Here is a 54421-nt window from a genome sequence, read left to right on the forward strand (position 1 = left end):
GTACGGCTCATTCAGATCGGCGATTTTCCGTTGCGAAAGTGATCGAGGCCGAACAGAGTTGCGGCTGATGGACTACCGCGCGAAAGGAGGCGCAAAGATTATGTACAAATTCGAAATCTATCAGGACAAGGCCGGCGAATATCGTTTCCGCTTCAAGGCATCCAACGGGGAGACAATGTTCTCGTCGGAAGGGTACAAGGCGAAGGCGTCGGCTATCCATGCGATCGAATCGATCAAGAGAAACTCCCCCGGCGCCGACACTGTCGATCTGACCGCCATGACGGCCTGAGCCGCGCCACGACGCGAGAACTCGAACCGTTTCGCCTGCCAGAAATGACGGGCGCATCGGCGTGTGCCGACGTAAAGATAAGATTCAGTCTTTTTTGATAATCTTCCGTTAGCATTTGTATTTCGAGGTCTCCGGGCGGCATCAGAGTGCCCCCGATTTGTTTTGCGTACGGGTTCTCATGCGTTCATCGGCTGTGCCAGCACTTTTCTTCGGTTGCTTCTTGCTTGGAGGCTGCACGTCCAGTTCCGGGCCGGAAAGCCTGATGGCCGGGTTGCCCTCGAAGGAAACGACGAGTTCGGTCACGCCATCCGCGCCGGTGCCGCAGGCAAGTGTCGGTACCCAGCCCATTTCAGCAAAGCCACGGCAGGAAGTTCTGGCATGGGGCGGGCCGGTGCCTGACGAACCCAAGGCCTTTTCCGCTGTCACCCCCAGGGCGTCGTTAACGCAGAATGCGCCTGAAATCCGTTTGCCGGTTCCGTCACAGGCGGCGGGAATGGTGCGGCCGGCGGAGCGCCCCACGATCAACCAGATGGAGCGCCCGGTCCAGTTGGCCATGGCTGCGGCCCCGGCGGCGAGCGCCGGTGCGCAAATCCGCTCGCGCATTTTCCGCTCCAGCTTCAGCGATGCCAAGCCGATCAATTTCGGCAAGGTCCAGCCGCGTCATTTCCAGGTCCACGGGGTGGATGTATCCCGCTGGCAGGCCAATATAAACTGGCCGCAGCTGCGCACACGCGGCGCCAATTTCGCCTTCATCAAGGCGACGGATGGCGGCGACCATCTCGATCCGATGTTCCGCACCAACTGGCAGCGCGCGAAGGAAGCGGGCATTCGCCGCGGCGCTTACCACTTCTTCTACTGGTGCCGCAACGCCAGCGAACAGGCGGACTGGTTCATTCGCAATGTACCGCGCGACCCGGAAGCCCTGCCGCCGGTCATCGACGTGGAATATAACGGCGAATCGAGCTGCAAGATGCGCCATTCCCGTGAACGCGTTCTGGAAAAGATGCGCGTCTTCATGGACAAGCTTGAGCGCCATTACGGCCAGCGGCCGATCATTTATACGGCGCCCGATTTTTACAAGGACAACCTCCAGGGCGAATTCCAGGATTATCCCTTCTGGCTGCGCGCCGTCGCCCAGCATCCATCGGTGGTTTATCCCGGCCGCAAGTGGCTGTTCTGGCAATATTCCGGTTCCGGCCTGTCGCACGGCGTCGATGGTCGCATCGATCTCAATGTCTTCAACGGCAGTGAGGATGCATGGCATCGCTGGGTGGACCGCCGTTCGAGCTGACGATGGCAGCCGTCAGCGCGCGAATTTTCGCGCGCCTGCAACACAGAGCACCACCACAAGCGTAACGGCGATCATGGCCGGGCTCACCTCCTCATGCAGCAGGGTCGCGGCAAGTGCCAGCCCGAAGAAGGGCTGAAGCAGTTGCAGCTGGCCGACGGCTGCGATGCCGCCAAGCGCCAGTCCGCGATACCAGAAGATGAAGCCGATCAGCATGCTGAACAGGGAAACATAGGCAAGGCCGGCCCAGGCCTGCGGGTCGATGCCGGCAAGCGTTTCCGGCCCGGTGAAGAAAGCAAGCGGCAGCATTACCGGCAGGGAAAGAACCAGCGCCCAGGAAATGACCTGCCAGCCGCCCAGCTTGCGGGAAAGGGCAGCACCTTCCGCATAGCCAAGCCCGCAGACGATGATTGCGCCGAGCATCAGAAGATCGCCGGCAAGCGACGCCTCGATCCCGGCGGCAAACGAATTCGACAGCGAAAACCCCGCAACAAGCGCGCTTCCAAGACAGGAAAAGAGCCAGAAGACGGGGCGTGGGCGTTCTCCACCGCGCAGCACCGCGAAGATTGCTGTCGCGAGCGGCAAGAGCCCCACGAAAACGATGGAATGCGCCGAGGTGACATGCCGCAGGGCGAGTGCGGTCAGTAACGGGAAGCCCACCACGACACCGAGCGAGACGATGAAAAGCGATGTCAGGTCATCGCTCGCCGGGCGCTTTTGCCTGAACAGAAACAGCAGCGCCAGCGCCAGCAGGCCGGCAATGCTGGCGCGGGCGACGGTCAGGAACACCGGATCGAAACCCGTTACCGCAATGCGTGTCGCGGGCAGCGAACCGCTGAATATCACCACGCCTGTCAGACCGCTCAGCCAGCCGCTCGTCGTCTTGTCCATTGTCAACTCCTGCGTTTTGCCTTTCTTGATCCGGAATGGCTGGCAGGAACAGCGACAATCATATACAATTTCAACAAACTGTTATGGTATCATAAGCGGTACAGTTGGAGGAAGTGTGGACGGACAAGTCGCTGCGGGCACGCGCATAGAGAAGGTGATGGCAAGTGTGCGGCAACGCATCGCCTCGCGCAGCCTGGTGCCTGGCGCGCGCCTGCCGTCGGTCAGGGCACTGGCGAAGACCATGCAGGTTTCCACCTCCACCGTTGTCGAGGCCTACGACCGGCTCGTGGCGGATGGTACGATAAGCTCGCGCCCCGGCTCCGGTTTTTTCGTTTCGGGCCCGCTTGCGCCCCTGTCGCTTGCCGATATCGAGCCGCAGCTCGACAGGGCGGTGGATCCCTTGTGGGTCTCGCGGCAGGCGCTGGATGAGGGTTCCGTTCTCGCCAAACCCGGCTGCGGCTGGCTTCCCGCATCGTGGATGCCGCAGGAAGCGTTGAGGCGGGCGATGCGCGGGCTTGCCCGCGCCGACGCCGCCCTGCTGACGGATTATGGCAGTCCGATGGGGCTGTTGCCGCTGCGCCAGCTTCTGTCACGCCGGCTGGCCGAACACGGGGTGCAGGCGGGCGCCAGCCAGATCATGCTCACCGATTCAGGCACGCAGGCGATCGATCTTCTTTGCCGTTTCCTGCTGCAGCCGGGCGATACGGTTGTTGTCGATGACCCATGCTACTTCAATTTCCATGCTCTTTTGCGGGCGCATCGGGTGAAGATCGTCGGTATTCCCTATACGCCGACCGGACCGGATCTGGCACTCTTCGAGCAGGCGCTGAAAGACCATCAGCCCCGGCTTTATATCACCAATTCCGCAATCCATAATCCGACAGGTGCAAGGCTTTCCGCCGTTTCCGCCCATCGCCTGCTGATGCTCGCCGAGCAGGTGGGGCTGACCATCATCGAGGATGATATTTTTGCCGATTTCGAAACCCAGGCCGCGCCCCGGTTGGCGGCCTTCGACGGTCTTAACCGCGTCGTCCAGATAGGCAGTTTTTCAAAAACACTGTCGGCCTCCGTGCGGTGCGGTTTCATCGCAGCACCCATGGCTTGGGTGGAAGCCCTGACCGATCTCAAGATCGCCACCACTTTTGGCGGAACGCATTTTTCGGCAGCGCTGGTCCTGTCGCTTTTGACCGATGGCAGTTACCGCAAGCATGTCGAGGCGCTGAGGCAGCGTCTTGCGGCAACGATGCCGGAGGTGGCGGCGCGTCTGAGATCGGTCGGATGTGTGCCGTGGATCGAACCGCAGGCGGGCATGTTTTTATGGTGCCGCCTGCCGGACGGGGTTGATGCCGCCGATGTGGCGCGCCGAGCGCTTTCGCGTCAGGTGGTGCTGGCCCCCGGCAATGTGTTCAGTTCCTCGCAGAACGCCTCCGGTTTCATGCGTTTCAATGTGTCGCAAATGGCAGGTCCGCAGGTCATGACGGTGCTGGCGGAGGCGCTTCAGCAAGCGCCCGAACCTCGTCGGTTGTAAGCGTTCTGGAAGGAATCGGAACAAAATCCCGTGAACGTCGTTTTCTCCGCAGAATGAAGAGGAGGAAACACCATGACATTCGATCCCAACAACCCGCGTCCGGACCGCGATCTTCGTCCGGAAGTGAATATCAGCAATGAACCGCATGCCCGCACGTCGTCGTCCTGGGTGCCGTGGTTGGCGATCATCGTCGTCGTATTGGTGGGCGTTTTCGCCTGGTCGCAGATGAGCGGCCCGACCACCGATCCGGCCACGACATCCTCCACCACGCCGCCAGCGGCAACGGATCAGGCACCGGCGCCCATGGCTCCAACCGCTCCGGCAACACCGCCTGCGAACAACACCGCACCGGCAAGCCCGAATACGGGCGGCACGCAGACCCAGCCGTAACGGGCCTACTGATATGATAAAACCGCCTGCCTCCGGGCAGGCGGTTTTTCTTTGCGGCCATCATCCGCGCCCTAAAGCTGCTCCATCGCGGAAGGGTGGTTGGAAACCCTGGACCAACGGCTGATGGATTCCTGTGCCAGTTGCGAAAGGGCAATGCTCCCGAAACGGGATAGCAGAATGTTTTCCGCCTCTTTCATGGCGTCGAAAAGTGCTGCATTGACGGCCTGTTCAATAACGCAATTCGGGTTGTCGCCCGCCAGCCCTATCGAGAACAGTTCCGGTGCGCCAAGCGCCCGGTAAATGTCGAGCAGCGTGATTTCGCTGAGCGGCCGCGCCAGCACCCACCCGCCGCCATGGCCCTTTTCCGACGAGACATAACCATGCTCGCGCAAGCCGGCCATTGTCCTGCGCACCACCACCGGGTTGGTCTGAAGCATCGCCGCGATGCTCTCGGATGTCGCCGCACCCTTATGATTTTCCATATGGATCAGAATATGCAGCACCCGTGAAAGCCGCGTGTCGTGTCTCATTGTCCAAACCCGTCTGTTTACACCGACGCTATCACTTTCGATGTGACGTAACAATATAAGTTGCGTGACTATTGACTCTGAAAATCACGTAACAATATAAGTATCGTGAAATGAACCGGCACTTCCGCCTCTTTCCTGAAACGATGGGTGCATCATGAAATTCGACGTCATCATTATCGGCGGCAGCTATGCCGGCCTCTCGGCCGCCCTGCAGCTTGGACGCGCCAGAAAAAACATTCTGGTGGTGGACGCCGGTGAACGGAGAAACCGTTTCGCCAGCCATTCCCACGGTTTTCTCGGCCAGGATGGAAAGGCGCCGGGTGAAATTATCGCCGAGGCGCGCCGCCAGATCGAACGTTACCCGACCATAGATTGGGTTGAGGGGAGGGTGACCGATGCCGAAGGCTCCTCCGGCGATTTTGTAGTCGAGATCGATGGCAAACGCCGTGAGACAGCGGACCGGCTGATCCTCGCCATGGGCGTCACCGATGAATTGCCTGCTATTGCCGGGCTGAAAGAGCGTTGGGGCTCTTCGGTCTTCCATTGCCCCTATTGCCATGGTTACGAGCTCAATCAGGAAAAGATCGGTGTCATCGCCGCTTCACCTCTGGCCATTCACCACGCATTGATGCTGCCCGACTGGGGCGAGACGACCTTTTTCACCAATGGCGTATTCGAGCCGGATGGGGATCAGCAGGCATTGTTGGCGGCCCGGGGCGTGCGGGTGGAAACAACCCGAATCCGGGAAATTACGGGGCATGCGGATGTCGTTATGGCGGATGGACGCAGCATCGCATTGGCTGGCCTTTTCACCCAGCCGAAGTTGCGTATCGCCTCGAACTGGCTGGAAAAACTTGGCTGCGCCGTGGAGGATGGGCCGATGGGATCGACCATCGTGACAGATCCCATGAAACAGACCACGGCCCGCGGCATCTTCGCCTGCGGTGATGTGGCAAGGCCTGCCGGCTCAGTCGCCCTTTCGGTGGGAGACGGCGCCATGGCGGGTGCTGCGGCTCACCGGTCGATCCTGTTTCCGGAATGATCAATGCGAAACAAGATTGAGCCAGCGGCCCGGCGGCATGCCGAAGGCATTTTTGAAATGTCGGGTAAAATGCGCCTGATCCGCAAAACCGCAGGCAAATGCCGTTTCCGCAAGGCCCGCACCCGCACGCATCATCTCTTTGCATTTTTGCAGCCGGCGCATGAGGAGATAACGGTGCGGGCTGGTGCCGAACAGGAAGCGAAAGTGCCGAAAGAGCGTGAAGCGGTCGAGCCCGCTTATCCGTTCCAGCTCTTCGGAACCGACGGTGTCGGCGCTATTCTCCAGCAGATAGTCCCGGCACCGTAAAACGGCGATCCGGTCGATCCGTTTGATGGTTCTGGCGCTTCCGTTTGAATGTTTCCAGAGCAAATCCGCCAGTCTCGACTGCCAGTCGGTGAGAAGCAGATTGTCCGGCGCGCCTTCCAGATTGCCAAGCGCCTCGATGAGGCATTGCCGGAATTCCTCATCCTCGATGACGGGATTCTGGGCGAAGGGCAGTGCATTATATCCCGCCTCAGTTGCTTTTTCGGGCGGAAGATAAAGCATACGGTAGCGCAGGCCTTCATCGGTGCCTGCGCCGCCATCGTGAACTTCGTCCGGATGCAGCACGATTACCCTTCCGGGCGTGCTGAAATGCGATTTCCCCCGATAGGAAAAAGTCTGGACGCCGGAAAGCGTGACACCCAGCGCATAGGTATCATGACGGTGCGGCGCATAGGCGTTGCCATGAAAGCGCGCTTCGATGCGCTCTATGCCTTCGCTGGAGGGTGCCTGCACGATCCCTTCGAATTTGCACGAACGTTCAAGATCGCCGACGCCCCGAGGCGCTAGGATCGCTTCTCTTTCGTAACCACAGCCAGATTGAGTTCGCATGTTTGATACCAAGATCGCCGTCATCCTTCGCGATGACCTTGCCGTGTGGCAAAAACTGAACGTTACCGCATTTCTCATGTCCGGGATCGTCGCCCAGACCAAGGAGATCATTGGAGAACCATACCGCGACGGGGCGGGCAACGTCTATAATCCCCTGTCCATCCAGCCGATTGTCGTTATGGCGACGGATCAGGAGGCCTTGCGCAAAATCCACCAGCGATCCCTCGAGCGCGACGTCACGGCATCGCTTTATATCGAGGAAATGTTCGCCACCGGGCACGATGTCGCCAATCGCCAGGTATTTTCGGAGTTTTCACCGGAGAATGCCAAGGTGGTTGGCATGGCGCTGAGGGCCGACAGGAAGATCGTCGACAAGATCACCAAGGGTGCGAAGCTGCACGCGTGATAGAAGCCTAAACGCAAAAGGGAGGCGATGGGCCTCCCTTCAATCGCGACGGCAATATGATTTTGCCGCTTATTCGTCGTTCATCTTCAGCGCAGCGATAAAGGCTTCCTGCGGAATTTCCACCTTGCCGAACTGGCGCATGCGCTTTTTGCCTTCCTTCTGCTTGTCGAGAAGTTTGCGTTTGCGCGTCGCGTCGCCGCCATAGCATTTCGCCGTCACGTCCTTGCGCAGCGCGCGCACGGTTTCGCGGGCAATGACCTTGCCGCCGATGGCCGCCTGGATCGGGATCTGGAACATGTGCGGCGGAATGAGTTCCTTCAGCTTTTCGCACATGCCACGCCCGCGCCGGTCGGCCGCCGAGCGGTGAACGAGCATGGAGAGCGCATCCACCGGATCGCCGTTGACGAGGATCGACATCTTGACGAGATCGCCTTCGCGATAGTCGATGATGTTGTAATCGAACGAGGCGTAACCCTTGGAGATGGATTTCAGCCGGTCGTAGAAATCGAACACCACTTCGTTGAGCGGCAGTTCATAGGTGATCATCGCACGGTTGCCGACATAGGTCAGCTCCGTCTGCAGGCCGCGCCGGTCCTGACAGAGTTTCAGGATGCCGCCGAGATATTCGTCCGGCGTCATGATCGTCGCCTTGATCCACGGCTCGCGGATTTCCTTGATCTTCACAACGTCGGGCATGTCGGCCGGGTTGTGCAGTTCCTTCTCCGTGCCATCGGTCAGCGTCATTTCATAGACGACCGAGGGCGCGGTGGCGACGAGATCGAGATTGAACTCGCGCTCGAGGCGTTCCTGAATGATTTCGAGATGCAGCAGGCCGAGGAAGCCGCAGCGGAAACCGAAACCGAGGGCGGCGGAGGACTCCATTTCGAAGGAGAAGGAAGCGTCGTTGAGGCGAAGCTTGCCCACCGCCGCGCGCAAATCTTCGAAGTCGGCCGCATCGACCGGGAAGAGGCCGCAGAACACCACGGGCTGCGCGGGCTTGAAGCCGGGCAGGGCCTGCGCCGTCGGGCGCTTGTCGTCGGTGATGGTGTCGCCAACACGCGTATCGGCAACTTCCTTGATCGAGGCGGTGATGAAGCCGATCTCGCCGGGGCCGAGGCTGTCGACATTGACCATCTTCGGGGTCAGCACGCCGACGCGCTCGATGCCGTATTTCGCGCCCGAGCCCATCATGCGGATCTGCTGGCCCTTGCTCAGCACGCCATCGATGACGCGCACCAGAACCATGACGCCGAGATAGGTGTCATACCAGCTATCGACCAGCAGCGCTTTCAGCGGTCCGTTTTCGCCGACTTCGCTCTTCGGCGGCGGCAGACGGTGGACGATGGCTTCCAGAACGTCGGGAATGCCAAGACCGGTCTTGGCGGAAATCATCACGGCGTCGGAGGCGTCGATGCCGATCACCTCTTCGATCTGCTCCTTGATACGGTCGGGTTCGGCCGCCGGCAGGTCGATCTTGTTGAGCACGGTGACCAGCTCGTGATTGTTGTCGATCGCCTGATAAACGTTGGCAAGCGTCTGGGCTTCCACGCCCTGCGATGCGTCGACCACCAGCAGCGAACCTTCACAGGCCGAAAGCGAGCGGGACACTTCGTAGGCGAAGTCGACGTGGCCGGGCGTGTCGATGAGGTTCAGCACATAGGTCTCGCCGTTATTCGCCTTGTAGTGCAGGCGCACGGTCTGGGCCTTGATGGTGATGCCGCGTTCGCGCTCGATATCCATCGAATCGAGAACCTGTTCCGACATGTCGCGTTCGGCAAGGCCGCCTGTCGACTGGATCAACCGGTCGGCCAGCGTCGATTTGCCATGATCGATGTGGGCAACGATCGAGAAGTTGCGGATATGGTCCAGGGGCGTGCGGGTCGAATTTGTGCTCATGTCCCGCGCTATAGCAGGGGCTTGTCACACCGCAAAGCGGGAATTTGGTTAAAAGCCTTTTAAAATGGGCTTTTCAGATCGCAAATTGCTCCGGCCAGTCGCGCCGGGTGGCCACCTGTCCTTCAGTGCGGAGCCTTGCGACGGCGGCAAGATCGATATCGGCGATCAGAAGCGTGCTCTGTGTCACCGCATCGCTTTCGCTTTCCGCGACGATACCGGATGCGGGCATGCCGTAGTCGGACGGCACGTAAAGGGCGGCGCGGCCGCGATTCTCATCGACGGCGGGAGACCATGGGGCCTCGCCCGCGGTGGGGGAGGAGAGGATGGCATATTGGTTTTCCAATGCCCTGGCCTGCGCGCCGATTCGTACCCGGTAAGCACCCGCCAACGTGTCGGTACAGCTGGGGGCGAGCACGAGTTCGACGCCGAGCTCCGCCAGTCTGCGGCCTAGCATCGGGAACTCGTTGTCGTAACAGATGAGGATGCCAAGCCTGCCGATCGGCGTCTCGAAGGCTTTCAGGCCCTCGATGCCGGCATGAATGTTCCATTGCTCCCGCTCGAAGCGGGTCATGATCTGCTTGTCCTGATAACCGATCAGCCCATCCGGGCCGAACAGCCATGCGCGGTTGCGGAACTTGCCGTCCGGGTCCTTCACCGGCGCGCTTCCCGGCTGGAAGAGGATTTGATGTTGCCGCGCCAGCTCCTCGCAAAGCTCTACCCAGGAAGGGATCAACGGCTGTATCTCTTCGATGGAACGGTGCAGATCGGAGCGCGCGGCGGGCGGCAATTGCCCGGTCAGCGTCATTGCCGAATATTCCGGCAAAAGCAGCAGTTCCGCACCCTTTTCCTTCGCCTCGCGAATGATGGCGGAGAGATGCGCGGCATAAGCCTCCCATGTCTCGATCAGCTCGATGGCATATTGGCTGGCGGCAAGGCGTGTCATTTGTCTCCGTCTCCGGCAAGAATGGTCTTCATCCAGAAGGACAGCGGTTTCGGGCTTTCAACGCTTTCGTCGAGGTCCTGCCATGTGAAGCTGGTGCGCAGTTCCGGGTGATGGCTATAACCGCGCTTTTCCCAGAAGGCGTTCAGCGGCACGTAGTCCGCCGGGCGTCGTGGATGGTCTGCGGGTCGCTCCACAGCACAGAAAGTGCACCTGTCGAAACCGAGCCGCTTTGCATGCGCCTCCCGTTCTTCGAAGAAACGCACCCCAATGCCGTGGCCGCGATAGCCGGGCAGAAGTACGCTTTCACCGAAGTAGAATATCCGGTCCGGATCGTAACCTGCTTTGACGAAGGGCTCCTTCACCTCTTCGGTCTCGGCCGCCATCGGCATGCCGGTGGACATGCCGATCACTTTGCCGTCATCAAGCGCCAGCACGAAGACGGCGCCGTCCGTATCGGCATAGGTCGCGAGATATTTGCGCTCATAGTCCAGCGAGCCGTCATAGAGATAGGGAAAGGCGCGAAACACCTCGATCCGCAGGCGCGCGAGGTCATCGAAATAGGGTGTGGCGTCAATGCCGGAAAGAGACTTGATTTCGACGGTCATGGGCATTTTCACTTTCGGTTGCACTGGTTATACCGTCATGGAAAACCCGCGCAAGCATTGAACGGAGAAGACGATGACCGCTGCCGAGACCATCCGCGCCTACTACGAAGCCTTCAACCGTCAGGACATGGATACCTTTCTGGCGCTTCTTCACGATGAGGTGGTGCACGACATCAATCAGGGCGAGCGCCAGACCGGCAAGGCCGCCTTCGCTTCCTTCATGGACCATATGAACCGCTGCTATAAGGAAAACCTCACCGACATGGTCATCATGGCGAGCGAAGATGGCAAGCGTGCTTCCGCAGAATTCATCGTCAACGGCGAATATCTCAAGACCGACGAGGGATTGCCCGAGGCGAATGGCCAGAAATACGTACTGCCGGCCGGTGCCTTTTTCGACCTGAAGGACGGAAAAGTTAGCCGAGTAACGAACTACTATAATCTGAACGACTGGATTGCCCAGGTCGGCGCCTGACACGTTCTTTTGCCGCAAAGCAACTGGCGGCAAAGACGGTGATAATTTCCATTATCATGGATATTGACTCCATCATATGAGAGTGCAATTCTCATATGATGGAAAACGAAGATCATATTCTTGAGCGCTCGATCGGCGAGCGGATCAAAACATTGCGGGCTGAAAACGGCCTGACGCTGGACAGGCTCGCCGCCGAATCCGGCGTCAGCCGCGCCATGATTTCCCGGATCGAGCGTGGAGAGGCGAGCCCCACGGCCTCGCTGCTGGCCCGCATCTGCGCAGCCCTTGGCCTGTCGCTTTCCGGTTTCTTCGCTGAAAACGAAGAGGCTGTGTCCCCGCTTATGAAAAAGCGTGATCAGCAGCTCTGGAAAGATCCGGAGACCGGTTATGTGCGCCGCGCCATCTCTCCGCCGCGTGTGGGATCCGATGTCGATATCGTCGAAGTCGAATTTCCGCCCGGCGCGCGCGTGGGCTTCCCTCCGCATGCGGCGAGCCGGGGGATGACGCAATATGTCTGGCTTTTCGAAGGTGTGCTGGAAATGACGAGCGGCGGAGACGTTCACCGGCTGGAACCCGGAGATTGCCTTTTCATGCCGGTTGGCGAGGGGCATGTTTTCCACAACCCCTCCGAAAAACCTGCCCGTTATGCCGTCGTGCTGGACCAAAGACAGCGCTGATTTCCCCGACAGGAGTTTTTATGACCACCATCCGCGTGTTGAACCGGGAAGAGACCATCGATGTCTTGCCCGAACTCTGTGAGGTTCTGGCTGCCTGCGTGAACGGGGGCGCATCCGTCGGCTTCATGTTGCCCTTTTCACCGCAGGATGCGCAGCCTTTCTGGCAGTCAGTTGCAGAAGCGGCGGGCGAGGGCAGCACCATTCACGTGGTGGCGGAGGTAGATGGCAGGGTGGTGGGCACCGTTCAGGTCGGCCTTGCCTCCAAACCCAACCAGCCGCATCGCGGCGATTTGATGAAGCTTCTGGTGCATCCGTCCGCGCGAGGCCTCGGACTTGCCCGCAAGCTCATGCAAAAAGTGGAAGAGGAGGCGGCGAAACGCGGTCGTACCCTTTTGGTGCTGGATACGGCCACGGGCAGCGATGCCGAGGCGATTTATCCTCGCCTCGGCTGGGAGCGGGTCGGCGTCATCCCCGATTACGCCCTGTTTCCTGATGGACGCTTTTGCGGCACGACCCTTTTCTATAAGCGGATCGGCTAGGCCTTTCAGTCTGCCGCCTTACTGACCCGGCTTCAGTGTACGGTTGAAGGCGGCAGCGATCATCGTCTCCAATTGTGCGTGAATATCCGCGCGGTCCCGCGGTCCGGCCGGTTCGCAGATGGGATCGCGCTCGCCGACGGATTTGAGAAAGGCGTCGGCATCCGGTTTGCACAACGGCAGGAAGCTGAAATGATTGGCCTCATCCACTTGCTGATAGGTCGCGCCGGGCACTTCGTTCGCGAGTTTATCTGCAAGCACGGCGGGTGGAATTTTGCCCTTACTGCCGAGATTGATGAAGGTGAGCGGAATATCGATCTGCTTCAGGTTGTCAGGCCGAAAGGCGAGCGCCAGACCGGGATCGACCAGTACGCCGGACCGAATACGGGGATCGCGGTTCTGCTGCTCGAAACGTGCCTTGTCGATGGTTCTGAGATCGAGCTTCGGCACGCTGACCGGCTTGCCCTTGAGATAACCTCGGCCACCCGCGAACCATTGGCAATCCATCATCGTGGCATAGTCTTCGCAATAGCGCGCATAAGCATCAAGATCGGCGCGCGCGCCCGAAATCTCCATCGCCGCACTGCCGCCGAGCGAAAAGCCGAGCACGCCGATCCTTTGCGCGTCGATAGCACTCGACCATTTGCCCTTTGCCGTTAGAACAGTGACAATCGTGGAAAGATCGTCCGTTCGCTCCCAGATTTTCGGTGTATCGGCGGGTGTGGAATCGCCACTGGTGGTGCCGGGGTGGTTGGCTCCGGCGACAATGAAACCTTCGCTCGCAAGTTTCGCGGCGATCCATGCCATGCCGGACACTCGTGAACCCGAGCCGTGAGACAGAAGCACAAGCGGCAGCCGACCCGGCTTCACCGCGCTATCCTTGAACACGGGCGTGCCCTGAAAAATCCGGTCATCGCCGGAAACCGTCTGCGTGCCCTTTCCGTCGGAGGGATACCAGATGGTGACGGCAAGGTCCTTGCCGCGTGCCGGCGAATGGATGGCGGTTTCGCTGACGCCGACAGCCTCGCCTGCAAAAACAGGCTGGCTGACGAGAGCGGAAAACAGGATGGCCGTGACGGTGGCGATAGGGCGCATGAAAACCTCGTGCGGTTGGAAAGAACGGGGTTCAATCTGCGCCGCCACATATGTTTTGCGTCCTTGATCGTGTTAAAGGTCGTCCCGAAACGCGATCTGGTCCATGAATTGGCAATATAAGCCGTTGTTTCGGGGATATTCATTCGTGCTGTTCATTCCGCTGCCTTTCGTCGTGGCGCTTCTGCTGGTTGTCATGTTCATCGTGTTCTTTCGAGGCGGAGACGATGTGCGAACCAATCGGGCCTTTCTGACGTTGATCGCGCTTTGTGCCCTTCAATCCGTCCTTGTCGGACTGCGCTGGGGGTATGGCGTCAGCGAAGCGCGTTATGTTTTGCCGGTCCTCGCCGCCTGCCTGCCGCCGCTCGTCTACATTGCTTTTCGTGGGCTGATGAGAGTGGCGGCGGAGAGCAGGATAGCGATGCTTGCCAACCTCGCTTTGTCGCCTTTGCTCATCGTCATCATGGAATTCATCTGGCCGATGGCGATCGATCTTGCGCTGATCGTCATTTTTGTCGGCCACGCCATTGCCCTGCTTCTTCTTGGCAGAAAGGGGCCGGATGGGCTGGACGAGGCGCAATTTGCCAGCGTCACCTCGGCGCACCGGGCGCTTATTATCGCTGCAATCGCTCTTTGTGTTTCTGCCCTGTTCGATCTGCTCGTGTTTTTCGATTTCGAATGGGCGCATGGGCAGAATGTTGCAGCGCTGGTCAGCAATGCCAATCTTTTTGGCCTGCTGTTGATTGGCCTCATGGCCGCGCTGGCCGGCAAGAGCAAGGCGCCGCAAACAGGCATAGAACCTGTCGCGGAATTGTCAGCATCGGCGGAGCCATCGGAACAGGACCGCGATATCGTCGCAAGGGTTGATCGGCTGATGGAGACACAGGCGCTTTACCGTGATGAGAATCTCAACCTGTCGCGGCTTGCAAGACGCCTCGGCCTGCCGAGCCGGCAGATATCAGGCGCGATCAACCGCTCCCTCGGCGTCAATGTCTCGCAATATGTCAATCAGTTGCGCATCCGCGAAGCCTGCCGGCTGCTGGAAGAGACGGAGCAATCGGTGACCGCGATCATGCTGTCCTCCGGCTTTCAGACCAAGTCCAATTTCAACCGCGAATTTCGCCGCGTCACCGGCATGAGCCCGGTCGACTGGCGGGAGCGTGAAGTGTGGAAGCTGGTCTCGCCAAACAAAACGGTCACCCGGCAGATGCCGGATGACCGTTTGAAGATCGTCGGGAAATGATGGGGATCAGAGCGTGCCGTTGCGCTGCTGGATCATCATGTAGGTGTCATAGGTGTATTCGGCGATCTGCGCCCAGAGATAGGCGTCCTTCTTGAAGGCCTGCTGGCTCTCGTAGATTTTCTTGAAGCTCTCGTTCTTGGCAGAAATCTCCGCATAGGTGTCCTGTGCCGCCTTGTGGCAGACATCGAGGATTTCCTGGCTGAAGGGGCGCAGGATGGCGCCCTGCGCCACGAGTTCCTTCAGCGCCTTGGGATTGCGGGCGTCGTAACGCTCCAGCATGCTGGCGCTGCCGGCGGCGCAGGCGTCTTTCAGGATGCGCTTGTAGTTCTCCGGAAGCTCGTTGAACTTCTGCAGATTGACGAAGGCATGAACGGCCGGGCCGCCTTCCCACCATGCCGGGTAGTAATAATATTTCGCGACCTTGTAGAAGCCGAGCTTCTGGTCGTCATAGGGACCGACGAATTCGGTGGCGTCGATCGTGCCCTTTTCCAGGGCCGCATAGACATCGCCGCCGGCGATCTGCTGAGGTGTCACGCCGACCTTCTGCATCACCTGGCCGGTCAGGCCGGCGATACGCATCTTCAGACCCTTCAGGTCGTCGATGGTGTTGATTTCCTTGCGGAACCAGCCGCCCATCTGGGCACCGGTATTGCCGAGCAGGATCGAATAGATATTGTGCTGGGCAAGGAATTCGTTGAGCAGCTCATTGCCGCCGGCCTGGTTGAACCAGGCATTCGTCTGGCGTGCATTGAGGCCGAAAGGAACCGAGGTTCCGAGCGCGAAGGTCGGGTCCTTGCCGACGTAATAATAGGAGCAGGTATGCGCCATTTCGACGGTCCCGGCCGTCACCGCATCCGCCGCCTGCAGCGCCGGCACGATTTCGCCGCCGGCAAAGTGCTGAATGACGAAGTTGCCGCCGGAGGCTTCCTTGACATGGTCGGCGACGATCTGGCCCGCGCCGAAAAGAATGTCGAGGCCCTTGGTGAAGGACGACGTCATGCGCCAGGTGATCTTGGGGTTTTCCTGTGCGATGGCCGGAGCGGCAAGCGCCGTTGCGGTAACACCGGCGCCGAGAGCGCCCGCCTTGCGGATAAATGATCTGCGATCCATGTCGATAAGCCCCGTTATGTCTGCATATTACAGGCGAACCGCACGGTACGCCTCCCGCAGGTTACTAATCATTTATCCCCGCAGCCATCAAGAGGGAATGTTCGAAACTTGCGTGATCTCCGGTGATGCTTGGCGAATGTTGCTTTGTCACGTCTTTCCGCGTCACTTGCTGCGCATCAACGCCGGGTCGTCCATTGCGGGATTGTAAAACAGCGAAAGCGTCAGGCTTCTGGCGATGCGTTCCGCCGTTTCCATGAACCAGCCATGGGCCTCTCTGTTCGGCGCGATGTCATCCAGCGTGGCGGAAAAAAGCGCAAGCCATTGCGGGAAATGCTCCGCCGACATGCCCTTTACGCCGAGATGCGCCTGCACGGGTTTGCCGCCATAACCACCATTCTTGAACGCGACAGCCGCCCAGAACTGTTTCATCCTGGCCATATGTTCCGGCCAGCGCCCGGCAAGCCGCGCATCAAAAACCGGGCCGAGCGTGGGATGTGCAAGAACGCGGCCGTAGAATGTCTCCACCAGCAAATCGATGAAACCGGCATCGACGCCGATCTCCGCCATGGCTTTTTCCGCCCTGTCCTGAATTTCCGCGCCGTGGGCGGCTCTGGCCGCAATGTCGTCCTGCATGGTGTTTCCTTTTTTGCGAATTTACCCCGCTGCGATGCGGCCCGCAATGCGACCCTTTGCCTTATTAGAATTATTCTAAGAAGGCTTGATCCCGGTGCGATGCGGATGTATTTAGAATTATTCTAAAAAAGGTTTCAGCCATGTTTCGCAGTCTTTTTTCCCTGTCCAAACGTCCCTTTTCCTCCCTCGGCGAACAGGAGATTCTCGCGCTCGCCATTTCATCCGAAGAGGACGATTCCCGTATCTATCGCTCCTATGCCGATCATCTGCGCGCGCAATATCCGCAATCGGCTAAAGTCTTCGAGGATATGGCCGAGGTCGAGCAGCAGCATCGAAACGTGCTGATCGATATGCATCGCCGCCGCTTCGGAGAAACCATCCCGCTGATCCGCCGCGAACATGTGCGTGGTTTCTATGAGCGCAGCCCGGACTGGCTGGTGAAGAACCTGTCGCTCGAAAAAATCCGCGCTCAGGCCGAATTGATGGAAGCCCAGGCGATCCGCTTCTACGATGAGGCCGTCAAGCGCACCAGCGATGCCTCAACACGCAAGCTCCTCGGCGATCTGGCCGAGGCAGAGCGGGGTCACGAAGACATTGCGCAGATGCTGCAAGAAAAACACCTCGATGAAAACGGCAAGACCGAAGAGGCGGAAACCGCAAAACGGCAATTTCTTCTGACCTATATTCAGCCGGGTCTTGCGGGGCTTATGGATGGCTCCGTCTCGACGCTCGCGCCGATTTTCGCGGCCGCCTTTGCCACGCAGGATACCTGGCAGACCTTCCTTATCGGCCTCTCGGCCTCCGTCGGCGCGGGTATTTCCATGGGCTTCACCGAAGCCGCCCATGATGATGGCAAGCTTTCTGGCCGCGGTTCTCCGGTAAAGCGGGGCCTTGCCTCGGGCATCATGACGGCCATAGGCGGCCTCGGCCACGCATTGCCCTATCTCATTCCACATTTCTGGACAGCGACCGCGATTGCCGCCGTCGTCGTTTTCGTGGAACTCTGGGCCATCGCCTTCATTCAGAACCGCTTCATGGAAACGCCGTTCCTGCGCGCGGTGTTTCAGGTGGTCCTCGGCGGCTCACTGGTGCTCGCGGCCGGCATCATCATCGGCAATGGGTGAAAAAAGAAAGAGCCCGCAATAGCGGGCTCTTAATTCCTTCGAACCTGGCACAGGCGTTAGCGCAATGCGCCGACCAGCACGTCGCGGCCATCCTCAATGGAGACCCAGCGGCCCGTATTGAAGGACGCCTGCCGCTTCAGATAGGTGTAGTTGGTGTCGGTCCACAGCTTCACGTCGTCGGTGAGATTATCGAGAATATAATCGCCGTCGGTGGTGCGAAGGGTCAGCACGGCATGGCCCTCGCCATCCGGCTTGCGCACGACGGTGATCAGAAGATCAGCCACGGAAAAACCACGCTCGACCAGCTTCTTTCGCTTCAGTAGCACGAAATCTTCGCAGTCGCCGGCGGTCGTCGGATATTCCCAGACTTCGTCCTTGCCGTAGATTTCCTGATCGGTCATCGCCACGATGGTGGTATTGACGGACGTATTGACCTCGCGAATGACATCCCAGCCATAATCCGTGACGCGCGGCGGCGGCGTCGCCTTGCTGCGAATATTGCATTCATCGGCATATTTCTGACAGAACTCATAATGGCCGATAGGCTGGGAGGTAATCCCCCCCGTCACCATGGAAGGGCTTCCCTTGGTTTCCGCCGTGGCGGAGGCAGCAGTCATTAGCCCGGCGGCAACTGCAAACAGCAGCGCACGCGCCAGCGGTGCGTTCATCATGAAACCCGTCCCTTAATTCTTAACGAAAAGTTAAGAGGGATAGGGGGCTTGAGTCAATCGCTAGCAATCGGCGGCGCGCAAGACTCGTCGAATATGGTTAAGAGCGTTGCGCAAATGCCTATATTGCAAGGGCTTTGACCGCGGCGAGCATCCGCTCGATATCCTGCGGCCGGGAAAGCCGATGGTCGCCGTCGCGGATCAGCGTCAGCACGACGTCGTCGGACGGAAGATGTTCCATAAGCTTCAGTGCATGCTGATAGGGAACATCCGGGTCGCGCATGCCCTGCAGGATGTGAACGGGGCAGCCGGTGGTGATGATACCCTGCAGCACGCGGTTCTGCTTCCCGTCTTCCATCAGCGCGCGGGTGAAGATGTTGGGCTCGGGGCTATATTCCGAATGTTCCTCGAAATAACCCTTTTCCGCCAGAGAGGTTTTTTCCGCATCCGAAAGGCTGGGCTCTATCAGCTCCTGCGTGAAATCCGGCGCTGGCGCAATGAGGACGAGACCGGCGACGGATGGCGCGCTGCCCGCCTTGCGCAGCTCCTCGACCATGCGTAGCGCAATCCATCCGCCCATGGAGGAGCCGATGAGAACGACGCGCGACGGCGCCTTTGCGCGCACCACGGCAAGAGCCTCTTCCAGCCAGCGGGAAATCGTGCCCTTCCTGAAGTCGCCGCCGGAGGCGCCATGGCCGGAATAGTCGAGCCGCAGGCAGGCAAGACCGTTTTCAGCGGCGAAGCGATCGAGTTCAACCGCCTTGGTTCCGGTCATGTCGGAACGATAGCCGCCGAGCCATACCAGCATCGGCATATTCTCGCCCGAAGCCGCCGGGCGATGAAGGAAAGCGATGTCGCGAGTGTCGTTGTCGGGGCCTACGCGCAGGAATTCAGCGGCTTGTTCGGTCATGTATATGCAATTCTCCTGATTTTGGTGCAACAACGGCGGCGTATTTGCAAAAACCGTGACAACAGGTGATCTTTTCGGGCAGATATGCTATTGACTTCGCCACGGCAATAACGACATTTCCGCCGCTTGTACCAAACAAGCTGTTTTTTGCTGACGTGATCCAGAAACAGATCAGGAGAATACGACCATTCGCAGACCTTTCAAAGCCGATGCCCCCGTCAAGGAGGGGCCGCGCTCCAACCGGGAAATTCGGGTTCCCAGAGTTCAGCTTATTGATGAAGAGGGCCAGAACCTCGGTAGCATGCCGACGGATCAGGCTTTGAAACTGGCGGAGGAGGCCGGTCTCGATCTCGTTGAGATTTCGCCGAACGCTGAACCGCCGGTATGCAAGATCCTCGATCTCGGCAAGCTGAAGTACTCGACCCAGAAAAAGGCCGCTGAAGCGCGCAAGAAACAAAAGATCGTCGAAGTTAAAGAAATCAAGATGCGCCCCAACATCGACACGCATGACTATGACGTGAAGATGAAGGCGATGGGCCGTTTCTTTGACGATGGCGACAAGGTGAAGGTAACGCTGAAGTTCCGCGGCCGCGAAATGGCCCACCAGGAACTCGGCATGAAGCTTCTCCTCCAGGTGAAGGAAGACACCCAGGCGATTGCCAAGGTGGAGGCCGAGCCGAAGCTGGAAGGCCGTCAGATGATGATGGTTCTCGCCCCGAAATAATTTGCGCCAGCCTTTTAAGGCCGCATGAATCGCCATCGCAAGGGGAAGTTTGCTTTCCCCGTTGCGCTTTTAGCCGACTGCGGTTATAAGCGCGCGTCCGAACGGTCCGGCAGGGCATGCCGAGGCCGTTCCTGAATAGCTTGAAATAGGCCTCGTCTGCCTGTTTCGATACAAAAACGGAGTAGCAAAATGCCCAAGATGAAGACGAAGTCCGCTGCAAAGAAGCGGTTCAAGATCACCGCAACCGGCAAGGTTGTTGCAGCCGCCGCCGGCAAGCGCCACGGCATGATCAAGCGTACCAACAAGTTCATTCGCGACGCGCGCGGAACCATGGTTCTCGCCGACGCTGACGGCAAGAAGGTCGTCAAGAACTACCTGCCGAACGGTCTCTGAGACTTTTCCGCACATTTGGACACTTTAAGGAGATCATGACATGGCACGCGTAAAACGTGGCGTAACTTCCCGCGCCAAGCACACCAAGACACTCAAGGCAGCCAAGGGCTTCTACGGCCGCCGCAAGAACACCATCCGCGCAGCAAAGGCTGCCGTGGATCGTTCCAAGCAGTACGCTTACCGCGACCGCAAGGTCAACAAGCGCAACTTCCGCGCTCTGTGGATCCAGCGTATCAACGCTGCCGTTCGCGAATTCGGCCTGACCTATGGCCGCTTCATCGACGGCCTGAACAAGGCTGGCATCGAAGTCGACCGCAAGGTTCTGTCCGACATGGCTATCCATGAGCCGGCAGCATTCGGCGCGCTCGTCGAAGCAGCGAAGAAGGCGCTTGAGTACCTCAAGGATGCTGGTACGGCCAACGAGTTTGAAACCGCTGTAAAGTAATTACGGCGCGGACAATCTGTTGTTCATTTGAAACCCGCGCCGGTTCTCCGGCGCGGGTTTTGCGTTTGGCTGATGCACCCGCCTGGTCGAGAATGTATCGTAGTTTTTAATTTAGAAATTTAGGAAAAATAGAGTATCCAGCGCGTCTGCCCTGAAAAATCTCCTGGTGGACGAGAATGCTGGTTAATGAAAATCAGGCTGAAACAGCCGAAGGGTTTCGAGTACATCTTGATGATGCAGATATTGCCACTCTCATGCACGCTTTGTTAAAAAGTGAGCGGCGGGTCCAGAAGGTTGAGCTGTCGCAACTGACAGTATGGATCAAGCGCCAGGGCACGGAAACGCCGTCCTGGTGGATAAAGCTGCAGACCTTTCTCGCAAAGCTGCTTCCTTACACCTTCATGCGCCCTTCGCCGCCGCTCGACGGTGCCGGCCTGATGCGTCGCGAACTCGACACGCTGCAGGCCTTCAAGGCCAGTGGTTTTCCGGTCCCGCCCGTGATTTATTCTTCCCGGACCGCAGTTGTGCTGGGCGATGTTGGCCCCACCATCATCGAGCGCATGGACGCGATAAAGGCAGCCGCGCCGGCGGAACATGATGCCCTGCTGGTAAAATCTGCCGAGGCACTCGGCGAATTGCATGCGGCAGGCCTTTGCCATGGGCGCCCGCATGTGCGCGACTTTTTTCTCGAAGACGGCCGCGTCGGTTTCATGGATTTCGAGGAGCGCCCGCAGGAAGTCATGCCGCTCGAGACGGCGCAGGCCCGCGATATCTGGCTGCTGTTTTTACAGGTCGCAACACGCGCCTGCGATGCGCGGAAAACCTGCGATGCCGCCTTCGCCCGCTGGCGCGAAAACGCCCCGCCCCGGGCGCTGGAAGAATTGTGCCGTCTGACCGGCATTCTGGGGCGTTTTTTACCGGTTGCCCGGTTGATCGGGCGCGTGCGGATGGGTAGTGATCTGCGACGCTTTATCATGGCGACCGACTATCTGATGAATGCTGTGAACCCCGAAGCCGCTGTTAAAAAGACCGGCAAGGCAGGAAAAGATGACTGAACTTGATACCTTGAAATCGCAATTGATGTCGGAGATCGCCACGGCTGCCGATGAGCCGGCCATCGAAGCCGTGCGCCTTTCCGCGCTTGGCAAGAAGGGCTCGGTTTCGGAGCTTCTCAAGACGCTTGGCAGCATGACGCCGGAAGAGCGCCAGACCCGCGGCGCCGCGATCAACCAGCTCAAGACCGAAATCACCGACCTCATCGGCGAGCGCAAGAATGCGCTGAAGGACGCTGCCATCGCCGCCCGGCTGAAGGCGGAAACGGTGGATGTCAGCCTGCCGGTCCGCCAGTCTCCGGCCGAGCGCGGCCGCATTCATCCGATCAGCCAGATCGTCGATGAAATCACCGCGATCTTCGCGGATATGGGTTTCTCGATCGCCGAAGGTCCAGATATCGAAACCGACTATTACAACTTCACGGCGCTGAATTTCCCGGAAGGCCATCCGGCCCGCGAGATGCACGATACCTTCTTCTTCCAGCCGGATGAAAAGGGCGAGCGCAAGGTGCTGCGCACCCACACTTCGCCAGTGCAGATCCGCACCATGGAAAGCCAGAAGCCGCCGATCCGCATCGTCATTCCCGGCAAGACCTATCGCCAGGATTCCGACGCCACCCATTCGCCGATGTTCCATCAGGTCGAAGGCCTTGTCATCGACAAGAAGGCGCATGTCGGCAATCTGCGCTGGATTCTGGAAGAATTCTGCAAGACCTTCTTCGAGGTCGACAGCGTCGTCATGCGCTTCCGCCCGTCCTTCTTCCCCTTCACGGAGCCGAGCTTCGAGGTGGACATCCAGTGCGACCGTTCCGGCCCGATCGTGAAGTTCGGCGAAGGCACGGACTGGATGGAAATCCTCGGTTGCGGCATGGTGCACCCCAATGTGCTGCGTGCTGGCGGGCTGGACCCGGATGAATATCAGGGCTTTGCCTGGGGCATGGGCCTCGACCGCATCGCCATGCTGAAATACGGCATGCCGGACCTGCGTGATTTCTTCAACGCCGATGTCCGTTGGATGACCCATTACGGCTTCCGCCCGCTCGACATGCCGACGCTGTTCGGCGGTCTGAGCGTTTAATCCGGTTAGCCAAGGAGCAAAGACATGAAATTCACTCTTTCCTGGCTGAAAGAGCATCTCGAAACGGATGCGACGCTGGACGAGATTTGCGAGCGGCTGACGGCAATCGGCCTTGAGGTCGAGGACGTTGACGACAAGGCGGCCTACAAGCCTTTCGTCATCGCCAAGGTGCTCTCCGCCGAGAAGCACCCGGAAGCTGACCGCCTGAAGGTTCTCTCCGTTGACGCCGGAGACGGCAAGCCGGTGCAGATCGTCTGCGGCGCTCCGAATGCACGCGCCGGCCTCGTCGGTGCGCTCGCGCGTCCGGGCGTGTATGTTCCGGGCATCGACGTCACCCTTGCCGTCGGCAAGATACGCGGCGTGGAAAGCCACGGCATGATGTGCTCCGAAAAGGAGCTGAACATTTCCGACGATCACGACGGCATCATCGACCTGCCGGAAGATGCGCCGGTCGGCACCTCTTTCGCCGCCTATGCCGGGCTCGACGATCCGGTCATCGAAATCAACCTGACCCCGAACCGCCCGGACTGCACCTCGATCTACGGTATTGCCCGCGATCTCGCCGCTTCCGGTCTCGGCAAGCTGAAGACGAGACCCGCGCCGTCCTTCAAGATCGAAGGCGCAACCCCGGTCGACGTGAAGCTTGAGCTGGACGATGCGGCGCTTTGCCCCGGCTTTTCGCTGCGCATCGTTCGTGGCGTGAAGAACGGCCCCAGCCCGAAATGGATGCAGCAGCGCCTGCTGGCAATCGGCCTGCGTCCCATCAATGCGCTTGTCGACATCACCAACTACATGACCTTCGATCAGGGCCGGCCGATGCACGTCTTCGACGCCGCAAAGGTCAAGGGCGATCTCACGGTTCGCCGCGCAAAAGAGGGCGAGACGATCCTCGCGCTCGACCAGCGTGAATATAAGCTCGGCCCGAACAATGTCGTCATCGCCGATGAGAAAGGTCTCGAATCCATCGGCGGCGTCATGGGCGGCGAACATTCCGGCTGCGATGACAATACTGTCGACGTGCTGATCGAATCCGCTCTCTGGGATCCGATCAACATTGCCAAGACCGGCCGTTCGCTCGGCATCATCACCGATGCGCGTTATCGTTTCGAGCGTGGCGTCGATCCGGAATATATGGTTCCGGGTCTGGAGCGTACCACCGAGCTGGTTCTCGAACTGTGCGGCGGCATTGCCGGCGAGGCGAAGGTCGTTGGTTACAAGGGGCATCAGCCCAAGGTCGTGGATTTCCCGCTCGCGGAAGTAAAGCGCCTGACAGGTCTGGAAGTCTCGGCGGAAGAGAGCCTCGCCATTCTCAAAGGCCTGGGTTTCAGCGTCGAGGGAACGGGCGAGCGCGTCTCCGTCACCGTGCCGTCCTGGCGTCCGGATGTCGATGGCAAGGCCAATCTGGTGGAAGAGGTCATGCGCATCCATGGCGTCGACAACATCAAGCCCGAGCCGTTGGAAAGCTTCGGCGCGGTCAACGGCCGTATCCTGACCACGCTGCAGATCCGCACCCGCACCGCGCGCCGTGCGCTGGCAAGCCGCGGCATGCTCGAGGCCGTCACCTGGTCCTTCATCCCGGAAGCGCAGGCGAAACTCTTCGGCGGTGGTTCGCCGGCCCTCAAGCTCGCAAACCCGATTGCGGCCGATATGTCGGACATGCGGCCCTCGCTGCTGCCCGGCCTGCTGACTGCCGCACAGCGCAATGCCGACAAGGGCTATGGTGACGTCGCGATCTTCGAGGTTTCCGGCACCTATGAGGGCGATACACCTGATAAGCAACGCCGCGTTGCCGGCGGTGTTCGTCGTGGCACGGCCTCGCTCGCAGGCAGCGGCCGCATGTGGTCCAATGCTTTGAAGGGCGGCGGCAAGCCCGTGGATGTCTATGACGCCAAGGCCGATGCGCTCTCGGTGCTGGAAGCTTGCGGCCTGCCCATGGCCAATGTGCAGATCGAAGCCGGCGGCCCCGGCTGGTATCATCCCGGCCGCTCCGGAACCATCAAGATGGGTCCGAAGGTCGTGCTCGGCTATTTCGGCGAGTTCCATCCGAAGACGCTCTCCGAACTGGATGTCTCCGGCGCCTATTGCGGTTTCGAGATTTATCTCGACGCCATGCAGGAGCCGAAGAAGAAGGCCACCCGCACCAAGCCTGCGCTCGAGCTTTCGCCCTTCCAGGCAGTCAAGCGCGACTTCGCTTTCGTGGTCGACAAGTCGGTAGAGGCGGGGGCCATCATCAAGGCTGCGACCAGCGCTGACCGCAAGCTGATCACCGGCGTCAATGTCTTCGATATTTTCGAGGGCGCATCGCTCGGTGAAAACCGCAAGTCGGTCGCCATCGAAGTGCAGATCCAGCCGGTCGACAAGACGCTGACGGACGAGGATTTCGAGGCCCTGACGGCCAAGATCGTCGGCAATGTCGAGAAATCGACGGGCGGCGTCCTGCGCGCCTGAAAACGGGTGACGGAATGAAAAAAGCCGCGGCACTGCCGCGGCTTTTTGTTGTTATCGGTTGGCCATCCGTGACATCTGTTCCGGGTAACGCGCGCCGGCGACTTTTGCGGGCGAAAGCAGTGCGCCGAGGCTGGCGGCTTCTTCTGCCGTCAGCGACACCTCCGCTGCGGCAACGTTCTTCTCCAGATTGGCGATTTTTGTCGTGCCGGGAATAGGAACGATGAAGTCGCCCTGCGCCAGAACCCAGGCCAGCGCCAGTTGTCCGGCGGTCACGCCTTTCTCAGTCGCCATGTCTTCCAGAAGCTTGATGAGCGCCAGATTGGCGTCGAAGTTTTCGCTCTGGAAGCGCGGCAGGCCGCGGCGGAAGTCGTCGGATGCAAGGCCGTCGAGTGACTTCAGCGCGCCCGTCAGAGCCCCGCGCCCGAGCGGGCTGAAGGGAACGAAACCGATGCCGAGTTCACGGCAGGTATCCAGCACGCCGTTTTCCTCCACGTCGCGGGTCCACAGCGAATATTCGCTCTGAATTGCCGCAATCGGATGAACGGCGTGCGCTTTGCGAAGCGTTTCGGCACTCGCTTCCGAAAGGCCGAGATGCTTCACCTTGCCCTGCCGGACGAGCTCGGCCATAGCGCCCACAGTGTGTTCGATCGGAACATTCGGATCGACGCGATGCTGGTAGAACAGGTCGATCTCATCGACGCCGAGGCGTTTGAGAGAGGCTTCGGCGACGGCGCGCACATTTTCCGGGCGGCTGTCGGTGCCCACCATCATCTGGCCAGCGGGTTTGCTGGTGTCGATTTTGAAGCCGAACTTGGTGGCGATGACCACCCTGTCGCGATAGGGCTTCAAACCCTTGCCGACAAGAATCTCGTTATTGTAGGGCCCGTAAACCTCCGCCGTATCGAAAAAGGTGACGCCGAGTTCGACGGCGCGGTGCAGCGTTGCAATTGCGCTGCTCTCATCGCCGGTCGGGCTATAGGCATGTGTCATGCCCATGCAGCCGAGGCCAAGCGCCGAAACGGAAAGGTTGTTTCCAAGGGTTCTTTTTTTCATCTGTTCGTCCTTCCAAAGGAACCGCCCGTCATCAGGGCGTTATGAGAAAATAGCGTCTCATGGCGGTAAAAATAATCGCTGCAAATCCGCGTGGGTTGTTCTATCATTTAGAACAATGAACCGTGTGCAACTCTCCCAACTGGCTGTTCTCGCTGCCGTTGCCGAAGGCCGCAGCTTTCGCAAGGCCGCCGCCGAACTTGCCATTGCCCCTTCCGCCGTCAGCCATGCGGTGTCGTCGCTGGAGGCGAGTCTTGGCTTGCGTCTGCTTCATCGTACCACCCGCAGCGTTTCGCCGACAGAGGAGGGCAGGCGGCTTCTCGAAACGCTTGGTCCGGCACTTGCCGATATCGATGCGGTCATCGAGACGCTTGCCGAGCAGGGCGGAAGACCGGCCGGCCCCCTGCGCATCACCCTGCCGCGGCTTGCTGCCGAGGACCTCATCGTGCCCCGGCTGGGTGAGTTCCTGCGGCTCTATCCCGATATTTCACTCGAAATCTCAACGGATGATCGTTTCGAGGATATTGTCGCGAAAGGTTTCGATGCGGGTTTGCGGCTTGGCGAGCACCTCGATGCGGATATGATTGCGGTAAAAGCCAGCGGCGCATGGCGCGGTGCGATTGTCGGCGCGCCCTCCTATTTCTCAGAAAATCCACCACCGCAGGATCCAAGGGATCTCATCCGGCATCGCTGTATCCGCCGGCGTTTCGCCAGCGGCCTTATCTATCGCTGGGAACTGGAGAAGAATGGCAAGCCATTGGTGGTTGATGTGCAGGGGCCGCTGATCCTGTCGGACCAGAGCCTCATTCGCCGGGCTGCCATCGACGGGGCAGGGCTTGCGTTCGTTTTCGAGCAGCGTGTTGAAGACGATATCCGGGCGGGCAGGCTTATCCGCGTGCTTGACGACTGGTGCGCCCCGTTCGACGGTTTTTACATTTATTATCCTTCGCGCCGGCAGATGAGGCCGGCGCTGAGGGCTTTCGTGGATTTCTTCCGCTTCAGGATTTGATCAGAACTTGATGCGATAGCGGATATGGCCGTCGCTCTTCACATAGCTGTCGTAGAGCTTCTGGGCGCGGTGATTGTCCTCGCCGGTGTGCCAGTACAGCCGTGACCAGCCCTTGTCCTTGCAGATGGCGACAAGATCATCCATCAGCGCCCGGCCCGTTCCCTTGCCGCGGATTTCGCCATCGACAAACAGGTCTTCCAGATAGCAGTCGGGCGTCTTTACCCAGGTGGAATCATGGAAGTGGTGAATGGCGAAACCGGCCATGCGGTCGCCGAGCATGGCCACGCGCATGGAAACACGGGATGCGGGATCGAGAATGCGTGCCCAGGTGTGCTCGGTCACCTCATCGGCAAGTTCGACATCATAAAAGGCAAGATAGTCGTTCCACAGGCGCAGCCATTCCGTCCGGTCAGCCGGCTGCGCATCGCGAATTCTGAGCTCCATGTTACGCACCCGCCTTGTCGAGCAGTGTCATCATCTCATCCGTCAGCTTTAACTCGACGGCGCGTTTGAAGCTTTCAAGCTGGGAGAGGCTGGTGGCGCTGGCGATCGGCGCGGTTATCGCCTTCTTGCGCAACAGCCAGGCCAGTGCGATGTCGGCAAGTTTGGCCCCGGTTTCCACTGCCACGGCATCCATGGCGCCCAGAATGGCAAGCCCGCGCGTATTGACATATTCACCCACGCGATAGCTGCGGGCGACGCCTTCCGTATCGGCCTTGGCACGATATTTCCCGGTGAGGAAGCCGGCGGCGAGGCTGTAATAATTGATGACGCCGATTTCTTCCTTCTGGCAAAGCTCGGCAAGCGGACCTTCGAAATCCTTGCGGTTATAGAGATTATACTCGGGCTGCAGTACGTCATAACGGGGAAGATTGTTCTTTGCAGCCGTGTCCAGCGCGTCCTGAAGCTGGCTTGCGGAATAATTGGAGCAACCGATGGCGCGGATTTTTCCCTGCTCCTTCAGCTTGCCGAAAGCGGCGAGCGTTTCCTCCAGCGGCACATCCGCATCCGGCTTGTGGGCGAGGTAAAGGTCGATGTAGTCGGTTTGCAGCCGCTTCAGCGACGCTTCCACGGCCTCTTCGATCCACTTGGCGCTGAGGCCTGTCTTCTGGCCGCGATTGTCAAAACCGACCTTGGTGACGATTACCGCATCTTCGCGCTTCACGCTCGACTGCTTCAGCCATTTGCCGATGATCGTCTCGGACTCGCCGCCCACATGTCCGTCCACCCAGGCGGAATAGACATCCGCCGTGTCGATGGCGTTGAACCCGGCGTCGAAAAAGGCGTTGAGCAGCGCAAAGGAAGTCTTCTCATCCGCTGTCCAGCCGAACACGTTACCGCCGAAAACGATCGGGGCGATGGAGAGGCCGGTGCGGCCGAGGCTTCGTTTTTCCACGGGGAATGCTCCTGTTGCTGTCTTGGTGGCAAGGTTAGCAACTGCTCATCCGCATAACCATTCAATTCCTTTGATGGCATTCATCAGGCAGCGGCAGGGTTTGAGATTATCAGGCCTGAAAACCGCGATAATGGCTGGGCGGGTAACGATTATGCTGCTGCCAGACGCGCCGCAAATGCCGGGCGGAGGCAAAGCCCGCCCGTTCGGCAATGGCTTCCATATCCAGGCGACTGTTGGCGAGAATGTCGCGGGCGAGATTGACCCGCATCAGGTTGACGTAGTCGATGACGCTGATGCCGGTATGCTCGCGAAACAGGCGCGACAGATGCCTTTCGCTGAGCGCCGCAATATCGGCCAGCCGCTCCAGCGACCAGTCCTGCGCCGGCTCTGCCATCACACGGTCCTGAACCCGGTGAATGGCGGGATGGATGTGGTTACGGCCGGTGAGCCAGGGGGAGATTTGCGGATCGCTTCCGCTGCGCCTGAGATAAACCACCATGGTTTTGGCAATACGCGCGGCGACAGCCGGGGATGTCAGCCGGGAAACCACATGCAGCATCAGGTCGATGCCGGTGGAAATACCGGCACTCGAGAAGCGGTTGCCATCCTCGACGAAAAGGCGGTTTTCGGCCACCTGGGACAGTGGAGCGATGCGGCGCAGCCCTTCAAGGCAATCGGCATGGGTCGTGCAGTTGCGCCCATCGAAAAGCCCGGCTTCGCCCGCCAGCAGCGCGCCGGAACAGATGGAAATGACTGTCGTATCGGGGCGCACAACACGGCGCAGCCATGCCGCCAGCACTTGCCGCTCTCGTCGTGTCTCCGGATCGTTGTCGAAGCGTGATGTGCTGCCGGAGATCAGCAGGAAAGCATTTTCCGGCAGGGTCTCAGGCAAGCTCTCCAGCCCTGAAAGCGCAAGGCCGATGGAAGATTGTTGTTTGTCAGTCGCAGCAATGTAGCGGCAGTCGAAATGAATGTCCCGCTGTTCCCCATTGGCGTAACGGATCACTTCGAGCGGACCGGCAATATCGAGCAACAGCGCATGTGGCGGCACAAGCGTATAAAAGGGAATGGTGCGCGTGCCGCCTTTATCCATCAGGCGGCCTCTTTGACGGTGGCCAGTGCATCATCGACGGTCACGATGCGCGCGAAGCGGCCGGCCAGCACCAGCTCGGTTCGCTTGCGGATATCGTCCGGGCTGAAGACGGTGCCGGAAGCATGTGTCATCGGGAAAGTCAGCGTCGCTTCGGTGACGTAATCGACGCTGTAACCAAGATCGGAAGCATGCCGGGTGGTGGTTTCGCAGCATTGTTCGGTGCGGATGCCGGAGACGATCAGCCGGTTGATGCCCTTCTGCGTCAGCCAGATTTCGAGGCCGGTGCCGGCAAAAGCCGAATGGCGGTTTTTGTGAAAGGTGACATCAGGGGTAATCCGCACACCCTCCAGCGCCCGGATATAGCCGCTGTCTTTTGAAAAGGCCCTGTCGCCATCGACGTGGAAGATTTGTACGACGGGAATGCCCGCAGCCCTGGCGCCGTCGATCAGTGCCTGCTGCTTCTCCAGATAGTCGGCAAGCTCGCTTTCCTCGACGTAAGGGGCGTGCCGAAAGGACTCCTGAACGTCGATAACAAGCAGCGCTGTACGAGAAGAGGACATTTCATGTTTCTCCATTGGGTGCATGCATAGCATAATTCCTCTTATCCAGATCGGAGAAAAGCAGGCATTCCGACAAAGACAGGACACATTCAGCCATACTCTGCTCTGTCATGCATGTGCGGCTTGCCAGACCGTATGACGATGGTAAGTTTCCGGCGGATGGCAGAGCGGGAGATTGGAATGCTGCGTTTCGGAATAATCTCAACGGCGAAAATCGCTCAGGATCACGTCATTCCGGCGATACAGGATGCGCAGAACTGCGTGGTCAGCGCTATCGCCAGCCGTGACCTCGCCAAGGCGCGCGCGGTGGCGGATCGTTTTTCCGTGCCCCACGCCTTCGGCTCCTATGAGGAGATGCTGGCCTCGGATGTGATCGACGCCGTCTATATTCCGCTTCCGACCTCGCAGCACGTGGAATGGACCATCAAGGCCGCCGATTCCGGCAAGCATGTTCTGTGCGAAAAGCCGATTGCATTGAAGGCTGGGGAGATCGACACCCTCATCGCCGCGCGTGACCGCAACCGCGTTGTCATTTCGGAAGCTTTCATGGTCACCTATGCGCCCGTCTGGGCGAAGGTGAAGGAGTTGCTGGCGTCCGGCGCGATAGGCACACTGAAGCATGTTCAGGGCGCTTTCAGCTATTTCAACCGCGATCCCGGCAATATGCGCAATATTCCCGAACTGGGTGGGGGAGCCTTGCCGGATATCGGCGTTTACCCGACCATCGTGACGCGCTTCGCTACCGGCGCGGAGCCCCGGCGCGTACAGGCCACCGTCGAGCGCGATAAGGAATTCGGTACGGATATCTATTCCAGTGTCAGGGCCGATTTCGGCGATTTCGAATTGAGTTTTTATTTGGCCACACAGCTTGCCGCCCGTCAGCTCATGGTTTTCCATGGCACTGAGGGGTACATTGAGGTCAAATCTCCCTTCAACGCCAATCGCTGGGGTGCGGAAGAGATCGAACTGACCAATCAGGCCCATAACCAGTCGCAAATCTTCCGGTTTCAGGACAGCCGCCAATATAAGCTGGAGGCGGAGGCCTTTGCCCGTGCGGCGAAGGGCGAGGGCGACGTGGTTACGCTGGAAAGCTCGAGAAAGAACCAGCTTTTCATCGACGCTATCTACCGGGCAGCGGAAAAGGATGGCTGGGAGACGGTTTAGTCCTGATCTTGCCGTTGCTTTTGAAGCCGCCAATAACCGTAGAGCGCCAGCGCCAGTGCCGCCAGCGCTGAAAAGGCAAGCGGGACGAGCGGCTGCACCAGCGGGTTGCGCCATTGCAGCAGGGCAAATAGCCCGACGCTGACGATACGTGAGGTGAGTGTGACCGCATTCATCAGAAAGCTGTTCAGCCTGGCTGATGCCTCACCATTTGCACGGTTCAGCCGCCAGCTTGTTGCAAGCCCCGTTGCTGCACCCGGTAAACGGGCGGCCAGCGGATCGACGCCGAGATAGAAAATAAGCAGACAGGTAACGGCAAGGTCGGCGGCCAGTCCGCAGATCTCGGTCAGCGCAAAGTCCGGACGCCTCAAGACCGTGGGCTTTTAGAGGGTTGGCTGGGTGGAACGCGGGCGCTGCAACACCAGAAGGCCGAGGACGACACCCACGACACCGAAATTGTAACCGGCGAGCGCCAGAAGCAGCGACATCAAGGGCACGGCCGTGGAAGAAAGTGCAATCGCCACGCCATAGGCACCGATAATCATCATGCAGATGAAAACGATGCTGAAAACCGAACGAAGCGCAACTGCGGTTACGCCGAGTGCTGTGGCGGTAAGAAAAATCATGATGCCGCCTCCTCTTTGGTTATCGGGCCTGGGGCAAGACGTAACGCCGTTTTCCCTAACGAACCCTTGTTTCCTCCTCCAATCCCCATTTTCCTAACTCGTTAGTTGAGGATATGGTTTCATCGCCGTTAAAATGAGGCTGGCCGGCGCCGGCATTTCCGAATCGACGGGTTTTGGTTACAAACGGGCATGAGCGATATCTTCTCCCACGCAGCATTGAGCAATCTTGCCGAGTTCTCGGTCTCCGAACTGTCGGGTTCCATCAAGCGCACGGTGGAGACGGCTTTCGAGCAGGTGCGGGTGCGCGGCGAGATTTCCGGCTATCGCGGTCCGCATTCTTCAGGACATGCCTATTTCTCGCTGAAAGACGACCGCGCCCGTATCGATGCGGTGATCTGGAAAGGCACCTTCTCGCGGCTGAAGTTCCGCCCGGAAGAGGGCATGGAAGTCATTGCCACCGGCAAGGTCACAACTTTTCCCGGCTCGTCGAAATACCAGATCGTCATAGAAAGCCTCGAGCCTGCCGGCGCCGGCGCGCTGATGGCGCTCTTGGAAGATCGCCGCCGGCGTCTGGCGGCGGAAGGGCTGTTCGATGCGGCCCGCAAGCGCCGGCTGCCCTTCATGCCGCATGTCATCGGCGTCGTTACCTCGCCCACGGGCGCTGTCATTCGCGATATTCTTCACCGCATTTCGGATCGATTTCCTGTCCATGTGGTCGTCTGGCCGGTCAAGGTGCAGGGCGAAGGTTCGGGCGAAGAAGTGGCGAACGCCATTCGCGGTTTCAATGCGCTTCAGCCCGGCGGTGAGATTGCGCGGCCGGATGTGCTGATTGTCGCGCGTGGCGGCGGCAGTCTGGAGGACCTCTGGAGCTTCAACGACGAAATCGTCGTACGCGCCGCTGCCGAAAGCGAAATCCCGCTGATTTCCGCCGTCGGGCATGAAACCGATACGACCTTGATCGACTACGCTGCCGATGTGCGTGCGCCGACCCCGACGGGGGCCGCCGAAATGGCCGTGCCGGTGCGGGCTGAACTGGAAGCGCAGCTTTCCGGTCTTGCCGCCCGTCTTTCAGGCTCTGTATCGCGGCAGATGGACAATCGCCGTCAGGGCGTGCGGGCGCTGGTGCGCGCGTTGCCGTCGCTCGATCAGCTTCTGGCCCTGCCGCGCCGCAGGTTCGACGAGGCCGCGAGCGGTCTCGGGCGTGGACTGGAATTGACAACCCTGAACAAGCGCCGCGCTTTTGAGCGGTCCGCTTCGGGTCTCAGGCCGGAAACCCTGCTGAACGGTCTCAAACAGCACAGGCAACGGATTACCGAGCGCATGCACCGGGCTGAGACCCTGGTGGAGCGCCGTCTGCTGCAGGGTAAAGGCCGCGTCGATGCCTTCGATTCCGCGCTGCGTTCGCTTCCCGCCCGGCTGCTCGGCCAGGTGGAGCGGCAGAAGGAGCGGGTCGTCACCGGCGCGCGCCGGGCCGATACAGCCGTATTGCACCGCATGGCACAGAACCGTGCGGGCCTTGCCGCCCATGACCGCATCCTGCAATCGCTCTCTTATAAAAACGTGCTGAAACGCGGTTATGCCGTGATCCGCGATGAGGAGAACAGGCCGCTGACCCGCGCTGCCGCTATTGCTTCAGGTGCTGTGGTCTCGATGGAATTTGCCGATGGCCGCGTCTCGGCCATCACGACGGGGGAGGGAGCGCCATCCCCGGATAACCCCATAGTGCCAAAAAAGAAGCCGGCGAAACCGGCTTCTTCCGATCCGGGCAATCAGGGCAGCCTGTTCTGATCAGATCGACGCCGCATCCGAAAAACGGCGGCTGACGGTGAAGGTCTTTTCGATATCGGGATGCAGTTCCATGCCAAGGCCGGCGCCCGGCGGCACGGTGATCATGCCGTTCTTCACCTCAGGCAATGCGGTGACGAGATCGCGATACCAGGTCTTGTAGAAGGCGCGAACGCTTTCCTGCACCAGCGCGTTCGGCGCGTTGAGCGACAGATGGGTGGAGGCGCAGAGCACCACCGGCCCGGTGCAATCATGGGGGGCGACGGGCAGATGCCAGGCTTCCGCCATAGAAGCGATCTTGCGCGCCTCCGAAAGCCCGCCGCACCAGCTGATGTCCAGCATCACCACACCGGCAGCACCTGTCTCCAGCAGATCGCGGAAGGCCCAGCGGGAGCCGAGCGTCTCCGAGGCGGAAATGGGCGCGGGCGAAACGGCGGCATAACGCGTCAGGCTGGAAAGACTGTCCATCTTGATCGGGTCTTCATGCCAGAAGGTCTGGTAGGGGGTGAGTGCCTTTGCGATCTGCATGGCGGGCAGAAGCTGCCACATGGAGTGAAACTCCACCATGATATCCATCTTGTCACCCACTGCCTTGCGGATTTTTTCAAATGGCTCGAGCGCGCTTTTCAGGTCCGGCATCGAGATATATTGCCCGCGCGTCTTTTCCGCCGCCGCGTCGAAGGGCCAGATCTTCATGGCGGTGATGCCGTCTTCCAGCAGCGAATGGGCAAGCTCGTCTGCCCGGTGCAGGAAGCCGTTCAGATCGTCATAGTCCTTGCCGCCGGAAAGGCCATAATTGGCGGTCTGCTGCCCGGTCGCCTTCTTGATATATTCGGTGCCCGCGCAGGTGTTGTAGGTGCGGATTTCCTTACGGCTGAAACCGCCGAGAAGCTGGGCGATGGGCTGGTTTGTCGCCTTGCCGAAAATGTCCCACAGCGCAATATCGAAGGCGGAGTTGCCGCGCACTTCCGCGCCCGATGAACGGAAGCCGAGATAACCGACGAGGTCCTGCGCCAGAAGGTCGATCTGCAGCGGGTCGCGGCCGATCACGCGGGGGGCGATGTATTCGTGCACATAGGTCTCCACCGTCTCGGCTCCGAAGAAGGTTTCGCCGAGCCCGGTAATGCCCTCATCCGTATGGACTAGAACCCAGAGCAAGTTCGTCCGTTCCGCCACGCGGACGGTCTCGAGTTTTGTGATTTTCATGAAGTGTCTCCTCCTTCAGAGGCAGGTCGTGTTCCGTCTGGAACCGTGTTTGAAAAATCAGGCGATGCCGGCTGCCAGAAGCGCGTGCACGCTTTCATCGAAATGCCGCGCCATCAGTGTTGAAGCCGTTTGCGGATCGCCGGCGGCAATGGCCTGTCCGATGGCGATGTGAAGCTCGCTTGCGGCATGGCGCTGCGCATCGGATGTGCGGCTTTTCCAGCCGATCGGCCATGTCTGGCGCGTCACGTTCTGGAAAGCGCCGAGAATGAGTTCGAAAACCGGGTTCTTGGAGGCCCTGGCAACGGCGATGTGAAAAGCAAGGTCGTGTTCCATGACCTTGTCGTTGTCGCCGAAATCCCGCTCCATATTGTTGGCATGGTCGAGAATGGTCAGCGCTTCCGCATCCGTGCGCCTCAGTGCCGCGAGCGTCACGGTTCTGACTTCGATCGTGCGGCGCACATCGTAGATCTGCTGGATGTTGATCTGCTCGGTGTGAACGCCATGTTCGAACATCAATGACATTGCACCGTGATCCAGCGTCGCCACCGTCGCGCGCTTGCCGGCGCTCACGTCGATCAGCCGCATGGCCGACAGAGAACGGAAAGCTTCCCGAACGACGGTACGGGAGACACCGAGCTGCTGCGAGAGCGAAAGCTCGCTGGGGAGCTTCGCTCCCGGTGCAAGTTCGTTTTCGCGGATATGGCGGGTGATAGCGCCGATCGTGCTGCTGACGAGACCGGATTCATGCGAAATGGCAGTTAACATTTTTCCTCCAACCTGTAGTACAGGTTTATGGAAAATTGCTTACAAGATTTTTTGGAGCGAAACAAGCGCCATCACGGAGCCATTGTGTGTTTGTTGGGCCGAAAAGCCTATTCTTCGAAATCCCGCAAAAACCGTTTCAGCAGCCGGTTCAGCGTCACGCGCTCTTCTTCGCTGAGACCGGCGACCAGGCGGTGCTGGTTTTCGACGTGAGCGCCTGCCGCTTCCTCGACAATGGCAAACCCCCGCTCCGTCAACGATATCAGGACGCTGCGCCGGTCGTTTGGGTTATGGATACGCTCCACCAGCCCGGCTTTCTCGAGCTGGTCGATCCGGTTGGTCATGGTGCCGGAACTCACCATCGTCATGGCCAAAAGATCGCCGGGGGAGAGCCTGTAGGGCGAGCCGGAGCGCCGCAATGTCGCCAGCACATCGAAAGCGGAAGAGGAAAGCCCGTGCTTCAGCAGCACCGCCTCCACCTCCCGGCCGAGATGGGTGGCGAGCCGGTTCAGGCGCCCTAGCAGCCCCATGGGACCGACATCGAGATCGGGCCGCTCCCTGCGCCATTGCGCCAGAATGTGATCGACATGGTCCAACGGTTCTTTGCTCATCACCAAGGCATAACAATTGATGTCTTGACGTCAAGATAAAATCGGCTAGATTGCATTTATCTTGATATAGAGATTCTTGAAATGAAGAAAAATACGACCTATGCCGCCGATGTGCTGATGACCGCCCTTGCCCCGGCCATCTGGGGAACCACCTATTTCGTGACGACCGAATTTTTGCCGCACGGCTATCCTTTTCATGTCGCGATGCTGCGCGCATTGCCGGCCGGCGTGCTTTTGCTGCTTTTCGTAAGAAAGCTGCCGCACGGTATCTGGTGGTCGCGCAGCTTCATTCTCGGAGCGCTGAATTTCTCGTTCTTCTGGGCGATGCTTTTTGTGTCGGCCTATCGGCTGCCGGGCGGCGTGGCGGCAACGGTGGGTGCAGTCCAGCCCCTGATCGTGATTGGCCTTTCCCGGCTGTTTCTCGCCGCACCCGTCCGGCCGCTTGCTATCGCGGCCGGTTTTCTGGGCATTGTCGGCGTCGCGCTTCTGGTTCTGGCGCCGGGCGCTGCGCTGGATGGTATCGGTGTGGCGGCAGGTCTTGCCGGTGCCGTCTCCATGGCTTTTGGAACGGTGCTGACCCGTAAGTGGCGGCCGCCGGTGTCGAACCTCACATTCACCGCCTGGCAATTGACGGCGGGCGGCCTTCTGTTGCTGCCGGTCGCCTATTTCCTGGAACCGGCCCTGCCGACGCCGACAGCGGCCAATATTCTTGGCGTGGCCTATCTGGGACTTGTCGGTGCTGCCCTGACCTATTTTCTATGGTTTCGCGGGCTTGCCCGCATCGAACCTTCCGCGGCTGCATCGCTCGGTTTTCTAAGCCCGGTCGTTGCAACCCTGCTCGGCTGGCTGGCGCTCGGCCAAAGCCTTACGCCAGCGCAGATCGCCGGTTTCGTTGCGGTGCTTTTCAGCATCTGGCTCAGTCAGCGCAGCCAGTTGCCGAGATAGGTGTCGTCAGGCCCATTCGCCCTTGCGCATCACCGGAACCGTGGAGCCGTCCGGCTTCACACCGTCAATATCCACCTTGTCGGAACCGATCATCCAGTCGATGTGGATCAGGCTCGAGTTGCCGCCCTGCGCCTTGATTTCATCCTGCGACAGCGAAGCGCCGTCGAGGAAGCATTTCGAATAGCATTGGCCGAGCGCAATGTGGCAGGAGGCGTTTTCATCGAACAGCGTATTGTAGAACAGGATGCCGCTTGCAGAGATCGGCGAGGAATGCGGCACCAGCGCCACTTCGCCGAGACGCCGCGCGCCCTCGTCGGTGTCGAGCACCTTGTTCAGCACCGCTTCGCCCTTCGAAGCCTTGGCTTCGACGATGCGGCCGGCTTCGAACTTCACCTGGATGTCGTCAATCAGCGTTCCTTGATGCGATAGCGGCTTGGTGCTGGAGACGTAACCGTCGACACGCAGCGCATGCGGGGTGGTGAAGACTTCTTCCGTCGGGATATTCGGGTTGCAGGTCACGCCATTCTTGGCGGTGGAGGCGCCGCCATGCCATTCATGGCCGTCGGCGAGGCCGATCTTCACATCCGTGCCGGGGCCGGTGAAATGCAGCGCAGAGAAACGCTCGCCGTTCAGCCATGCCGAACGTTTGGCGAGATTGGCATTGTGTTCGGCCCAGGCCGCGACCGGATCGGCCAGATCCACCCGCGACGCGGCGAAGATGGCGTCCGCGAGCTTGCGGACCGCTTCGTCTTCCGCGAGACCGGGGAAGACCTGCTTTGCCCAGGAGGGGTTCGGATAGGAGATGATGTTCCAGTTGATGTCGAAATTGGAAATCTTCTCCAGCGCCGGCTTGTAGGCCGTGGAGTTGGCCTTGTTGGCGCGGGCTACCTTGGCGGGGTCCTGTTCGGCCAGCAGCATGGGATTGTCGCCGGCAATCGCCAGCCGCGCCGCGCCATTGGCATAGGCCTTCGCCATGCCTTCATAAAGCCAGCCGGAAGCCCGGTCGAAATTGGCGTCGCTGGCGTGGCGATAGCGGGCAAGCGTGGTTTCTTCGTCGGAATAGAAGGTGGTGACCAGTCCGCCACCCGCCATATAGGCGTGTTTGGTCAAAAATCGCACCAGCGGCAGGGCCGCCAGCGGTGCGGTAATCACCAGATCCTGATCCTTCTGCAATTGCAGGCCGACCTTGACTGCGACTTCGGCCAGTTTTTCGAGTTTGACGGGATCGATGGGGGAAACGGTCATGATCTGCCTTCGTCTATTTCAATAGGAGGCGCCGACCATAGCCCATTCCTTCCGAAAGCCAAATGCTTTCAGGGGCGCATCCCGCGCTTCAATCGGCGACCAGCGGCGCGGCAATCGCCTTCAGTGCGCTTTGGGCATCGCGGGGCGAAAGCCTAACCTGCAGGCCGCGTTGTCCGCCATTCATGTAGACATAATCATGCGCCATGGCCCCGGCCTCAATGGCCGTTGGCACCTGTTTCTTCTGCCCGAAAGGGCTGATGCCACCGACATGATAACCGGTGGCGCGCTCCGCATCGGCAGGCTTCATCATGCTGGCGGATTTGCCTCCGAAGGCGGCGGCTAGCTTCTTCATGCTGACCTCGCGATCCGAAGGGACGACGACGCAGACCGGCTTGCCATCCAGCTCCGCCATCAGCGTTTTCAGCACCAGATGCGGTGGTTCACCGATCGCCTCGGCCGCCTGCAGGCCGATGCGGTCGGCATTCGGGTCGTAATCATAGGTGACGGTGGTGAAGGCAACGCCGGCCTTGGTCAGCATTTGGGTGGCACGGGTTGTTTTGGACATGGCGGGCTGCGTTCACGCAAAAAGGGTCTGGTAGGTTTCAGGCTTGAAGCCGACGGTTATCCTGCCCTTCGCTTCCAGCACGGGACGCTTGATCATGGAGGGCTGTTCCAGCATCAGCCCGATGGCCTTCTCACGGGTGAGATCGGCCTTCTGGCCGTCATCGAGTTTCTTGAAGGTCGTGCCGGCGCGGTTGAGAACCGTTTCCCAGCCCGCGGCATCGCACCATGTTTCCAGATGAGCACGGTCGATGCCGGCCGCCTTATAGTCATGGAAAGAATAGTCGACACCGTTGGCTTCCAGCCAGCTTCTGGCCTTCTTCATCGTGTCGCAGTTCTTGATGCCGTAAATCGTGACCGTCATGCCATCTGCCTCGTCGTCTCTAAAAGCACTTCCGGCATAACAAAATATCCGTCTTATTCAACCCGCCTCCTGAAGTGCCCTGCGCATATACCCGGTCCTGCCGCTTAAGCCATGCAAAATCGCAATGGCTGATATCCAAACGAGCGCGAGCAAAGCTGCATGGCTTCCCTGCTGCATCATGAGTTGTAGAACGGGCCGGAAATGCCCATTATCTGGGCATCAAAGATGGAGAGAAAAATGCGTCAGGTTGCAAAGACATCGCGTAACTTCTTCGGTGAAACTTTCGCCGTTCTCGGTGCAGCGCTCTCGGTTTCGGCCGCTGTTCGCGCACATCGTAAGCCCGCCCGCGCCGATCTCGAAGCCCTCGGCATCGACGGCAAGGCTTTCGACAAGGTACAGCTCTAAGCTGGTCATCATCCGTTGCGAGGCGATATCGCCTCGCTTGCGTTCGATAACCGGATCGGTTTTCGGCTGGCGCGGCGGATATGCGGCTGGCGCAAAAAAAGCGCCGGATTCGCACAAGAAGGCTCCGCATAGTTCCCCATGGAGAGTGCGGAAAAATTGTCGGTATCAGAGCGCTACGCCGCTTCAGGTGCATGTTATCGCACCGACGCCCTTTGTGTCGGCCGTTTCGAAGGTCCGATCACTTTTTCCGGCAAATGGAGCTGGCTTTCAGGCCGTTCATAACGCTCCGCTTTCGGCGAGAGTGCGAAGCGCCCGAGCAGTTCATGCCGTGTTTCGCCATTGTGGCTGAAAACGAGTTCGAAGCTCCCCGCAAGCCAGCTATAGGGTTTGTCAGCCGGCATCAACTCAATTTTCCCGCAGCCGTAGATAACGGTGAGATGTGGCGTAAACGACGATGCGGCGACATAGGGCAGGTTTGCCCGCCGCAGGGCGCGCTGCACCATTTTCGCCAGAGCCCTAAGTTCCTGCATCTCGCGGCTGCTGTGTAGCGCCAGACTGTTGCGATTGCCGAAAAGCGATGTTCCATCGAATGTGATCGGAACGGGCCGAGCCTTGATCTCCCCCAGCGCTGCCTTCAGCCTTTCTACTAGCCCGTGAGGCACGGTCTCGAAACCTCCGATACAGAGCAGGGTTATGTGCAGAAGCTCCGGCGGATAGGCCTCACGCTTCGTCCGCCCTGCGGCATGGCGCGCCGCATCGGCAAAAATTCGTTCCGCCAGGGCGGCCGGCGGTTTCACCGTGATCAAGAGCTTGCTGCTAAATCGCGGATTGAAACGCCGTATTTTCTCCGGCTCCCATCCTTCGAAGAAAAGCTGCCTTAAACCTCCTTCATTTGCCAACCCAAAACCCATAGCGATGCTCCACGGCCTTTGCCTGGGCCGGGATATTATCACCAGCGGCAATAATTAAAAGAACAAAAAGAGAACAAAAGCCTTGGGTGCTTACCCGATGCCGGGAAATAGCCGGGAGCGCCTTTTCGCAGCCGCAGGTTAAAACCGCCTGATATTGACATTCTACCTACTAATTGGTAGGCAGCTCTCATGAAAAATCCACAGACCAAAGCCGATGAAATCCTCCGTTGCGCACGCTCCCTGATCATAAAGGGCGGCTACAACAGTTTCAGCTATGCCGACGTTTCCGCCGTGGTCGGCATTCGCAATGCGAGCATTCACCATCACTTTCCCAGCAAGTCCGATCTGGTCCAAAAACTCGTTGCGCAATACAGGCAGGAGGCGGAAGCGGGTATCGCCGAACTGGAGCAAAACATTTCCGACCCGCTCGAACAGCTCCGCGCCTATATCGGCTATTGGGAGGGCTGTATCGCCGAGGCCACTCACCCCTTCTGCGTCTGCGCTCTGCTCGCCAGTGAAATTCCGGTTCTTCCTGAAACAGTCGCTCTTGAAGTGCGCACGCATTTTCGAAGTCTCTCCGACTGGCTCACCGCCGTTCTGGAACGTGGCGTTGCCCAGGGGCGCCTCGCGCTGAACGGAACCGCCAGAGCCAATGCTGAAATCTTCATGGCTACCGTGCATGGCGCGATGCTTTCCGCCCGTGCCCATGGTGATGCGACGACTTTTGGCGCAATAACCCGCCCCATGCTGGAGCGCATGACCGCTTGAAATCGCAGTTTCGCGAGGGAGCTCGATGCATGACCCGAGCGGCACGCCACCGAAAAAATAGACCGTAGTAAGCTGGCAGATTTGTCGATGACGGACTGCTTCCCGGACCACCACGTCCTTTTGGACGAGAAAGGCAATCTCTCATGTTCGGAATTTCTCCGCTCGGCTGGATCCATACGCTTGGAAGCCTGCCGGCCATTCCCGCCGCCATTTACATGTTTGCCCGCCACGGCCGAATCGTTCCCCGATCAGCGCCAGGCACTCTTTATCTTGTCTCCATGCTCATTGGCGCTGCGACGGTCTTCCTCGTGGCGCATCAGCCGATCAGTTACGGCGTTGGCGTCCTGACCATCCTGTTCCTGCTCGCAGGTTACGGCATCGAAGGCGTTCTGGGTTCAACGCGCATGGCCAGATATATCGAAACCATCTGTCTCAGCATCAGTGCGTTTCTTTTGATGGTCCCGACGGTGAGCGAAATCCTGCGTCGTGTTCCAGACGGTCACCCTCTGGTTACGGACCTGAAATCGCCGCTGCTTCTCGGCGCTCAGGCAGGGTTGCTGGCGATCCTCGTGGTTGGCCTGACCGCCCAGATCATCTATCTCGCACGGCAAAACAGAAACGCCGCGAACTAGTCGCGGCGCCATCTTTATAGGACCTGTCGAGTATAGTCCTTATTCCCACTCGATCGTGCCGGGCGGCTTGCTCGTCACGTCATAGACGACGCGATTGATGCCGCGCACTTCGTTGATGATGCGGGTTGCCGCGCGGCCAAGGAAATTCATGTCGTAGGGATAGAAATCCGCCGTCATGCCATCCACCGAGGTCACGGCGCGAAGCGCGCAGACGAAGTCATAGGTGCGGTAATCGCCCATGACGCCCACGGTCTGCACCGGCAGCAGCACGGCGAAAGCCTGCCAGATGGTGTCGTAGAGACCGGCCTTGCGGATTTCATCGAGATAGATCGCATCCGCCTTGCGCAGAATATCGAGCTTCTCACGGGTAATCGCACCGGGGCAGCGGATTGCCAGGCCCGGGCCGGGGAAGGGGTGGCGGCCGATGAAGCTGTCCGGCAGGCCGAGTTCACGGCCAAGCGCACGCACTTCATCCTTGAAGAGTTCGCGCAGCGGCTCAACGAGCTGCATGTTCATCCGCTCGGGAAGGCCGCCGACATTGTGGTGGCTCTTGATGGTGACCGAGGGGCCGCCGGAGAAGGAGACGCTTTCGATGACGTCAGGGTAAAGCGTGCCCTGCGCCAGGAAATTCGGTGCACCCTTGCCATCGGCAGCAATCTTGGCCGCTTCGGCCTCGAAGACCTCGATGAACAGGCGGCCGATGGTCTTGCGCTTCACTTCCGGATCGGAAACGCCCGACAGTTCGCCGAGGAACAGGTCGGCGGCATCCACATGCACCAGAGGAATATTGTAATGGTCGCGGAACATGCCGACGACCTGCTCGCTTTCGCCAAGCCGCATCAGGCCGTGATCGACGTAAACGCAGGTGAGCTGGTCGCCGATCGCCTCATGGATGAGGATGGCCGCAACCGAGGAGTCGACGCCGCCGGAAAGCGCGCAGAGCACGCGGCCGGTGCCGACCTGCTCGCGGATCTTGCGGATCATTTCCGCGCGATAGGCCGCCATCGTCCAGTCGGATTTGAGCCCGACGATCTTGTGCACGAAGTTGGAGAGCAGCTTGCCGCCGTCAGGCGTATGCACCACTTCCGGGTGGAACATGGTGGAGTAATAGTGGCGCGTCTCGTCCGCGGCGATGGCGAAAGGTGCGTTCTCAGAGGTTGCGATGACCTCGAAACCTTCCGGTAGCTTCGTCACGCGGTCGCCATGGCTCATCCAGACCGGATAGCTCTTGCCCTGTTCCCAGAAGCCGTCGAACAGCGGGCTTGCCTTCTTGATGTCGATATCGGCGCGGCCGAATTCCGCCGCATGGCCACCTTCGACCACACCGCCGAGCTGCGTGCAGAGCGTTTGCTGGCCGTAGCAGATGCCGAGGATCGGAACCTTGCTGTCGAACACCGCCTGCGGTGCGCGCGGGCTTCCTTCCGCCGTGACAGATGCGGGGCCGCCGGAGAAGATCACGCCCTTGGGCTGAAGCTTCTCGAACGCCTCTGCGGCATTCTGAAACGGATGGATTTCGCAATAGACCCCGGCTTCGCGGATGCGGCGCGCAATCAGCTGCGTCACCTGGCTGCCGAAATCGATGATGAGAATGCTGTCGGGATGGGCTATCTGGGTCATGGCGAGCCTTTAAAGAAAATGGCGGCTTTAGGCAACCCGGAAGCGGGTGTCAAACAGCGGAAATTTACGAAAATCGCAAGGTTCTAAAGGGCAATCACGCTGTCCTCGATGGCGCGGCAAAGCCGGTGGACGGCATCCGCCAGCTTTTCATCGATGATGTGCAGGTACTCCGTCCAGTCGTCCACATGGTTCACATCCACCTTGCCATCGGAAATGCCGCGCAGACTGACGAGCGGTACGCCGAAGCGCTGGCAGGCTCTTAAAACCGCGAAGGTTTCCATTTCCACCATATCGGCGTCGATCAGCCCGTAGGCCTCACCCGAAACGACATTGGCGCCCGTGGAAAGCCGGGCCTCGGCAATTTCAGGTATTCGAAAAGGCAAGGCCACTTCGGCGGGCAGATCGAGCAGGGGCGTGCAGCCCTTTTCGAAACCGAAGGCTGAGGCGTCCATGTCGCGATAGGAAACCGAAATCGCCTGATAGATGCCGGTTTGCTCCAGCGTCCGCGAACCGGCGGAACCGAGCGAAACGACGAGGTCCGGCAGGTGATCGGCCGCATCGAGACCGGCAAGAACGGCCGTGACGGCAATCGCCGCCTCGACCGGGCCGATACCGGTCATGAGCGGCGCAATGCGTGCCTGAAGATGGGGACCGTATTCGGGGGAAGCGGCCATGACAAAGAGGACGGATTTATCCGCGACATGCAAAAGCCGGTAGCTCATCCGGTAATATCCTCGCGACCCTTCACCACCATCATCGTGCCCGTCATGGAGGCGATCAGCTTCGCCGGTCCGTCGGACAGCGCATAGGCGCGGCCATCGGCGACGATCAGGTTGTTCCCTGGCTTGATGATCTCGCCGCGAAACAGGAACCGCTCGCCGCGCCCGGGCGACATGAGGTTGACCTTGAACTCGATGGTCAGCAGCGAGGCTTCCGGCTCGATGATCGTATAAGCGGCATAGGTGCAGGCGGTATCCAGACCGGCGGCGATGACGCCGGCATGCAATATGCCGTGCTGCTGCGTCAGCTTTTCATGAAAGGGGAGTTCGATTTCCACCAGCCGGTGTTCGATACGGCTGATCTCGGCGTTAATCGCCTGCACCACGCCCTGCCGCGCAAAGCTTCTTTCTATCCGCTGACGAAAATCGCCGGGATCCGTGATCTCCATGGCCTACCTGCCTGCTTCTGCCTCATCGCAAACTGACATGGCGCGTGGCGGCAGGCAAGGCAAGGGCGGTGCGGGGATTTAGTTCAACATGCCGATGCTTGCATTCAGCACCGTGGCAAAGGCGACCCATACGGCATAGGGCACGAAAAGCCACATGGATATGCGGTCACGACGGTAGGTGAGCGCCATAAAGGCGACGATGCAGATCAGCATCGGAACGATGATGACGAGCGCCCCCGCCGGGCTTTGCATTCCGAAAAAAATCGGAGACCACAGGAAGTTCAGCACCATCTGCGTGAACCACAGCCGCATGCGCGTTCCCGTCGGCTTGCGGATCCATGTCCGTGCGCCGGCAATGCCGATCAGCACGTAAAGCGCGGTCCAGACGGGCCCGAAAATCCAGTTGGGCGGATTGAAGAAAGGCTTCTGCAGCGATTGATACCATTCGCCGGGCACATTGTTGACGCCGATCAGCGCCCCCACGGCAACAACAGCAACCACAAAAACGACATAGACGGCAAGGTTTCTCATGATCCGTCAAATGCGCCGGCCGTGCTTTTGTTCCCCTGTCTTTTCAGTATTTTAGCTGGACAGACGCACGATGTGCTGATCCCACGCCACGTCGCTGCGCCGGGTCTCGAAAAATCCGTCATAGGAAGAAACCGCAATGCCTCTCGCGGCGGGCGCGACGCCTGCCGCTTCCCGCACGGTCGTCTCTGAAACGACGCGCCCGGTTTTCGCATCCAGCGTCACGGCGGCGTTGCCGTTGGGCGATGTCAGGCCCACCAGCCCATCGCGCCGGTTGACGGCAATGGCCCCGACATAATTGGCAAGGCGCACCGTCGTTTCTTCCGGCAAATCGACGAAGGTGAGAGCTTCGCCCCTGGAGAAATGGCCGACAAGCGGCGGGAGATCGTTGCGCGGTCCCTCATATTGGCAGGCGAACCAGATACGCCCGTCATCGCCGAGATCGACATGGCGGGTGGAAAGCTGCCGCAGATGCGCCGGCATGGCTTGTTTCTGGATCACTTGCCCGGTCGCCGCATCCAGAAGCACGAGGGACGGCTGCATATTGTCGATATTGAGCTTGGTTCGGCCGAAATCCGGATGGGTTTCGATGCCGCCATTGGCGATCACGATCAGCCGCCCGTCATCGCTCACCGTCATGTCATGTGTGCCGATGCCTTGTGCATCATATTCGCCGATGCGGGTAAAGCCGTTGCGGGCGTCATAGAGCCCGATAACGCCGCGATTGCCGTCGAAGTCGTTTTCGCTGGCATAGAGGATTGCCCCGTTAGGGGAGAATTGCCCGTGGCCGTAGAAGTGGCGGTTTTCCGGCGTGTGCATCACGATCGGTTCGCCGCGTCGCGCGGGGTCGAAGGCCATGAAAAAGGTGCCGGGCCGGCGCGCAAACGCCACGGTCATGCCGGTTGCATGGCTCGTCGCCATTCCATGGGCGCGGGCAGGAAGCGCGACGCGGTCGATGATCTCGCCGCGTTCGCTTACCGTCGCAATGCCGTAGGACCCGTCACGGGCGCGGAAGGCGGAGGCAAAGACCGCGTCCGTCCGCTCCAGCGCATAAAGTGAACGGGGAGCCAGCGCGGCGAGGAAGGGAACTCCCGCCGCTTTGATGAAGCTGCGGCGATCTATCAGCATCCGTTTGGTGCCGGAGATCATCGGCTCAGTCCCCATCGGCGAAGGAGAAGCCGGAGCTGAGGCCGATCGCGCCGCCATATTGATCGTTCAAGCGGTAGATCAGGTCTTTGCCATTGAGCAGCAGATAATCCACCTTGGCGCGCTGATCGTCCTGATCCAGCGCCTTTTGCACATCCGTATTGATGGTCCCGGCAACGCGGATCATCGATTTGGCGATGAAATCGATGGAGTTGACGATGGAGCGCTGATCGGGCGGTACGAGTTCGACCATATCCGCCGTGTGCAGCAGGGTCTGAACCGCCTTGATATTGGTGGCAATGCTCTGCCATGTCAGGCCGGAGCGCCAATAAATGGCGGTGCGGGGAAATCTTGCCTTGTCCGGTCCCTTGTAGAAGGTTTCGATCCGCTGGTCGCGAATGGCTTCGGAGCCATGGACAAGAATGCCGAGCAGGGCGACCAGCGCCTCGCGCTCGTCACGAAAGACGGGGTTGTCCGCTCCGGGCTGCGTCCAGTTTTTCTGCGCGCCGTCAGTCGCATTCCAGCTGTCAGAAAGTTCCGTTGCCACATTGGCGATATTGCCGGCGATAGCGGCGCCATAGCGGCAGCGGAAATCACCCTTCCTGTCGAGCAACTCTTCCGCTCCGGTTCCGTAAAGCACGAACTCAAGAGCGCCGAGCCCCTGCGCCGCAACGCTCTTGCCGCTCAGGCCATCCGCACTCGTGACGCTTTCATCCTTTTCGGTGAGATAACGCTGCACCTGCTTCAGCCCGAGACCCTTCTTGTCGGGATAATAAAGCACGCGTTCGAAACGGTCCTTCTCGATGACAGGGCCGACACGCACGATCTCGATGGTCGACCAGCTTGACACCGTATCGACAAAGGCCGCCTTGGCCGCCGCTGCGGTCGTTTCGGAGGGAGCGGTGCAGAAAGCTTTCATGCGGCCTTCCAGCGTCTCCGCCGACTGCCGGAAGCGGTCATAGCCGGGACGGATGAAGCCGTTCACCGCCTTTTCCATCACGCCCCGCACCTGAACCGGGTCGAGCGGCGGCGGCGGCATCAGCTCCACATCCTGCGCCCTTGCCGGCGGCGTGGTCAGAAGCAGCAGCACGGACATGACGCCGGAAATTTTTCGCATGGCATTTTTCATCAAAGGGACTCCAGAAAGGCCAGCAAAGCCTGCCGGTCGGATTTTTGCAAGGCGGCAAAGGCGTCGCGCGCTTTTTGCCCTTCGCCGCCGTGCCACAATATCGCTTCCGTCAGGCTGCGCGCCCGCCCGTCATGCAGGTAAAAACCGTTGCCATTGACCTTTTGCGTCAGGCCTATGCCCCAGAGCGGCTGGGTTCGCCACTGCCGTCCGCTGGCTTCGCCCACCTGCTGGCCATCGGCAAGTCCTTCGCCCATGTCATGCAGCAGAAAATCGGAATAGGGCCAGATCAGCTGGAAAGAATGCATGGGGTCGGCGGTGTCGCGGCGTGTGACGAATTTCGGGGTGTGGCAGGCCGTACAGCCGGAGGCGTAGAAAAGCTGCTTTCCCCGCAGAACCGTCGGATCATCGACGTTGCGGCGTCGCGGCACGGCGAGGTTTTCGGTGTAGAAGGTCACGAGATCGAGAACCGGATCAGGCGCCTCCACCGGCCCGAGCCTCAGCTGCACGCCGGTCGGCATGGCAAGACAGTCCTTCTGGACACCGGTACAGTCGCCATAGGCATTCGGCGCATCCGGTGAGGAAATGCCGATATCGTGGGAGAAGGCGCTGGCGCTCTGGTCTCGCACGCTCGCATTCTGCGCTTTCCAGCCAAACCGCCCGAGTTTCACCTCGCCGGTCCGATGGTCTTTGACCCATGCGGGACGCCCGGCAATGCCGTCGCCATTGTTGTCGTCCGGGTCGGCCCTGGCCAGAATATCGGCCTCGGCAATGGCCTCGATCAGGCCAAGACCGAGGGTGGGCATGGCAATGCGCGCCGAAAGCGTCGTGTCGGCGCCAAGCGGACCATATTGCAGGTTCTCCACGGCATAGCTGGGCTTGCGCAGCATCACCACCTCACCATCCGCCAGCTGAACCGGCTCTTCCGTATAGGTGATGACCGGCTTGCCTTCGGCGGCGAGGCCGGGAATGGCCAGGTTCTGAAGCTGCCGGCCATAGGTATTATCGGGAAAATTTAAGGTCTGGTGGCTGGCAATGGCCTGTCGTTCGGCTTCATCACGGGCTGGTCGCGCCAGCCGCAGAAACAGCGAGACGGCGTCTTCTCCGGCAAGAGGCGGTCGACCCCTGCCATCCTTCACATGGCAGGTCTGGCAGGATCGGGCGTTGAAGAGCGGCCCGAGCCCGTCCGAGGCCTGTGTGGAGGACGGAGAGGAGACCCAGAGCTTCTGGAACAGTGCGTTGCCGAGCTTGAAATCCTGCTTCCGTTCGAGCGGCATGGTGGCGGAAGGATGGGAGAACGCGCTGCTGTCGGCCTTGCTGGTGCTGGTCGTCGCTCCACCGGACATGGCTTCGAAAGCTTCCGGCCCGGTAAAATCTGCCGTTGGCGCAGTCACGGCCAGCACGCGGCTTCGATCTTTCTCCGTCAGATCGTTGCGCAGCGGTTCGGCAAGCGCCATCGACGCCACAAGGCAGGCTGCCCCGGCGAAGAAGAATGGCTTGCGGATCGGTGGCAGCAAAAATCGCATGACAATAAGAGCGGTGAAAAGTAACGGGCCGCAGCGATCTGCGGCCCGTTTTACCGCTTATTTGAAGACGGCGTTCGGATTGTCGAGGCTGTCGGAGCCTTCGAGCTCGATCTTGCCGAGATCGAGCGCCGCGATGACGCGTTCGACGGTCTTCGTCTGGTCGAGAAGGCCGTCGATGGCCGTCTGAACCACGGCGTTGCCTTCCTTGTTGCCTTCGCCAATCATCTGGTCATAGGCCTCGACGGTCTGCGCGCGCTTTTCCATGGCATGCATGGCGTCGAGCGTCTTGTTCAGCTTCGCCAGCATCTCGTCGTTCAGCGCCTTGTCTTTGGCGCCGACCAGTTCCGAGAGCGAGGCGCCCGTCATCTTCGTTCCGTCCACGCGGGTATAGTCGCCGGTATAGGCCGAGGCGATGCCGATCGCGTCGTAAAGATGCGAATTGTAGGTGTTGTCTGAGAAGCAATCATGCTCCTCTTCCGGATCATGCAGCAGAAGGCCGAGTTTCATGCGTTCCCCCGCCAGCTCGCCATAGGAAAGCGAACCCATGCCGGTGAGAATGGCGGTCAGGCCCGCTTTCGGATCGGCTTCCACCGTTTTCGTGGCTTCGCCTTCCGGCGCCCAGGCATCCACCATCTCCTGAAGATCCTTGATCAGCAGGGTCGAGGCGGATTTCAGGTAATCGGCGCGGCGGTCGCAATTGCCGTTCGTGCATTTCGCCTTGTCGTAATCGGTGTAGGGGCGGTTGCCTGCGCCCGGTCCGGTGCCGTTCAGATCCTGACCCCAGAGCAGGAATTCGATGGCGTGGTAGCCGGTCGTCACATTGGCTTCGACGTCGCCCGCCTCGTGCAGGCTTTCGATCAGCTCGGGGGTGATCTTGGAGGCGTCGACCTCTTCACCGCTGATCTTGATCTTCGGATTGGCGATGATGTTGGCAACGTAAAGCTCGTTCTCGTCGCTTTCCGTGCCATAAGAACCGTCGACATAGTCGATCAGGCCTTCATCCAGTGGCCATGCATTCACCTTGCCTTCCCAATCGTCGACGATTGGGTTGCCGAAACGATAGACTTCCGACTGCTGATAGGGAACGCGGGCCTTGATCCATGCTTCCCGGGCGGCCTTCAGGGTTTCTTCGCTCGGCGTTGCGATCAGCGCATCGATGGCCTTGTCCAGCGCCTTCGCCGTGGTCAGCGAATCCTCATATTTCGCATGCGCGACATCGGCATAATGCTTGACGACGGCGGCCGCGTCTGTAGCGGCCCGGGCGGGAAGCGCGGTGAAAGCCGCAGAAGCGGCAAGAAGCGCAAAAGAAGCGCTGAGAATGGTTTTGCGGATCATGATCCCTCTCCTTCGGCAGGCGCGAAATGACTTCGCGCCGCGGCAAGCGAGTTCTGACCCAATCACAAACTTGTGTCAAACATTCTAGTTTAGAATGCTTTGAAACAAGACCTGGTGCTATTTTCCAAGTAAAATCAGTGCTTGCAAAGACAGCGTTATGCTTTGCGTTTCATCAAGCAGAAGAAGAAGCCATCCGTATCTGTGGTTGCAGGCGTCAGCGTCACTGTCTTGCCGTCGGAAGAATGCGGTTTATTTGCGTTGCCGCCGAAAGTCGTCTGCCAGCGTTCCAGTGCGGAGCCGATGGAAAATTCCGGATTTTCCGCGCAGAAGCGCCTTACCTGCTGTTCGTTTTCTTCGGGAAGCACCGAACAGGTGACATAAAGCAGCTCGCCGCCCGGGCGTACGAAGCCTTTGGCCTGTGAGAGCGCCTCGCCCTGCTGCTGTACGCGCTCTTCCAGATTGCGGGCCGTCAGCCGCCATTTGGTGTCGGGCCGGCGGCGCCATGTCCCGGTGCCGGTGCAGGGCGCGTCGACCAGAACGCGGTCGAACTTCTCCTGAAACGGCGTAAGGCCGGAGGCGCGGTCGTGCACCTGCACATTTCGCGTGCCAGCCCGCTTCAGCCGTTCGATGATCGGCGCAAGGCGCTTGCGGTCGGCGTCGAAGGCGTGGACCTGGCCCTTATTGTTCATGCTGGCCGCCATGGCCAGCGTCTTGCCGCCGCCGCCGGCGCAATAATCGAGGATCTGTTCGCCTTCATGCGCGCCGGCAAGATCGGCAACGATCTGGGAGCCTTCGTCCTGTACTTCGAACCAGCCCTTCTGGAAGGAAAGTTCGGCGGTAACGTTCGGCAGGCGGGAAGGACCTTCGCCGGCGGGAATGCGCAAGCCCTGTCGGGCGATATGCGTGGCTTCCGCGCCGCTTTCCTCCAGAGCCTTCAGCACCTTGTCACGCGTCGCTTTCAAGGTGTTGGCGCGCAGATCAAGCGTGGGCCGCTCGTTCAGGGCCTGCGCCTCGGCGAGCCAGCGATCGCTAAAGGCGGTTTCGAAGGAGGATTGCACCCATTCGGGTATGTCGCCCTGAATATGGGCCGGTGCATCGCTGAGGGAACGGGACAGAAAGGCCTGCTGCCTTTGTTCATCCGGTGCGGCGGGGGCGAATTTGTCGCCGTCGAATTCCGCCGAAAGGTCCGAAAAGCTCTTTCCCCATTGGCGCAGCAGCACGGCATAACCCAGCGAGGCAGCGCTGTCGTCATCCATCAGCCAGGCGTGCGACAGTTTCATGCGCAGCGCGTCATAGACGATGTTGCCGATTGCAGCCCTGTCGCCGGAGCCGGCGAAACGATGGGCAAGGCCCCAATCTTTCAGAGCATCGGCGACGGGACGCCTGCGTCCCTCAATATCCGCCAATACTTCGATTGCTCCGGCCAAACGCCCGCCTAAACGCATTGTCTACCTCGTTCTTGTGCTAAGCCCGGTTGGTAGACGCGAATGGCGGCGAGGGCAAGGCTCAATCGGCCTTGACGACCTCGTAGCAGACCTTGGCGGTGCCGGAGTTGATCATGCCGATGTTCTTGGCGGCTGCCTTGGAAAGATCGAGAACGCGGCCCTTGATGAACGGCCCACGGTCATTGATGCGCACCACAACGGCCTTGCCATTGCGCGCATTGGTCACCTTGACCTTGGTGCCGAACCGCAGCGAGCGGTGGGCGGCGGTCAGGTTGGCGGCGTTCATGCGCTCGCCCGAAGCAGTCTTGGAGGTCAACGCATACCACGATGCGCCTCCACAACCATTTGCCGCATTCGCCTGAAGAGGCGCAATGATGGAACAGGCGGCGATAGTTGCAGCGGTGAAAGTTATACGACGGATATTCAACAAACTGTGCTTCCCTGAAAATCGGCCCCGCGCCGATTGATTGTGCCCTTGCTAAACGGCCATGAACTGGCCTGAACGCCTTTTGATGCGAGATTGTAGGGCGAGGGAAAAATGGCGAAAAAAAGCTGACCTCAAATCACGAACTGTTACAGTCTGTAATATTCGTGATCGTTAGCCGGAAAGCTGTCGGCAGGGCGTCCCGGCCAAAAGCTGGAAAAAATAACGCAGAATCAATGGATAACGGAAATGCTGTTGCGGGTCACGGCTTCGTGAATCCAGTTCACGAAATGTGAGTGAAATATTTTTCTAATGATTACGATTTTAGTGATTTTTGGATGGTTAATAAAATCCTAATTGGCTGAAATAAGACGAAAACCATCCGCAAAAGCGGGATTGGAAGGATTTTTCATCGCTTTTCGAGAGGGAATTTTCAGCCCCGCCAGAGGCCGTTTTCCCACAATTGTCTCAGGGACAACCTGTACTCGGGAAAGCGGAAATCAAAGCCGATATTGCGTATTCTGGCGTTGGAAACGCGCTTGTTCTCGCCATAAAAAGAGCGCGCCATCGGCGTCAGATCGGCGGTCTCGAAGGCCTGCTCGGGTGGCGATTCCACCCCCATCAGCGCTGCTGCAAAACTCACCACATCCTGCGGCGGGCAGGGCTCGTCGTCGGTCACGTTGAAGATGCCGCGTTCGTTTTTCCGTGCCAGAAAGGCAAGTGCGGCACCGATATCCTCGACCCGGATGCGATTGAACACCTGGTCCTTCTTCACCAGCCGCCGCGCCGTTCCCTTCTCGAAATTCATGAAGGCATTGCGTCCGGGGCCATAAATTCCGGAAAGGCGCAGGATGGCAAGCGGCACATCCGCCTTTTCCGCTGCCGCGGTCCAGGCGGTTTCCGCAGTCACCCGTTCCACGGATCGCGCGGAGACCGGGCGGCAGGGCGTTGTCTCGTCCACCCAGGCGCCGCCATGGTCGCCATAAACGCCGACTGTGGAAAGATAAGCGACCCATTTCAGATTGGGCATGAGCTTTTTCAGATCGCCGTCCAGAAGCGCAAGCAGCGGATCGCCATCCTTGCCCGGCGCGACGGATTGTACGAGATGCGTGATGTTGCCCATTGCGGCGACGAGTTCGTCATTGAGTTGAACGCCGTCGAAAAGCAACGGCGTCATGCCTGCGGCGGTGAGGTTTGGGAACTTGTCCTGGCTGCGTGTGGTGCCGGAAACGCTTGCTGCTTCGGTTTTCAGCGCGTTAGCGATGGCTTTTCCCGAATATCCCGCGCCGAAAATCATCACATGCATGCGTCACGCCCCTGCCAGTTGCCATTCCATGTCCGCCTCCGGATCAGGCTCCGGCGCGCGACCGGCAGAGTATGTACGGAATTCGTCCCTGTCCATAAGCCGTGACAAAGCCCACGCGGCCATGCCGCGTACTTCGGGCGAAGGGTCGGTTTCGGCAAGCGTCTTGCATTGCTCCACGAATTGCCGGTCTGCGGAGTTACCCGCCGCGATCAGCACGTTGCGGATGAAGCGATTGCGGCCGATGCGCTTGACGGGTGAGCCGCTGAAGAAACTGCGAAAGGCGCCGTCATCGAGCGTGAGCAGGAAGGCGATGGAGGGTTCCTTCAGATCCTCGCGCGCCTGCAATTTCATCTCGGAGGCGCTCGCTGCGAACTTGTTCCACGGACAGGCGGCAAGGCAGTCGTCGCAGCCATAGATGCGA

The 54421-nt window shown here is 59.6% G+C and carries 62 protein-coding genes (2 of these 62 cut by a window edge); 25 read left to right on the forward strand and 37 right to left on the reverse strand.

All coding sequences use genetic code 11. The annotated features are described in order from the left end of the window. The 3 genes from PIB16_RS00805 to PIB16_RS00815 all read left to right on the forward strand — a co-directional run. Positions 1 to 42 carry the end of a type 1 glutamine amidotransferase gene (locus PIB16_RS00805; RefSeq protein WP_161987712.1) on the forward strand. 684 nt of this gene lie to the left of the window's left edge, so only the last 42 of its 726 coding nucleotides appear in the window; its start codon lies off the left edge, out of view; it ends in the stop codon at positions 40 to 42. A 58-nt stretch (positions 43 to 100) separates the two neighbouring features. Beyond that, on the forward strand, positions 101 to 289 hold the full coding sequence (locus PIB16_RS00810) for a YegP family protein (RefSeq protein WP_059759498.1): 189 nt from the start codon (positions 101 to 103) through the stop codon (positions 287 to 289). A gap of 178 nt (positions 290 to 467) precedes the next feature. Next, positions 468 to 1580, forward strand: coding sequence for a glycoside hydrolase family 25 protein (locus PIB16_RS00815; protein WP_080855815.1), 1113 nt, complete (start codon positions 468 to 470; stop codon positions 1578 to 1580). A gap of 12 nt (positions 1581 to 1592) precedes the next feature. On the opposite strand, the gene PIB16_RS00820 is transcribed toward PIB16_RS00815, so the two are convergent. Continuing rightward, positions 1593 to 2468 (reverse strand): DMT family transporter, encoded by an 876-nt coding sequence (locus tag PIB16_RS00820; RefSeq protein WP_065654698.1) that lies wholly within the window; start codon positions 2466 to 2468, stop codon positions 1593 to 1595. A 115-nt stretch (positions 2469 to 2583) separates the two neighbouring features. On the opposite strand from PIB16_RS00820, the gene PIB16_RS00825 reads away from it, so the two are divergent. Further along, positions 2584 to 3996 carry an aminotransferase-like domain-containing protein gene (locus PIB16_RS00825; RefSeq protein WP_271044814.1) on the forward strand — a complete coding sequence of 471 codons (1413 nt, stop codon included), beginning with the start codon at positions 2584 to 2586 and terminating at the stop codon, positions 3994 to 3996. 72 nt (positions 3997 to 4068) lie between these two features. After that, positions 4069 to 4386 carry a hypothetical protein gene (locus tag PIB16_RS00830; RefSeq protein WP_271044815.1) on the forward strand — a complete coding sequence of 106 codons (318 nt, stop codon included), beginning with the start codon at positions 4069 to 4071 and terminating at the stop codon, positions 4384 to 4386. Between the two features lie 71 nt (positions 4387 to 4457). Here PIB16_RS00830 and PIB16_RS00835 read toward each other — a convergent pair whose 3' ends face one another. After that, positions 4458 to 4916, reverse strand: a complete 459-nt coding sequence (locus PIB16_RS00835; protein WP_020808452.1) for an Rrf2 family transcriptional regulator — start codon at positions 4914 to 4916, stop codon at positions 4458 to 4460. Between the two features lie 154 nt (positions 4917 to 5070). On the opposite strand from PIB16_RS00835, the gene PIB16_RS00840 reads away from it, so the two are divergent. Next, positions 5071 to 5958 (forward strand): NAD(P)/FAD-dependent oxidoreductase, encoded by an 888-nt coding sequence (locus tag PIB16_RS00840; RefSeq protein ID WP_271044816.1) that lies wholly within the window; start codon positions 5071 to 5073, stop codon positions 5956 to 5958. Here the strand turns inward: PIB16_RS00840 and PIB16_RS00845 are convergent, their stop codons facing one another. Next, the gene (locus PIB16_RS00845; protein WP_271044817.1) at positions 5959 to 6735 is read right to left on the reverse strand and encodes an AraC family transcriptional regulator; all 777 of its coding nucleotides are present in this window, start codon (positions 6733 to 6735) and stop codon (positions 5959 to 5961) included. It abuts the gene before it with no gap. A 94-nt stretch (positions 6736 to 6829) separates the two neighbouring features. Between PIB16_RS00845 and PIB16_RS00850 the strand changes: the two genes are divergently transcribed. Then, positions 6830 to 7237, forward strand: a complete 408-nt coding sequence (locus PIB16_RS00850) for a DUF2000 family protein (protein WP_065654693.1) — start codon at positions 6830 to 6832, stop codon at positions 7235 to 7237. A 69-nt stretch (positions 7238 to 7306) separates the two neighbouring features. Here the strand turns inward: PIB16_RS00850 and lepA are convergent, their stop codons facing one another. From lepA to PIB16_RS00865, 3 genes are all read right to left on the reverse strand, one after another. Then, on the reverse strand, positions 7307 to 9145 hold the full coding sequence (lepA, locus tag PIB16_RS00855) for a translation elongation factor 4 (protein ID WP_035240402.1): 1839 nt from the start codon (positions 9143 to 9145) through the stop codon (positions 7307 to 7309). Between the two features lie 61 nt (positions 9146 to 9206). Beyond that, entirely contained in the window at positions 9207 to 10076 is an 870-nt protein-coding gene (locus PIB16_RS00860; RefSeq protein ID WP_078051399.1) for a carbon-nitrogen hydrolase family protein, read from the reverse strand. Next, the gene (locus PIB16_RS00865) at positions 10073 to 10681 is read right to left on the reverse strand and encodes a GNAT family N-acetyltransferase (RefSeq protein ID WP_161987707.1); all 609 of its coding nucleotides are present in this window, start codon (positions 10679 to 10681) and stop codon (positions 10073 to 10075) included. The genes PIB16_RS00860 and PIB16_RS00865 overlap by 4 nt, the downstream gene beginning before the upstream one ends. A gap of 73 nt (positions 10682 to 10754) precedes the next feature. Here PIB16_RS00865 and PIB16_RS00870 point away from each other — a divergent pair, with 73 nt between their 5' ends. From PIB16_RS00870 to PIB16_RS00880, 3 genes are all read left to right on the forward strand, one after another. After that, positions 10755 to 11156, forward strand: a complete 402-nt coding sequence (locus PIB16_RS00870) for a ketosteroid isomerase-related protein (protein ID WP_271044818.1) — start codon at positions 10755 to 10757, stop codon at positions 11154 to 11156. Positions 11157 to 11251: 95 nt separating this feature from the next. After that, on the forward strand, positions 11252 to 11833 hold the full coding sequence (locus tag PIB16_RS00875) for a helix-turn-helix domain-containing protein (protein ID WP_142844142.1): 582 nt from the start codon (positions 11252 to 11254) through the stop codon (positions 11831 to 11833). A gap of 20 nt (positions 11834 to 11853) precedes the next feature. Beyond that, complete coding sequence (locus PIB16_RS00880; RefSeq protein WP_065654687.1) at positions 11854 to 12372, forward strand: GNAT family N-acetyltransferase; 519 nt, start codon at positions 11854 to 11856, stop codon at positions 12370 to 12372. 18 nt (positions 12373 to 12390) lie between these two features. Here PIB16_RS00880 and PIB16_RS00885 read toward each other — a convergent pair whose 3' ends face one another. Then, positions 12391 to 13464, reverse strand: a complete 1074-nt coding sequence (locus tag PIB16_RS00885) for an alpha/beta hydrolase family protein (RefSeq protein ID WP_271044819.1) — start codon at positions 13462 to 13464, stop codon at positions 12391 to 12393. A gap of 145 nt (positions 13465 to 13609) precedes the next feature. Here PIB16_RS00885 and PIB16_RS00890 point away from each other — a divergent pair, with 145 nt between their 5' ends. After that, positions 13610 to 14704 carry a helix-turn-helix domain-containing protein gene (locus tag PIB16_RS00890; protein WP_271044820.1) on the forward strand — a complete coding sequence of 365 codons (1095 nt, stop codon included), beginning with the start codon at positions 13610 to 13612 and terminating at the stop codon, positions 14702 to 14704. 6 nt (positions 14705 to 14710) lie between these two features. On the opposite strand, the gene PIB16_RS00895 is transcribed toward PIB16_RS00890, so the two are convergent. Together PIB16_RS00895 and PIB16_RS00900 are read right to left on the reverse strand one after the other, a co-directional pair. Then, on the reverse strand, positions 14711 to 15814 hold the full coding sequence (locus PIB16_RS00895; protein ID WP_065654685.1) for a TRAP transporter substrate-binding protein: 1104 nt from the start codon (positions 15812 to 15814) through the stop codon (positions 14711 to 14713). 162 nt (positions 15815 to 15976) lie between these two features. Further along, positions 15977 to 16447 carry a group III truncated hemoglobin gene (locus PIB16_RS00900; protein WP_271044821.1) on the reverse strand — a complete coding sequence of 157 codons (471 nt, stop codon included), beginning with the start codon at positions 16445 to 16447 and terminating at the stop codon, positions 15977 to 15979. 140 nt (positions 16448 to 16587) lie between these two features. Between PIB16_RS00900 and mbfA the strand changes: the two genes are divergently transcribed. After that, positions 16588 to 17571: an iron exporter MbfA gene (mbfA, locus tag PIB16_RS00905; protein WP_174043810.1), complete on the forward strand. Its 984-nt coding sequence runs from the start codon at positions 16588 to 16590 to the stop codon at positions 17569 to 17571. A gap of 56 nt (positions 17572 to 17627) precedes the next feature. On the opposite strand, the gene PIB16_RS00910 is transcribed toward mbfA, so the two are convergent. Together PIB16_RS00910 and PIB16_RS00915 are read right to left on the reverse strand one after the other, a co-directional pair. Then, entirely contained in the window at positions 17628 to 18242 is a 615-nt protein-coding gene (locus PIB16_RS00910) for a transglutaminase-like cysteine peptidase (RefSeq protein WP_003524508.1), read from the reverse strand. 118 nt (positions 18243 to 18360) lie between these two features. Continuing rightward, the gene (locus tag PIB16_RS00915; protein ID WP_174043814.1) at positions 18361 to 19149 is read right to left on the reverse strand and encodes an alpha/beta hydrolase; all 789 of its coding nucleotides are present in this window, start codon (positions 19147 to 19149) and stop codon (positions 18361 to 18363) included. Between the two features lie 187 nt (positions 19150 to 19336). Between PIB16_RS00915 and infC the strand changes: the two genes are divergently transcribed. From infC to pheT, 6 genes are all read left to right on the forward strand, one after another. After that, entirely contained in the window at positions 19337 to 19873 is a 537-nt protein-coding gene (infC, locus tag PIB16_RS00920) for a translation initiation factor IF-3 (protein ID WP_078051391.1), read from the forward strand. A gap of 189 nt (positions 19874 to 20062) precedes the next feature. After that, on the forward strand, positions 20063 to 20266 hold the full coding sequence (gene rpmI / locus PIB16_RS00925; protein ID WP_035264590.1) for a 50S ribosomal protein L35: 204 nt from the start codon (positions 20063 to 20065) through the stop codon (positions 20264 to 20266). 40 nt (positions 20267 to 20306) lie between these two features. Then, positions 20307 to 20711 carry a 50S ribosomal protein L20 gene (gene rplT / locus PIB16_RS00930; RefSeq protein ID WP_003493358.1) on the forward strand — a complete coding sequence of 135 codons (405 nt, stop codon included), beginning with the start codon at positions 20307 to 20309 and terminating at the stop codon, positions 20709 to 20711. Between the two features lie 176 nt (positions 20712 to 20887). Beyond that, positions 20888 to 21766 (forward strand): phosphotransferase, encoded by an 879-nt coding sequence (locus PIB16_RS00935; protein WP_149742817.1) that lies wholly within the window; start codon positions 20888 to 20890, stop codon positions 21764 to 21766. Beyond that, complete coding sequence (pheS, locus tag PIB16_RS00940; RefSeq protein ID WP_078051389.1) at positions 21759 to 22841, forward strand: phenylalanine--tRNA ligase subunit alpha; 1083 nt, start codon at positions 21759 to 21761, stop codon at positions 22839 to 22841. Before PIB16_RS00935 ends, pheS begins: the two co-directional genes overlap by 8 nt. A 24-nt stretch (positions 22842 to 22865) precedes the next feature. After that, entirely contained in the window at positions 22866 to 25289 is a 2424-nt protein-coding gene (pheT, locus tag PIB16_RS00945; RefSeq protein ID WP_271044822.1) for a phenylalanine--tRNA ligase subunit beta, read from the forward strand. Between the two features lie 51 nt (positions 25290 to 25340). Here the strand turns inward: pheT and PIB16_RS00950 are convergent, their stop codons facing one another. Then, a complete protein-coding gene (locus PIB16_RS00950) occupies positions 25341 to 26342 on the reverse strand; it encodes an aldo/keto reductase (RefSeq protein WP_271044823.1) in 1002 nt (333 codons plus the stop codon). Between the two features lie 115 nt (positions 26343 to 26457). Between PIB16_RS00950 and PIB16_RS00955 the strand changes: the two genes are divergently transcribed. Beyond that, positions 26458 to 27348 carry a LysR family transcriptional regulator gene (locus PIB16_RS00955; protein WP_080855823.1) on the forward strand — a complete coding sequence of 297 codons (891 nt, stop codon included), beginning with the start codon at positions 26458 to 26460 and terminating at the stop codon, positions 27346 to 27348. On the opposite strand, the gene PIB16_RS00960 is transcribed toward PIB16_RS00955, so the two are convergent. The 4 genes from PIB16_RS00960 to PIB16_RS00975 form a co-directional block, all read right to left on the reverse strand. After that, entirely contained in the window at positions 27349 to 27792 is a 444-nt protein-coding gene (locus PIB16_RS00960; RefSeq protein WP_080855824.1) for a GNAT family N-acetyltransferase, read from the reverse strand. 1 nt (position 27793) lies between these two features. Next, a complete protein-coding gene (locus PIB16_RS00965; protein ID WP_271044824.1) occupies positions 27794 to 28744 on the reverse strand; it encodes an aldo/keto reductase in 951 nt (316 codons plus the stop codon). Positions 28745 to 28853: 109 nt separating this feature from the next. Continuing rightward, positions 28854 to 29837, reverse strand: a complete 984-nt coding sequence (locus PIB16_RS00970; protein ID WP_065654674.1) for a GlxA family transcriptional regulator — start codon at positions 29835 to 29837, stop codon at positions 28854 to 28856. Continuing rightward, positions 29837 to 30397, reverse strand: a complete 561-nt coding sequence (locus tag PIB16_RS00975) for a cysteine hydrolase family protein (RefSeq protein WP_271044825.1) — start codon at positions 30395 to 30397, stop codon at positions 29837 to 29839. Before PIB16_RS00975 ends, PIB16_RS00970 begins: the two co-directional genes overlap by 1 nt. Positions 30398 to 30577: 180 nt before the next feature. Between PIB16_RS00975 and PIB16_RS00980 the strand changes: the two genes are divergently transcribed. Then, positions 30578 to 31561 (forward strand): Gfo/Idh/MocA family protein, encoded by a 984-nt coding sequence (locus tag PIB16_RS00980; protein WP_080855828.1) that lies wholly within the window; start codon positions 30578 to 30580, stop codon positions 31559 to 31561. Here the strand turns inward: PIB16_RS00980 and PIB16_RS00985 are convergent. Further along, complete coding sequence (locus PIB16_RS00985) at positions 31558 to 31929, reverse strand: hypothetical protein (RefSeq protein ID WP_125145161.1); 372 nt, start codon at positions 31927 to 31929, stop codon at positions 31558 to 31560. The genes PIB16_RS00980 and PIB16_RS00985 overlap by 4 nt on opposite strands. Positions 31930 to 31941: 12 nt before the next feature. Continuing rightward, positions 31942 to 32184: a hypothetical protein gene (locus PIB16_RS00990; RefSeq protein WP_020812414.1), complete on the reverse strand. Its 243-nt coding sequence runs from the start codon at positions 32182 to 32184 to the stop codon at positions 31942 to 31944. Between the two features lie 189 nt (positions 32185 to 32373). Here PIB16_RS00990 and xseA point away from each other — a divergent pair, with 189 nt between their 5' ends. After that, entirely contained in the window at positions 32374 to 33972 is a 1599-nt protein-coding gene (gene xseA, locus PIB16_RS00995; RefSeq protein WP_271044826.1) for an exodeoxyribonuclease VII large subunit, read from the forward strand. Here xseA and PIB16_RS01000 read toward each other — a convergent pair whose 3' ends face one another. The 3 genes from PIB16_RS01000 to PIB16_RS01010 all read right to left on the reverse strand — a co-directional run bounded on the left by PIB16_RS01000 (position 33973) and on the right by PIB16_RS01010 (position 36548). Beyond that, complete coding sequence (locus PIB16_RS01000) at positions 33973 to 35175, reverse strand: mandelate racemase/muconate lactonizing enzyme family protein (RefSeq protein ID WP_271044827.1); 1203 nt, start codon at positions 35173 to 35175, stop codon at positions 33973 to 33975. Positions 35176 to 35232: 57 nt separating this feature from the next. Continuing rightward, positions 35233 to 35940 carry a FadR/GntR family transcriptional regulator gene (locus PIB16_RS01005; protein WP_271044828.1) on the reverse strand — a complete coding sequence of 236 codons (708 nt, stop codon included), beginning with the start codon at positions 35938 to 35940 and terminating at the stop codon, positions 35233 to 35235. A gap of 107 nt (positions 35941 to 36047) precedes the next feature. Continuing rightward, the gene (locus tag PIB16_RS01010; protein ID WP_162936740.1) at positions 36048 to 36548 is read right to left on the reverse strand and encodes a MarR family winged helix-turn-helix transcriptional regulator; all 501 of its coding nucleotides are present in this window, start codon (positions 36546 to 36548) and stop codon (positions 36048 to 36050) included. 81 nt (positions 36549 to 36629) lie between these two features. On the opposite strand from PIB16_RS01010, the gene pecM reads away from it, so the two are divergent. Continuing rightward, positions 36630 to 37493 (forward strand): 4-hydroxybenzaldehyde efflux transporter PecM, encoded by an 864-nt coding sequence (gene pecM, locus PIB16_RS01015; RefSeq protein WP_271044829.1) that lies wholly within the window; start codon positions 36630 to 36632, stop codon positions 37491 to 37493. Positions 37494 to 37499: 6 nt separating this feature from the next. Here pecM and PIB16_RS01020 read toward each other — a convergent pair whose 3' ends face one another. The 3 genes from PIB16_RS01020 to PIB16_RS01030 all read right to left on the reverse strand — a co-directional run bounded on the left by PIB16_RS01020 (position 37500) and on the right by PIB16_RS01030 (position 39663). Next, positions 37500 to 38738, reverse strand: coding sequence for an aminopeptidase (locus PIB16_RS01020; protein ID WP_003520141.1), 1239 nt, complete (start codon positions 38736 to 38738; stop codon positions 37500 to 37502). An 88-nt stretch (positions 38739 to 38826) separates the two neighbouring features. Then, positions 38827 to 39303, reverse strand: coding sequence for a Cys-tRNA(Pro) deacylase (ybaK, locus tag PIB16_RS01025; protein ID WP_020812408.1), 477 nt, complete (start codon positions 39301 to 39303; stop codon positions 38827 to 38829). Positions 39304 to 39315: 12 nt separating this feature from the next. Continuing rightward, complete coding sequence (locus PIB16_RS01030; protein WP_003520139.1) at positions 39316 to 39663, reverse strand: ArsC family reductase; 348 nt, start codon at positions 39661 to 39663, stop codon at positions 39316 to 39318. A 237-nt stretch (positions 39664 to 39900) separates the two neighbouring features. Here PIB16_RS01030 and PIB16_RS01035 point away from each other — a divergent pair, with 237 nt between their 5' ends. Beyond that, positions 39901 to 40068 (forward strand): hypothetical protein, encoded by a 168-nt coding sequence (locus tag PIB16_RS01035; RefSeq protein WP_003503889.1) that lies wholly within the window; start codon positions 39901 to 39903, stop codon positions 40066 to 40068. Between the two features lie 194 nt (positions 40069 to 40262). On the opposite strand, the gene PIB16_RS01040 is transcribed toward PIB16_RS01035, so the two are convergent. Next, complete coding sequence (locus PIB16_RS01040; protein ID WP_080855833.1) at positions 40263 to 40979, reverse strand: 2'-5' RNA ligase family protein; 717 nt, start codon at positions 40977 to 40979, stop codon at positions 40263 to 40265. A gap of 189 nt (positions 40980 to 41168) precedes the next feature. Here PIB16_RS01040 and PIB16_RS01045 point away from each other — a divergent pair, with 189 nt between their 5' ends. Both PIB16_RS01045 and PIB16_RS01050 read left to right on the forward strand, forming a co-directional pair. Further along, positions 41169 to 41747, forward strand: a complete 579-nt coding sequence (locus PIB16_RS01045) for a TetR/AcrR family transcriptional regulator (RefSeq protein WP_271044830.1) — start codon at positions 41169 to 41171, stop codon at positions 41745 to 41747. A gap of 143 nt (positions 41748 to 41890) precedes the next feature. Further along, a complete protein-coding gene (locus PIB16_RS01050) occupies positions 41891 to 42379 on the forward strand; it encodes a hypothetical protein (RefSeq protein WP_065654663.1) in 489 nt (162 codons plus the stop codon). Positions 42380 to 42418: 39 nt separating this feature from the next. On the opposite strand, the gene guaA is transcribed toward PIB16_RS01050, so the two are convergent. The 12 genes from guaA to queG all read right to left on the reverse strand — a co-directional run. Further along, a complete protein-coding gene (gene guaA / locus PIB16_RS01055) occupies positions 42419 to 43996 on the reverse strand; it encodes a glutamine-hydrolyzing GMP synthase (RefSeq protein WP_271044831.1) in 1578 nt (525 codons plus the stop codon). 83 nt (positions 43997 to 44079) lie between these two features. Continuing rightward, positions 44080 to 44718: a 5'-methylthioadenosine/S-adenosylhomocysteine nucleosidase gene (locus tag PIB16_RS01060; protein WP_078051370.1), complete on the reverse strand. Its 639-nt coding sequence runs from the start codon at positions 44716 to 44718 to the stop codon at positions 44080 to 44082. Next, a complete protein-coding gene (locus PIB16_RS01065; RefSeq protein ID WP_003520131.1) occupies positions 44715 to 45164 on the reverse strand; it encodes a PaaI family thioesterase in 450 nt (149 codons plus the stop codon). The genes PIB16_RS01060 and PIB16_RS01065 overlap by 4 nt, the downstream gene beginning before the upstream one ends. A gap of 78 nt (positions 45165 to 45242) precedes the next feature. Next, positions 45243 to 45695 (reverse strand): TspO/MBR family protein, encoded by a 453-nt coding sequence (locus tag PIB16_RS01070; RefSeq protein ID WP_271044832.1) that lies wholly within the window; start codon positions 45693 to 45695, stop codon positions 45243 to 45245. 51 nt (positions 45696 to 45746) lie between these two features. Then, positions 45747 to 46841, reverse strand: a complete 1095-nt coding sequence (locus tag PIB16_RS01075) for a DUF1513 domain-containing protein (protein ID WP_174035483.1) — start codon at positions 46839 to 46841, stop codon at positions 45747 to 45749. Between the two features lie 4 nt (positions 46842 to 46845). Beyond that, positions 46846 to 47967: an imelysin family protein gene (locus PIB16_RS01080; protein ID WP_271044833.1), complete on the reverse strand. Its 1122-nt coding sequence runs from the start codon at positions 47965 to 47967 to the stop codon at positions 46846 to 46848. Then, on the reverse strand, positions 47967 to 49490 hold the full coding sequence (locus tag PIB16_RS01085) for a di-heme oxidoreductase family protein (RefSeq protein WP_271044834.1): 1524 nt from the start codon (positions 49488 to 49490) through the stop codon (positions 47967 to 47969). The genes PIB16_RS01080 and PIB16_RS01085 overlap by 1 nt, the downstream gene beginning before the upstream one ends. Positions 49491 to 49547: 57 nt before the next feature. After that, positions 49548 to 50825 carry an imelysin family protein gene (locus tag PIB16_RS01090; protein ID WP_020812392.1) on the reverse strand — a complete coding sequence of 426 codons (1278 nt, stop codon included), beginning with the start codon at positions 50823 to 50825 and terminating at the stop codon, positions 49548 to 49550. 155 nt (positions 50826 to 50980) lie between these two features. Next, positions 50981 to 52270, reverse strand: coding sequence for an RsmB/NOP family class I SAM-dependent RNA methyltransferase (locus tag PIB16_RS01095; protein ID WP_271044835.1), 1290 nt, complete (start codon positions 52268 to 52270; stop codon positions 50981 to 50983). A 61-nt stretch (positions 52271 to 52331) separates the two neighbouring features. Next, a complete protein-coding gene (locus PIB16_RS01100) occupies positions 52332 to 52700 on the reverse strand; it encodes a septal ring lytic transglycosylase RlpA family protein (protein ID WP_059759243.1) in 369 nt (122 codons plus the stop codon). Between the two features lie 427 nt (positions 52701 to 53127). Further along, the gene (locus PIB16_RS01105; protein WP_271044836.1) at positions 53128 to 54000 is read right to left on the reverse strand and encodes an SDR family oxidoreductase; all 873 of its coding nucleotides are present in this window, start codon (positions 53998 to 54000) and stop codon (positions 53128 to 53130) included. Between the two features lie 3 nt (positions 54001 to 54003). Continuing rightward, on the reverse strand, positions 54004 to 54421 hold the 3' end of the coding sequence (queG, locus tag PIB16_RS01110; protein WP_271044967.1) for a tRNA epoxyqueuosine(34) reductase QueG. Its footprint extends 734 nt past the window's final position; only the last 418 of its 1152 coding nucleotides appear in the window; the start codon falls outside the window, past its right edge; its stop codon occupies positions 54004 to 54006.

This window comes from Agrobacterium sp. ST15.13.015, assembly GCF_027871645.1.
Lineage (GTDB): Bacteria > Pseudomonadota > Alphaproteobacteria > Rhizobiales > Rhizobiaceae > Agrobacterium > Agrobacterium leguminum.

Bases quoted from the DNA above. Each gene is read 5' to 3' on its own strand.
- PIB16_RS00885 (WP_271044819.1), bottom strand. From the start codon at position 13,464: ATGCGCCCTATCGCCACCGTCACGGCCATCCTGTTTTCCGCTCTCGTC.
- PIB16_RS01010 (WP_162936740.1), bottom strand. From the start codon at position 36,548: ATGAGCAAAGAACCGTTGGACCATGTCGATCACATTCTGGCGCAATGG.
- PIB16_RS00840 (WP_271044816.1), top strand. From the start codon at position 5,071: ATGAAATTCGACGTCATCATTATCGGCGGCAGCTATGCCGGCCTCTCG.
- rplT (WP_003493358.1), top strand. From the start codon at position 20,307: ATGGCACGCGTAAAACGTGGCGTAACTTCCCGCGCCAAGCACACCAAG.
- pheT (WP_271044822.1), top strand. From the start codon at position 22,866: ATGAAATTCACTCTTTCCTGGCTGAAAGAGCATCTCGAAACGGATGCG.
- PIB16_RS00875 (WP_142844142.1), top strand. From the start codon at position 11,252: ATGATGGAAAACGAAGATCATATTCTTGAGCGCTCGATCGGCGAGCGG.
- PIB16_RS01075 (WP_174035483.1), bottom strand. From the start codon at position 46,841: ATGATCTCCGGCACCAAACGGATGCTGATAGATCGCCGCAGCTTCATC.
- xseA (WP_271044826.1), top strand. From the start codon at position 32,374: ATGAGCGATATCTTCTCCCACGCAGCATTGAGCAATCTTGCCGAGTTC.
- PIB16_RS00820 (WP_065654698.1), bottom strand. From the start codon at position 2,468: ATGGACAAGACGACGAGCGGCTGGCTGAGCGGTCTGACAGGCGTGGTG.
- PIB16_RS00900 (WP_271044821.1), bottom strand. From the start codon at position 16,447: ATGCAGGACGACATTGCGGCCAGAGCCGCCCACGGCGCGGAAATTCAG.
- PIB16_RS00830 (WP_271044815.1), top strand. From the start codon at position 4,069: ATGACATTCGATCCCAACAACCCGCGTCCGGACCGCGATCTTCGTCCG.
- PIB16_RS00880 (WP_065654687.1), top strand. From the start codon at position 11,854: ATGACCACCATCCGCGTGTTGAACCGGGAAGAGACCATCGATGTCTTG.
- PIB16_RS00860 (WP_078051399.1), bottom strand. From the start codon at position 10,076: ATGACACGCCTTGCCGCCAGCCAATATGCCATCGAGCTGATCGAGACA.
- PIB16_RS01060 (WP_078051370.1), bottom strand. From the start codon at position 44,718: ATGAGCTACCGGCTTTTGCATGTCGCGGATAAATCCGTCCTCTTTGTC.
- PIB16_RS00960 (WP_080855824.1), bottom strand. From the start codon at position 27,792: ATGGAGCTCAGAATTCGCGATGCGCAGCCGGCTGACCGGACGGAATGG.
- PIB16_RS00975 (WP_271044825.1), bottom strand. From the start codon at position 30,397: ATGTCCTCTTCTCGTACAGCGCTGCTTGTTATCGACGTTCAGGAGTCC.
- pheS (WP_078051389.1), top strand. From the start codon at position 21,759: ATGACTGAACTTGATACCTTGAAATCGCAATTGATGTCGGAGATCGCC.
- PIB16_RS00915 (WP_174043814.1), bottom strand. From the start codon at position 19,149: ATGACCGAACAAGCCGCTGAATTCCTGCGCGTAGGCCCCGACAACGAC.
- PIB16_RS01095 (WP_271044835.1), bottom strand. From the start codon at position 52,270: ATGCGTTTAGGCGGGCGTTTGGCCGGAGCAATCGAAGTATTGGCGGAT.
- PIB16_RS00970 (WP_065654674.1), bottom strand. From the start codon at position 29,837: ATGGATAAAGGCGGCACGCGCACCATTCCCTTTTATACGCTTGTGCCG.
- PIB16_RS01090 (WP_020812392.1), bottom strand. From the start codon at position 50,825: ATGATCCGCAAAACCATTCTCAGCGCTTCTTTTGCGCTTCTTGCCGCT.
- PIB16_RS01070 (WP_271044832.1), bottom strand. From the start codon at position 45,695: ATGAGAAACCTTGCCGTCTATGTCGTTTTTGTGGTTGCTGTTGTTGCC.
- PIB16_RS01020 (WP_003520141.1), bottom strand. From the start codon at position 38,738: ATGACCGTTTCCCCCATCGATCCCGTCAAACTCGAAAAACTGGCCGAA.
- PIB16_RS00990 (WP_020812414.1), bottom strand. From the start codon at position 32,184: ATGATTTTTCTTACCGCCACAGCACTCGGCGTAACCGCAGTTGCGCTT.
- PIB16_RS01050 (WP_065654663.1), top strand. From the start codon at position 41,891: ATGTTCGGAATTTCTCCGCTCGGCTGGATCCATACGCTTGGAAGCCTG.
- PIB16_RS00955 (WP_080855823.1), top strand. From the start codon at position 26,458: ATGAACCGTGTGCAACTCTCCCAACTGGCTGTTCTCGCTGCCGTTGCC.
- PIB16_RS01105 (WP_271044836.1), bottom strand. From the start codon at position 54,000: ATGCATGTGATGATTTTCGGCGCGGGATATTCGGGAAAAGCCATCGCT.
- PIB16_RS00910 (WP_003524508.1), bottom strand. From the start codon at position 18,242: ATGATGAACGCACCGCTGGCGCGTGCGCTGCTGTTTGCAGTTGCCGCC.
- mbfA (WP_174043810.1), top strand. From the start codon at position 16,588: ATGTTTCGCAGTCTTTTTTCCCTGTCCAAACGTCCCTTTTCCTCCCTC.
- PIB16_RS00950 (WP_271044823.1), bottom strand. From the start codon at position 26,342: ATGAAAAAAAGAACCCTTGGAAACAACCTTTCCGTTTCGGCGCTTGGC.
- PIB16_RS01080 (WP_271044833.1), bottom strand. From the start codon at position 47,967: ATGAAAAATGCCATGCGAAAAATTTCCGGCGTCATGTCCGTGCTGCTG.
- rpmI (WP_035264590.1), top strand. From the start codon at position 20,063: ATGCCCAAGATGAAGACGAAGTCCGCTGCAAAGAAGCGGTTCAAGATC.
- PIB16_RS01030 (WP_003520139.1), bottom strand. From the start codon at position 39,663: ATGACGGTCACGATTTACGGCATCAAGAACTGCGACACGATGAAGAAG.
- PIB16_RS00815 (WP_080855815.1), top strand. From the start codon at position 468: ATGCGTTCATCGGCTGTGCCAGCACTTTTCTTCGGTTGCTTCTTGCTT.
- PIB16_RS01085 (WP_271044834.1), bottom strand. From the start codon at position 49,490: ATGCGATTTTTGCTGCCACCGATCCGCAAGCCATTCTTCTTCGCCGGG.
- ybaK (WP_020812408.1), bottom strand. From the start codon at position 39,303: ATGTCCAAAACAACCCGTGCCACCCAAATGCTGACCAAGGCCGGCGTT.
- PIB16_RS01035 (WP_003503889.1), top strand. From the start codon at position 39,901: ATGCGTCAGGTTGCAAAGACATCGCGTAACTTCTTCGGTGAAACTTTC.
- PIB16_RS01045 (WP_271044830.1), top strand. From the start codon at position 41,169: ATGAAAAATCCACAGACCAAAGCCGATGAAATCCTCCGTTGCGCACGC.
- PIB16_RS00865 (WP_161987707.1), bottom strand. From the start codon at position 10,681: ATGACCGTCGAAATCAAGTCTCTTTCCGGCATTGACGCCACACCCTAT.
- PIB16_RS00935 (WP_149742817.1), top strand. From the start codon at position 20,888: ATGCTGGTTAATGAAAATCAGGCTGAAACAGCCGAAGGGTTTCGAGTA.
- PIB16_RS00980 (WP_080855828.1), top strand. From the start codon at position 30,578: ATGCTGCGTTTCGGAATAATCTCAACGGCGAAAATCGCTCAGGATCAC.
- PIB16_RS01005 (WP_271044828.1), bottom strand. From the start codon at position 35,940: ATGTTAACTGCCATTTCGCATGAATCCGGTCTCGTCAGCAGCACGATC.
- PIB16_RS00810 (WP_059759498.1), top strand. From the start codon at position 101: ATGTACAAATTCGAAATCTATCAGGACAAGGCCGGCGAATATCGTTTC.
- PIB16_RS01000 (WP_271044827.1), bottom strand. From the start codon at position 35,175: ATGAAAATCACAAAACTCGAGACCGTCCGCGTGGCGGAACGGACGAAC.
- PIB16_RS00895 (WP_065654685.1), bottom strand. From the start codon at position 15,814: ATGGATCGCAGATCATTTATCCGCAAGGCGGGCGCTCTCGGCGCCGGT.
- PIB16_RS01065 (WP_003520131.1), bottom strand. From the start codon at position 45,164: ATGGAGATCACGGATCCCGGCGATTTTCGTCAGCGGATAGAAAGAAGC.
- PIB16_RS01040 (WP_080855833.1), bottom strand. From the start codon at position 40,979: ATGGGTTTTGGGTTGGCAAATGAAGGAGGTTTAAGGCAGCTTTTCTTC.
- PIB16_RS00850 (WP_065654693.1), top strand. From the start codon at position 6,830: ATGTTTGATACCAAGATCGCCGTCATCCTTCGCGATGACCTTGCCGTG.
- PIB16_RS00870 (WP_271044818.1), top strand. From the start codon at position 10,755: ATGACCGCTGCCGAGACCATCCGCGCCTACTACGAAGCCTTCAACCGT.
- PIB16_RS00835 (WP_020808452.1), bottom strand. From the start codon at position 4,916: ATGAGACACGACACGCGGCTTTCACGGGTGCTGCATATTCTGATCCAT.
- pecM (WP_271044829.1), top strand. From the start codon at position 36,630: ATGAAGAAAAATACGACCTATGCCGCCGATGTGCTGATGACCGCCCTT.
- guaA (WP_271044831.1), bottom strand. From the start codon at position 43,996: ATGACCCAGATAGCCCATCCCGACAGCATTCTCATCATCGATTTCGGC.